We start from the raw sequence: 55781 nt of genomic DNA on the forward strand, positions 1-55781 counted from the left end.
TTCTATGGCGACAAGCTGCTGGTCACCGGCAACCCCGACGTCGAGGCCGACACGGTGCTGCTGCGCAAGCTGGGGCTGAACTCGCGCCAGGTGCAGGAGCAGGCGGAAGGGTGCGCAGCATGACCGCCGCTACCGAGCGCCCCTTCAAGGTGCTGGGCATCCAGCAGATCGCCATCGGCGGGCCCGACAAGCTGCGGCTGCAGAAGCTGTGGGTCGACATGCTGGGGCTCGAAGTCACCGGCACCTTCAAAAGCGAGCGCGAGAACGTCGACGAAGACATCTGCGCGATGGGCGCGGGGCCCTTCAAGGTCGAGGTCGACCTGATGCAGCCGCTGGACCCCGAGAAGAAACCCGCCGTTCACACGACGCCGCTGAACCATGTCGGCCTGTGGATCGACGATCTGCCCAAGGCCGTCGAGTGGCTCACGGCTCAGGGCGTGCGCTTTGCGCCGGGCGGCATCCGCAAGGGCGCGGCGGGCTTCGACATCTGCTTCCTCCACCCGAAGGCGAACGACGAGTTCCCGGTCGCTGGCGAGGGCGTGCTCATCGAGATGGTGCAGGCGCCGCCCGAGGTGGTGGCCGCCTTCGGAGCGCTGGCCGCTACGCGTTGACGATCTTCTTGATGGGCGGCTTCACGTCCGAACTGCGCGGCGGCAGCATCGGCTGGTGCTCGCGCGCCGGGTTCAGGATGATCGAGGTCGCCGTCTCGGTGAGGATGCAGAACTTGGTGACCACCGCGTCGAGGTGGCTCACGTCGATCACCGCGATCTCCAGGATCCAGCTGTCCTCGCCAGTCACGTTGTAGGCATTGACGCACTCGGGCGTCTCCTGCACCAGCTTGACGACGAGGTCGTAATCGGCGCGGCCGACGCGAATGATGGCGCGGATACCGTAGCCCAGCTTGCCGAGGTTGACGGTGGCGCGGTAGCCGCTGATGACGCCGGCCGCCTCCAGCTTCTTCACGCGCTCGGTCACGGCCGGCTGGCTCAGGTGCACGCGGCGGCCCAGTTCGGCCATGGTCAGGCGTGCGTCGGCCTGCAGCTCGGCGAGGATGCGGGTGTCGTGGGCGTCCAGGGCGGGGTTCAAGGAAAAGTCCATGCAAGTCCTTCAAATCGACGGTGAAGCGGCGGCAGAACCATGAAAACTGCATGGCTGCGGGAGGATGGCTTTCATACCATGACCGGCACTCGATACCAACAAGAGACGCCATCGACATGCCGACCCTCGCTTCTCCCGCACAAGCCGCACCGGGCACCACTCGGCCCGGGCTGCCGCCGCTGCTGTGGCTTTGCCTCGCCGCCACATGGGTGGTGTGGGGCTCCACCTATCTCGCGATCAAGTACGCGCTGATCAGCTTTCCGCCTTTCCTGCAGATGGGCTCGCGCTTCCTGGTCGCAGGTGTGCTCCTCGCGGCCTGGATGCGCTGGCGCGGGGCGCCGTGGCCCTCGCTCGTGCAGTGGCGCAATGCGCTGATCGTCGGCGCGCTGATGCTGGGCGGCGGCATGGGCGGCACGGCCTACGCGGAGGTGTCTATCGGCTCCGGTCTGGTGGTGGCGTTCATCGCGGTGATCCCGCTGCTGATCGCGTTGCTCAACCTGATCTGGGGCGTGAAGCCATCGAAGCTGGAGGCCGCCGGCATCGCGCTCGGCCTCGTCGGCGTGCTGATGCTCACGCAGGGCAGCGGATTCCGCTCGTCGCCAGAAGGCCTTGTGGCCATCTGCATCGCCACGGCCTGCTGGTCTCTGGGCAGCGTGCTGAGCCAGCGCAGCCTGCCGCTGGCGCCCGGCGCGATGGGCTTCGCGAGCGAGATGCTCTGCGGCGGCGTGGTGCTGATGGTGCTCGCGGCCGTGTCCGGCGAAACCATGAGCTGGCCGCCTCAGCCCGAAGCGCTCGCCGCCTGGGTCTACCTGGTGGTGTTCGGCTCGCTGATCGCCTTCAACGCCTACATGGTGCTGCTGGCCAGGGCTCCGGCCGCGCTCGCCGCGAGCTACACCTTCGTCAACCCGGTGATCGCGATGCTGCTGGGCGTGTGGATCGCCAACGAGGCCGTGACCCGCTTCGAGTGGTACGCCGTGGCCGTGGTGCTGGCCGGCGTGCTGCTGATGCTCTTCAAGCGCAGAGGTTGAACCGGGCTGGTCAGGAACACCGCGGAACCGGCTCCGCCGGGCCGCAGGTGTTGCCCCCGGAAGGGGGGCGCGCAGCGACACGAAGTGCGCGAAGCCTGGGGGAGAGCCTTGCTATGCGCCGGGGCGGCGCCACACGGCCAAAGTAGCCGCGAGCAGCCACATGCCGGCTGCGCAGCCGCGGTTCATCAGCCTGATGCCCCGCTGCGAGAGGAAGCGCACGGCCTGCGTGCCGGCGCCCGCGTAGGCCAGCATCACGCAGGTGTCGAGCACGACGAAGACGGCGCCGAGCAGCAGGTATTGCGGGCCCTGCGGCTTCGCGATGTCGACGAACTGCGGCAGGAAGGCCGCGAAGAACAGCACCGTTTTCGGGTTCGACAGCGCCACCGCGAGGCTGCGCACGAGGGCGATGCGCCCCTGCGGCCGCATCTCGAGCGGCGACTTGGCCAGCGCGGTGCGCAGGTCGGTCGCCTCGCTGCGCCAGAGCTTGATGCCCAGCCACACGAGGTAGGCGACACCGGCCACGCGGATGGCATTGAAGAGCCATTCGGAAGCCGCCAGCAGCGAACCCAGTCCGAACGCCACGACCGCGATCAGCGTGATGCTGCCAAGCGATGCCCCGGCAATGCCCCAGCTCGCGCGGCGCATGCCGCCTTCGATGCCGTTGGACAGCGCCAGCAGCATCGTCGGCCCCGGAATCAGGGCCAGCGCGAGCGAAGCGATCACGTAGATGAGCAGGGTGTCGAGCGTCATGGTTTGGCAGCCGGTGGTCGTCGTTGTTGGGAGGCGGCGCGGGCGCGCGCCAGGGCGGCTTCGACGACGGAGCGCTTGCGGGCGTCGGCGTCTTGCGGCGCATTCTCGGGCTCGGGGGCGGTTTCGGCCAGCCGGGCGTCGGTGTTGCGGTGCCTGCCGTGCACCTCGTAGCGGCTGCGCGCGCTGCGGGCCTGCTCGGCCGACCAGGCCTGCCAGCCGCTGAGGCCCGGCGTCTCGACTTCGAGCGAGATGCAGTCGACCGGACAGACCGGAATGCACAGCTCGCAGCCCGTGCAATGGGCTTCGATCACCGTGTGCATGCGTTTGTTGATGCCGACGATGGCGTCGGTGGGGCAGGCGTCGAGGCACAGCGTGCAGCCGATGCACCAGGCCTCGTCGATGACGGCCATGGCGCGCGGGCCTTCGGTGCCGAACCGGGGATCGAGGGGCAGGGCGGGGCGGCCGGTGATGCGGGCGAGCCGCTCTATGCCTTCCGCGCCGCCGGGCGGGCACTGGTTGATGCCGGCCTCGCCGTCGGCCACGGCCTGCGCGTAGCCTGCGCAATCCGGGTAGCCGCAACGTGTGCACTGCGTCTGAGGCAGTGCGTCGTTGATCCGTGCGGCGAGCCCGTTCACTTTGCGTTGTCGATGCGCTGCCGTTTCAGCGGGCGGTGCGCTTCTTCGCCGCCACGGTCGCGGCCTTCTTCACCGGCGCCTTCTTGGCGGCCACGGAGGCGGGGATCCTGCGGCCGGGTTTGACGGTGTCTTCGGCGCCCAGGCCGCCGCGGCTGCTGGCACGGCTTTGCGGCTGGTCGTTGGCCGCGATGAACTTCAGCACCTTCGGATAGACCAGTTCGCGCCAGCGGCGGCCGCTGAAGATGCCGTAGTGGCCGGCGCCCTTGACCTCGTAGTGCTCGCGCTTGTCGTCGGCGATGCCGGTGCACAGGCTGTGCGCGGCCTCGGTCTGGCCCGAGCCGGAGATGTCGTCGAGCTCGCCTTCGACCGTCAGCAAGGCGGTGGCGTGGATGTCCTGCGGCCGCACGCGCTCCACCTGGCCCTTGGGGTTGCGGACGTCCCAGGTGCCGTTGACCAGGTCGAACTCCTGGAACACCGTGCGGATGGTCTCGAGGTAGTAATCGGCGTCCATGTCGAGCACGGCGTTGTACTCGTCGTAGAACTTGCGGTGGGCCTCGGCGCTGGCGTCGTCGCCCTTGATGAGGTCCTTGAAGTAGTCGTAGTGGCTGCTGGCGTGGCGGTCGGGGTTCATCGCCACGAAGCCGGTGTGCTGCAGGAAGCCGGGGTAGACCTTGCGGCCCGCGCCGGGGAAGCCCTGCGGCACGCGATAGATCACGTTGTTCTCGAACCACTCGAAGCTCTTGTTCATCGCGAGGTTGTTCACCGCCGTGGGAGACTTGCGAGCGTCGATGGGGCCGCCCATCATGGTCATGGTGAGCGGCAGCGGTTCGCCGCGGCTGGCCATGAGCGACACGGCAGCGAGCACCGGCACCGTCGGCTGGCACACGCTCACCACGTGGCAGTTGCCGTACTCGGCCTGCAGCCGGCGGATGAACTCCTGTACGTAGTTGATGTAGTCGTCGAGGTGGAACTCGCCCTCGGCCAGCGGCACCATGCGCGCGTTCTTCCAGTCGGTGATGTAGACCTTGTGGTCCTGCAGCATGGTGCGCACCGTATCGCGCAGCAGCGTGGCGTAGTGGCCCGACAGGGGCGCCACGACCAGCACCACGGGCTGGCTCTTGAGCGTCTTGAGGATGTGCGGCTCGTCGGTGAAACGCTTGAAGCGGCGCAGCTCGCAGAAGGGCTTGTCGAGCTCGACGGCTTCCTGGATCACGACCTCCGCGCCGTCGACCTTGACGGACTTGATGTTGAACTCGGGCTTCTCGTAGTCCTTGCCCAGCCGGTAGAGCAGGTCGTAGCTCGCGGCCATGCGCTGGGAGATCGGAAGCTGGCCCCACACGGCACCGGGGCTGTAGAGCTTGGAGGCCGCCTGTGCGAAGTCCGCGAAGGGCTCCATCAGGGAACGCTGGGCTTCGTAGAGTTGATAGAGCATCGGAGTCTTGGAGTGGAATGTTGCGGCGCAATATATCAGCGCATCCGCTGCATTGCAGGAGGCCTAACCCCTACATTCACCCGCCGCCGGGGCTCTTCTCGGAGGGAGTGCGAAGGAATCGTCGCCCTGGGCGGATTCCCTCACACATTGCTGTCACCTAGATGACTTTGGCGATCGAAGCGCAGACGTGCCCGATGTTCTTGCTGTTGAGCGCTGCCACGCACATGCGGCCGGTGTCGGTGCCGTACACGCCGAACTCGTTGCGCAGGCGGACCATCTGGTCCTTGGTGAGGCCCGAGTAGCTGAACATGCCGATCTGGGTGGTGATGAAGCTCATGTCTTCCTTCACGCCGGCGGCCTTCAGGCCGTCGACCAGCGCCTGGCGCATGGCCTTGATGCGCACGCGCATCTCGCCCAGTTCTTTCTCCCACAGGGCGCGCAGCTCGGGGTTGCCGAGCACCGCGGCCACCACGGCGCCGCCGTGCGTGGGCGGGTTGCTGTAGTTGGTGCGGATGGCGATCTTGAGCTGCGACAGCACGCGGCCGGCTTCTTCCTTGTTCTCGCACAGCACCGACAGGGCGCCCACGCGCTCGCCGTACAGGCTGAAGCTCTTGGAGAAGGAGGTCGAGACGAAGAAGGTCAGGCCGGCTTCGACGAACTTGGCGACGGCGGCGCCGTCTTCCTTCAGGCCGTAGCCGAAACCCTGGTAGGCCATGTCGAGGAAGGGCACCAGGCCCTTGGCCTTGACGGCGGCGACCACCTGGTCCCACTGGGCCGGGGTGATGTCGTACCCGGTCGGGTTGTGGCAGCAGGCGTGCAGCACGACGATGGTGCCGGCGGGGGCTGCGTTGAGGGCGGCCAGCATGCCGTCGAAGTTGATGCCGCGCTTTGCGGCGTCATAGTAGGGGTAGCTCTCGACTTCGAAGCCGGCGTTGGTGAAGAGCGCGCGGTGGTTTTCCCAGCTCGGGTCGCTGATCAGCACCTTGGCGTTGGGGTTGAGCTTCTTCAGGAAGTCGGCGCCGACCTTCAGGCCGCCAGTGCCGCCGATGGCCTGGATGGTGGCCACGCGGCCGGAGGTGACGGGTTCGCTGTCGGCACCGAAGACCAGTGCCTTGACGGCGTTGTCGTAGGCGGCGATGCCGTCGATGGGGAGGTAGCCGCGCGCGGTGGGCGCCTTCATCATGTTCTGCTCGGCCGCCTGCACGCACTGCAGCAGGGGCAGCTTGCCGTTGTCGTCGTAATAGACGCCGACGCCGAGATTGACCTTGTTGGGGTTGGTGTCGGCTGCGAATTGTTCGTTGAGGCCGAGGATCGGGTCGCGCGGTGCCATTTCGACCGCGGTGAACATAGACATGGAAAGGTCCTTTGGGATGAAAGCTGCGCTGCAACCGGATGTGGCTTTATGCTTTCCGGTTGCCTTGAATTTTACCGGCGCGAGCGCCACCTGTCGGGAACAGCCATGCCAGACAACAACGAAGCCATAGCAGACCTGAAGAAACTCGACCCGATCGGGCCGGCGAAGCAGGGCGAGTTCGTCAAGTTCCCGGGTTCACCCTTCGAGCTCTACCAGCCCTATCCGCCGGCTGGCGACCAGCCCACGGCCATCGAGGGGCTGGTGGAAGGCGTGAAGGACGGCGAGTCGTTCCAGACCCTGCTGGGCGTCACCGGCTCCGGCAAGACCTTCACCATGGCCAACGTGATCGCCCGCCTGGGCCGCCCGGCCATCGTGTTCGCCCCCAACAAGACGCTGGCGGCGCAGCTCTACAGCGAATTCCGCGAGTTCTTCCCCAAGAACGCCGTCGAATACTTCGTCAGCTACTACGACTACTACCAGCCAGAGGCCTACGTGCCCCAGCGCGACCTGTTCATCGAGAAGGACTCGTCGATCAACGAGCACATCGAGCAGATGCGCCTGTCGGCCACCAAGAGCGTGCTGGAGCGGCGCGACACGGTCATCGTGGCCACGGTGAGCGCTATCTACGGCATCGGCACGCCCGAGGACTACATGGAGATGCGGCTGATTGCCCGCGTCGGCGACAAGGTCGGCCAGCGCGACCTGATCTCGCAGCTGATCCGCATGCAGTACACGCGCAACGAGCAGGACTTCGCCCGCGGCACGTTCCGGGTGCGCGGCGACACCATCGACGTCTTCCCGGCCGAGCACAGCGAACTGGCGATCCGCTTCGAGCTGTTCGACGACGAGATCGAGTCGCTGCAGCTCTTCGACCCGCTGACCGGGCGCGTCCGGCAGAAGGTGCCGCGCTTCACGGTGTACCCGTCGAGCCACTACGTGACGCCGCGCGACAAGGTGCTGGCGGCGGTGGAAACCATCAAGCTCGAGCTGGCCGACCGGCTCAAGGAACTGCTGGGCGTCGGCAAGCTGGTGGAGGCGCAGCGGCTGGAGCAGCGCACGCGCTTCGACCTCGAGATGCTTTCGGAAATCGGCCACTGCAAGGGCATCGAGAACTACACGCGCCACCTCTCGGGCGCCGCGCCGGGCGATCCGCCGCCCACGCTGACCGACTACCTGCCGAAGGACGCGCTGATGTTCCTCGACGAGAGCCACCAGATGGTCGGCCAGCTCGGCGGCATGTACAACGGCGACAGGGCGCGCAAGGTCACGCTGGTCGAGTACGGATTTCGCCTGCCGAGCGCGCTGGACAACCGGCCGCTCAAGCTGGAGGAGTTCGAGGCCCGGGTGCGCCAGTGCATCTTCGTCTCGGCCACGCCGGCGCAGTACGAGAAGGACCATGCCGGCAACGTGGTCGAGCAGCTGGTGCGGCCCACCGGGCTGATCGACCCCGAGGTCGAAGTGCGCCCCGCCACGCACCAGGTGGACGATGTGCTGGGCGAAATCCGCACCCGGGTCGAGAAGAACGAGCGCGTGCTGATCACCACGCTGACCAAGCGCATGGCCGAGCAACTGACCGACTACCTGGGCGACAACGGCGTGAAGGTGCGCTACCTGCACAGCGACGTCGACACGGTGGAGCGGGTGGAGATCCTGCGCGACCTGCGCCTGGGCACTTTCGACGTGCTGGTGGGCATCAACCTGCTGCGCGAGGGGCTGGACATTCCGGAGGTGTCGCTGGTGGCGATCCTCGACGCCGACAAGGAAGGCTTCCTGCGCGCGGAGCGCTCGCTGATCCAGACCATCGGCCGCGCCGCGCGGAACCTGAACGGCAAGGCCATCCTGTACGCCGACAGGATGACCGACTCGATGAAGAAGGCCATCGGCGAAACCGAGCGCCGCCGCGCCCGGCAGATCGCCTACAACGAAGCCAACGGCATCACGCCGCGCAGCATCGTCAAGCAGGTGCGCGACCTGATCGACGGCGTCTACAGCGAAAAGAGCGGCAAGGAAGCGGCCAAGCTCGACCTGGAGCGCGCCAAGGTCGAGGACATGAGCGAGAAGGACATTGCCCGCGAAATCAAGCGGCTCGAGAAGCAGATGCTGGAGCACGCACGCAACCTCGAATTCGAGAAGGCAGCCCGGGTTCGCGACCAGCTGGCGCTGCTGCGGGAACAGGCGTTCGGGGCCTCGGGCGGCGACAACATCGCCGGTCTGGCGCAGTAAGCCGGACGTTCGCATCTCCCTGCGAACCCGCGCTGGGGTTTACCCGAGCAGACCTCGGGGGCTTCTGTTATACTTGAGCGAAATACTCAACAACAAAGAGAAGAACTTCGCGATGAAGGACCGACTCCTACCGGCTGGTTCACCAGCGTCAGGGGTCGGGCAGGGCGGAGACGAGGTCACCGCGGTCCTGGACCAAGGTGTCGTTTCAACGGTAAGCACTTGAAGGAGCTTGCGATGCGTCTCACTACCAAAGGCCGTTTTGCGGTCACAGCCATGATCGATCTGGCGTTGCGTCAGAACACCGGTCCGGTCACGCTGGCCGCGATCAGCCAGCGGCAGCAGATCTCGCTGTCGTACCTCGAACAGCTATTCGGCAAGCTGCGCCGTCACGAGCTGGTCGAGTCGACCCGCGGCCCCGGGGGCGGCTACAGCCTCGGCCGCAAGGCAGCGGACATCACAGTGGCCGACATCATCGTCTCCGTTGATGAGCCCATCGACGCTACCCAGTGCGGCGGCAAGGAAAACTGCCTCGGCGAAGCCGGCCGCTGCATGACTCACGAGCTCTGGGCCTCTCTGAACCAGCGCATGGTCGAGTTCCTCGACTCCGTCACCCTGCAGAAGCTGGTCGACGACCAGATCGCCAAGGGCGTGCAGATCGAGAACAAGCCGGTCGTCAAGCGCGCCATCTCCGCGCAGCCGGTGGTCAAGCCGATTCGTGTGAACGCGCCGAATTCGGTGTTCGCGCTCGGGAACGCATTCGCGAAGTCCTGATAGCGCCGAGTCAGAGTCCCGGCGGCGCCTTCGGGCGCCCAGCCTGAGCAGCCCAGATCAAAGAACAACCCCCACGCCAGCACGAGCCAGCCATGGACGTAACTCCTCATTTTCCGATCTATCTCGATTACGGCGCCACCACGCCGGTCGACCCGCGCGTGGTCGACGCCATGATTCCCTGGTTGCGCGAGCACTTCGGCAACCCGGCGTCGCGCAGCCACGCATGGGGCTGGGAGGCTGAGGAGGCGGTCGAGAAGGCACGCGGCCAGGTGGCCGAACTGATCAACGCCGACCCGCGCGAGATCGTCTGGACCTCGGGCGCCACGGAGTCGATCAACCTCGCGCTCAAGGGCGCAGCCAATTTCTACAAGGGCAAGGGCAAGCACCTCATCACCCTGAAGACCGAGCACAAGGCCGTGCTCGACACCATGCGCGAACTGGAGCGCCAGGGCTTCGAGGTCACCTACCTCGACGTCGAGGAAAACGGCCTCGTCGACCTCGAAAAGTTCAAGGCAGCGATCCGCCCCGACACCATCCTGGTCAGCGTGCTCTTCGTGAACAACGAGATCGGCGTGATCCAGGACGTGGTCTCCATCGGCAACATCTGCCGCGAAAAGGGGATCGTCTTCCACGTCGACGCTGCCCAGGCCACCGGCAAGATCGACATCGACATCACGAAGCTGCCCATCGACCTGATGAGCCTGGCCTCGCACAAGACCTATGGCCCCAAGGGTATCGGCGCCCTGTACGTGCGCCGCAAGCCGCGCGTGCGCCTCGAGGCGCAGATGCACGGTGGTGGCCATGAGCGCGGCATGCGTTCGGGCACGCTGCCCACGCACCAGATCGTCGGCATGGGCGAGGCCTACCGCATCGCCAAGCTGGAGATGCACAAGGACATCGAACACGCGCGCCGTCTGCAGAAGCGTCTGCTCGACGGCCTGAAGGATGTCGAGCAGGTGTTCATCAACGGCGACCTCGAACACCGCGTGCCGCACAACCTGAACATGAGCTTCAACTACGTCGAGGGCGAGTCGCTGATCATGGGCATCAAGGGCCTGGCGGTGTCGTCGGGTTCGGCCTGCACCTCGGCCAGCCTGGAGCCCAGCTACGTGCTGCGCGCCCTGGGCCGCAGCGACGAACTGGCCCACAGCAGCCTTCGCATGACCATCGGCCGCTTCACGACCGAAGAAGAGATCGACTACGCCATTTCGACCATCAAGCACAACGTTGCCAAGCTGCGCGAGCTGAGCCCCCTGTGGGAGATGTTCCAGGACGGCGTGGACATCAGCACGATCCAGTGGTCGGCCCACTGACGCAGGTCAGACCCGCACCAGGCACCACGATTGAACAAAGTTTGAGAGGTACACCATGGCATATTCTTCCAAGGTCATCGACCACTACGAAAACCCGCGCAACGTCGGCTCCTTCGAAAAGGGCGACGACTCCGTCGGCACCGGCATGGTCGGCGCCCCGGCCTGCGGCGACGTGATGAAGCTGCAGATCAAGGTCAACCCCGAAACCGGCGTGATCGAAGACGCTCGCTTCAAGACCTACGGCTGCGGCTCGGCCATCGCCTCGTCGTCGCTCGTGACCGAATGGGTCAAGGGCAAGACGCTCGACGAAGCGGCCGCGCTCAAGAACGCGCAGATCGCCGAGGAACTGGCGCTGCCGCCGGTGAAGATCCACTGCTCCATCCTGGCGGAAGACGCCATCAAGGCAGCCGTGAACGACTACAAGGCCAAGCACGGCGTCAAGACCGAAACCGGTGCCGCTGCCGAAGCTGTCCACTGACATGGCCGTCACGCTGACAGAAGCCGCTGCCCGACATGTCACCCGCTACCTCGGCAAGAGGGGCAAGGGGGTGGGTGTGCGGCTGGGCGTGAAGACCACGGGTTGCTCTGGCCTGGCCTACAAGCTCGAGTACGTGGACGAACTGGCGCCCGAAGACGTGGTCTTCGAAGACCACGGCGTGAAGGTGCTGGTCGATCCGAAGAGCCTCGCCTACATCGACGGCACGCAGCTCGACTTCGTGCGCGAGGGCCTGAACGAGGGCTTCAAGTTCAACAACCCCAACGAGCGTGACCGCTGCGGTTGCGGGGAAAGCTTCCGCATCTGAACTGATGCGCCGTCGCTGACTGCGACCACAGCCGCCAACATGTCATGTGCTGGCGGTTTTTTCTTGCCATGAACCTGAACGACACCGACTTTCAACTGTTCGCCGTCCCGGCGACCTTCGCGCAGGACCGCACAGTGCTCGACGCGCGCTGGAAAGAGCTGCAGCGCGAGGCCCACCCGGACCGCTTCGCCGCGCAAGGCGCCGCGGCGCAGCGCGTGGCCATGCAGTGGTCGGTGCGCATCAACGAGGCTTACCAGCGCCTGAAGGACCCGATCCGCCGCGCCAGCTACATCTGCGAGCTGAACGGCGCGCCGCTCGATGCCGAGAACAACACGGCGATGCCGTCCGATTTCCTGATGCAGCAGATGGAGTGGCGCGAATCCCTCGACGAGGTGACGGACATCGCTTCGCTCGAGAAGCTGCAGGCGGAGGTCGAGGCCGGCCGCGCGCGCGCGCTGTCGTCGCTCGACTGGCTCATCGACGAGAAGGGCGACTACCCGGCGGCGGCCAGGCAGGTGAGAGCCCTCATGTTCATTGAGCGCTTCGCGCAGGACGTCGAAGCCAAGTTCGATCAGTTGGGACAATAACGGCATGGCTCTTCTCCAGATTTCCGAACCCGGCCAGGCGCCCGACCCGCATCAGCGCCGCATCGCCGTGGGCATCGACCTCGGCACCACGCATTCGCTGGTGGCCTCGGTGCGCAACGGCGTGGCCGAATGCCTGCCCGACGACCAGGGCCGCCTGCTGCTGCCTTCGGCCGTACGCTACCTCGAGGGCGACCGCCGCCAGATCGGCTTCGACGCGCTGGCCGCTCGTGCGCAGGACCCGGCCAACACCATCACTTCGGTGAAGCGCCTCATGGGCCGCGGCCTGGCCGACATCGCGAACCGCGAGTCGATGTCGTACCGCATCGGCAGCGGCGACGGCGGCATGGTCAAGGTGCAGACGCTGGCGGGCGAGAAGTCGCCGGTCGAGATCAGCGCCGAGATCCTCGCCACGCTGCGTTTCCGCGCTGAAGACACCTTCGACGACGAACTCTACGGCGCCGTCATCACCGTGCCCGCGTATTTCGACGAAGGCCAGCGCCAGGCGACCAAGGACGCCGCGCAACTCGCCGGCCTCAACGTGCTGCGCCTGATCAGCGAGCCCACGGCTGCTGCCATCGCCTACGGCCTCGACAACGCGAGCGAAGGCGTCTACGCGGTCTACGACCTGGGCGGCGGCACCTTCGACATCTCGATCCTGCGGCTCACGCAGGGCGTTTTCGAAGTCATTGCGACCGGCGGCGACTCGGCCCTCGGCGGCGACGACTACGACCATGCGCTGGCCGACTTCGTGCTCGCGCAGACTGGCCTGCAGGCCGGCAGCGATGCCGACAAGGCTGCGTTGCTCGTGGCAGCCCGTGCGGCGAAGGAAGCCCTGACCGATTCGGCGACGGTCGTGTTCAAGGCAGAGGTCGCAGGCAAGACCGTTTCGCTCGACCTGACGCGCGAGCAGTTCTACGCCGCCACCCAGCCGCTGACCGACCGCACCATCGCCGCCGTGCGCAAGGCACTGCGCGACGCGAAGCTCAAGGCCGAAGAGCTCAAGGGCATCGTTCTGGTGGGTGGCTCCACGCGCATGCCGCAGGTCCGCCGCGCGGTGGCCGATTTCTTCGGCCGCGAGCCACTGGTCAACCTGAATCCCGACGAAGTCGTGGCGCTGGGCGCCGCCATCCAGGCCAATCAACTGGCCGGCAACAACGGTGCGGGCGAACTGCTGCTGCTCGACGTGATCCCGCTGTCGCTTGGCATCGAGACCATGGGCGGCCTCGTCGAGCGCATCGTGCCGCGCAACCAGACCATCCCGACGGCGATGGCGCAGGACTTCACGACCTACCAGGACGGCCAGACCGCACTGGCGCTGCACGTGGTGCAGGGCGAGCGCGACCTCGTCTCCGACTGCCGCAGCCTCGCGCGCTTCACGCTGCGCGGCATCCCGCCAATGGCGGCCGGCGCGGCGCGCATCCGCGTGACCTTCACGGTCGACGCAGACGGCCTGCTGAGCGTGAGCGCGAAGGAGCAGGGCAGCGGCGTCGAGGCCAGCGTGGCGGTCAAGCCCTCGTATGGCCTGTCGGACGACCAGATCGCGACCATGCTGCAGGAAAGCTTCTCCACCGCGCAACAGGACATGCAAGCCCGCGCGCTGGTCGAGGCGCGCGTCGATGCCGATCGCATGCTGCTGGCCACGCAGAGCGCGCTCGATGCCGATGGCGACCTGCTGAACGACGAAGAGCGCGCGGCCATCGACGCATCGATGGCGCAGCTGCGCGAAGCCGCCAAGGGCAGTAACGAAGCCGCGACCATCGAGGCCGCCACCAAGAAGCTGGCCGACGACACCGAAGCCTTCGCCGCACAACGCATGAACGCGGGCATCGCGCGCGCGCTTGCCGGGCGCAAGGTCGAATCCCTCTAGAACAACAGCATGCCCACGATCAAGATCTACCCGCATCCCGAGTACTGCCCCGAAGGCGCAGAAATCACCGCGCCCGCCGGCACCTCGATCTGCGAGGCGCTGCTCGACAACCACATCGACATCGAGCACGCCTGCGAGATGAGCTGCGCCTGCACCACCTGCCACGTGATCGTGCGCGAAGGCTTCAACTCGCTGAACGAGGCGGAAGAGGGCGAGGAAGACCTGCTCGACCGCGCCTGGGGCCTGGAGCCGCAGTCGCGCTTGAGTTGCCAGGCGATCCTGGCGCAGGAGAATGTGACGATCGAGATTCCAAAGTACTCGATCAACCACGCCAAGGAAAACCACTGATGAGCGCAGCGCCGGGCCGCCCCAAGCAAGCTTGTACCGCAGTGCGAAGCACGGAGGTGCTTCGATGAGCCGCCAGATCGTCCTCGACACCGAAACCACCGGTCTCTCGGCCGAGAACGGCGACCGCATCATCGAGCTCGGCTGCGTGGAGCTGTTCAACCGCAAGCTCACCGGCAACGACCTGCACATCTACTTCAACCCCGAGCGCGAGAGCCACGAGGACGCGCTCAAGGTCCACGGCCTGACGACCGACTTCCTGCGCGACAAGCCCAAGTTCGGCACGCTGGCCAACGACATCGTCGAGTACCTGCGCGACGCCGAGATCATCATTCACAACGCGGCCTTCGACGTCGGCTTCCTCAACAAGGAGTTCGAGCGCGCGGGCCTGCCGCCGCTGCGCACCTTCGTCGGCGAAGTGACCGACACGCTGGCCATGGCCAAGCAGGTGTATCCGGGCAAGCGCAACTCGCTCGACGCGCTGTGCGACCGTTTTGGCGTCGACCGCTCGAACCGTACCTTCCACGGCGCCAAGCTCGACGCGCAGCTGCTGGCCGACGTCTACATCAACCTCACGCGCGGGCAGGACGCGCTGCTCATCGACGTGGCCGCAGCGGAGCCTGTGCAGGGCACCACCGTGGTGGCCGTCGACCTGAGCCAGTTCGAGTTGCCGGTGATCATGGCGGCCGAGCATGAGCTCACCGCACATGAGGCCGTGCTGGTCCAGCTCGACAAATCGAGTGGCGGCCGGACGCTGTTTCGAGAAAACGTCTGAGTTTCTTGAAAGCAGCTGAAAAGCTATGGCATAATCTGAGGCTTCGCAGAACGCGATACGTTTTCTAGGCACCGAGGCAAAAAGCAGCGGTGCCGAGGGCGGTTAGCTCAGGGGTAGAGCACAGCATTCACACTGCTGGGGTCGGAGGTTCGAAGCCTCCACCGCCCACCAATCAAAAAGCGACCTGGATTTCCAGGTCGCTTTTTTGTTTTGTGCGTCGAGAGGGGTTTCGGTTCGCCTCTCTCTGCTTCTCTATCCGTTGACTACTTCGTGGCGCCGAAGAGGTCGCCGCAGTTGTCGCACGCGAAGTACAGCTTCTGCTCTGCGCACTGCACCGAACCCGTCGCACCGGCGCGGATCTGCCAGTCGCACGATTTGCCCTGCCTCACAAGCGTGCCTTCGGCGTAGCAGGGCGCCAGTTCGTAGTTGTCGTGCAGCGTCTTGTAGTCGACCTCGCGTGCCTTCGAGAAGAACTCGCGCGCCTGTCCATGGCTGCGTGGCACGTCGGAGCTGCGGCAGGTGGCCGGCGAGTCGGAGTGGAAGTCCGCAACGTAGATATTGCTGAAGGCGGTGTCGCGAGTCGTCGCGCAAGAGGAAAGCAGCACGGCCCCGATTGCGAGACCCACCGCGCGGAGTCTCACTTCCATATCGCCGAACTCGCTTCGCCGGGGTTCTTGTACGACACCGTCGGATGCCGGTAGACATCTTCCGGCTTGAGATTGAACTGCGCATACAGCACCTCGATGAGCCACTGCAGCGAGCTGTTCTGCGCAGCGGTCACGGCCTCGTAGTTCTTGTCGTCGATGTGCATGCCGACCAGCTCGATGCCGATCGAGTCGCTGTTCACCGGATAGCGTTCCGGATACGGCTTCGCGCGCTCGTGCGCGTCGATGGCGTTGATCTGGTTGACCCACGACATCGCCAGCATCTTTGCCATTGCACCCGTGTCGCAGCTGCTCTTGTTGATGGTCAGGCACTTCGACTTGATCAGCTTGCCGACGTGATAGCAACGCGCGAGAACGCTCGCCGTCTGGTAGATCTGGCCGTTCTTGTCGATGAGGAAATGGGCGCCGTTGCCGCCCACCTGATAGCCGTTGAGGCTGGATTCGGCGGTGCCCGAGTCGGTCTGGTGAACGACGATGGCGAGCACGCTGGGGAGGGTGCCGTGTTCGATTCCCGGTGATCGTCGCAGGATCACCTTGGGGTCGATCAGCATCCCGTTTGCATCGATGGTGGACATTTCTCTCCCTGAAGAAAGTGACGCGATGACGGTTGCCTGCCGGGCTCCGGCAGCACGGGCCAGTACAACACATCCACCGTCGATGCCCAAGTCGCAGGAAGTAGTAACGCGACCTCCGGGCGACGATCCTGCAACAGTCGTCATTACCGTGTCACGAAGCTCTTGTCGCCCGTTGTCGGCCCGCACCGACGGCAAATGCAGCCCGCAGCTGTCGAATTTCTCGCACCGATGACCTAGAACCAGAAGGAAAGGAGCGCAGCCATGGCCACTCATCCCGACATTCCGCCGCCCGTCGCGCCCGACCTGCCCGTCGAGCCCGACGAAGGACCCGAGACGCCGCCCGACGAGCCCACCGATCCCGAGCCGCCCCCGTCCGCGCACTGAGATAGCGAAGCTCCCGCGCAAGCCGCGCTAAGCTCGCGCGATGGACGAAATTGATTGCGCCGTCATCGGCGGTGGTGTGGTGGGCTTGGCAGTGGCACGCGCCTTGGCGCTCGCGGGCCGGGAGGTGCTGGTGCTCGAATCCGAAGGGGCCATTGGCACAGGAACGAGTTCGCGCAACAGCGAGGTCATTCATGCCGGCATCTACTACCCGCAGGGCTCGCTCAAGGCGAACCTGTGCGTCGAGGGCAAGCAGTTGCTTTACGCCTACGCTGCCGAGCGCGGTGTGCCACACCAGCGCTGCGGCAAGCTGATCGTCGCCACCTCGCCCGAGCAGGCCGATCAGCTCGAAGCCATCCAGCAGAAGGCGGCTGCGAACGGCGTCGATGACCTTGTCCTGCTCACGGCACGGCAGGCCATTGCGATGGAGCCGCAGTTGCACTGCGTGGCTGCGCTGCATTCGCCCAGCACCGGCATCGTCGACAGTCATGCCCTCATGCTGAGCTTGCTGGGCGATCTGGAGAACGCCGGCGGGATGCTGGCGCTGAAGTCGCCGATCACGCGCGCGGAGTGCGGTGATGGCGCCATCGTGCTGGCGGCCGAAGACGGCACCGTGCTGCGCTGCCGCAGCGTGGTCAATGCGGCGGGCCTCGGGGCGCCGGCATTGGCCCGGCGCTTCGAGGGCCTGCCGCCGTCGTCGGTGCCGAAGGAGTACTTCGCCAAGGGCAACTACTTCACCCTGTCGGGGCGTGCGCCGTTCGGCCGGCTCGTCTACCCCGTGCCCGAGCCGGGCGGGCTGGGCGTGCATCTCACGATCGACCTGGGCGGCCAGGCCAAGTTCGGGCCGGACGTGCAATGGGTTTCATCTCCCGGCGAACTGGTTGTGGATCCCTCGCGCGGCGAGGGTTTCTACTCCGAAGTCCGCAAGTACTGGCCCGCGCTGCCGGATGGCGCGCTGATTCCGGGCTATGCGGGCATGCGGCCCAAGATTTCGGGGCCCGGCGAGCCGGCCGCCGACTTCATGATCGACGGGCCCGCATCGCACGGCGTGCCGGGGCTGGTGAACCTGTTCGGCATCGAGTCGCCCGGCCTCACGAGCAGTCTGGCCATCGGGCTGTACGTCGCCCGGCTGCTGGCCGAAGCATGACTGCGGAGGGGAGCAGGCGTCAGCCGATACCCATCGTGCGACAAAGTCTGCACATCTGTAGCGCCTGAGGGCCTTTCGAGCCTGTAACATGACAGCACGCCACTTGCTGGCGCGAAGCCGCCGGCGCGGTGCCGGTGTCATCACGGAGGAAAGTTTCCAATGAGTGCATCCCAAAATCTTGAAGCGGCAGCCGAAGACATTGCAAGCGACGTGCGCGGCGTGCTGGCGAGCAAGGACCTGGATTCGGTTCCCCACATCAAGGCGCTGCGCCAGCGCATCGACACCAAGCTGGCCATCGCACGCGAACTCGCGGCGGAGAAGAGCAAGCTCGCCGCCAAGAAGGCCCGCGAAGCGGCCAGCTCCGCCAACGCCTACGCCCACGACGAACCATGGCAGATCGCCGGTGCCGCATTGGCCGTCGGCGTGCTGGTGGGCCTGCTGCTTGGCCGCCGCTGACCAGGTAGTGCACGGCAGCAGCGGCGTTTCCGTTCACCCGGGCATGACTGGGGCCAGCCGATGAGGCTGCTCTCCCTGTTCGGACTGAACGCCCGCATCCGCCGGCTGCGCATCGCCGCGGCCGAGGGCGCCTTGGCGGCCGAGGACCGGGTGCAACTGCTGCGCATGGCCTGGGAAGACGAGAAGCAGCGGCTAAAGCTGATGCTCGTCCTCGGCCTGGCCGTGCTGGGGCTTACCACGGTCACGGTGGCTCTGCTGTCCGTGGCGGTGGTGGTGAACTTCTGGGACACGCCTCACCGCGTCACCGCCGCGTGGTCGGTGGCTGGCGTATGGATCGCGCTCTGGCTGGCGGCCGTCATCGGGCTGCTGCTGACCCTGCGCAATGCGGCCAACAGTTTCGTGCCTGCTCGCCGGGAGTTCGAGCGTGACTGGGCCTGGGCCCAGGAGCGTTTCGGCCTCGGCAAGGACCCAGGGGAGGACGAGGAAGCACCGCGCCGCGTCCGCCGTCCGGCCACGCGCGAAGAACTGCTTGCTCGCATGGAGATCCAGCGCCAGCGCATCGCGACGATGCAGGGCGGGCGCGAGACTCAGCCCGCGCCCGAGGCGGATGCCCCTCCGCCCAACGAGTCGGCCGCCGCTGCCGCGCTGCGCATCGCGCGTGCGCACCCGGTGGCCACCGGCGTCGTCGCGGCGGCTGCCGTGGTGGTGATCCGGCCGAAGCGGCTGCTGCGCTGGGCTGCGGTCATTGCGCCAGTGCTCTGGCGCATGCGCTGAGAGACTGAAGAGAAAAGGCGCTCAGGCCTTGCTGCCGCGATCGCGCAGCAGCGCCTGGGCCGCTTCGCGGACCAGCGCCGGGCCGCGATAGATCAGGCCGGTGTAGATCTGCACCACGTCCGCGCCTGCGGCGATCTTCGCCTTGGCATCGGCGCCGCTGAGGATGCCCCCCACGCCGATGATCGGAAAGTCCTTGCCCAGCGCCGCACGCAGCTGCGCGACTACGCGGTTGCTCGCCTCGCGCACCGGCGCGCCCGACAGGCCTCCCGCTTCCTCCGCGTGCGGCAATCCCTTTACCGCATCGCGCGCCAGCGTGGTGTTGGTGGCGATCACGCCGTCCATGCCGTGGCGCTTGAGCGTGGCTGCGATCACCGAGACCTGTGCTTCGTCGAGGTCGGGCGCGATCTTCACGAAGAGCGGCGAGCGCTTGCCGCCATGGCGCGTGGTCAGGGTTTCGCGCCGATCGGCCACTGCGCCAAGCAGGGCATCGAGCGCTTCGTCGCTCTGCAGCGAGCGCAGGTTGGCGGTGTTGGGGCTGGAGATGTTGATCGTCACGTAGTCGGCATGCGGGTACACGCCGTCGAGGCAGGCCAGGTAGTCGTCCACCGCGCGCTCGATGGGCGTGGCGGCGTTCTTGCCGATATTGAGGCCCAGCAGCATCGGCGACTTCGCGCCGCTGCCGTTCTTGCGGAAGCGTGCCTTCTGCACGTTGGCCAGGAAGGCGTCCAGCCCCTCGTTGTTGAAGCCCAGCCGGTTGATCAGCGCGTCGCGCTGGGGCAGGCGGAACATGCGCGGCTTCGGGTTGCCCGGCTGGGCCTTCGGCGTCACCGTACCGACCTCGACGAAGCCGAAGCCCATGGCGGAGAAGGCGTCGATGCAGCGGGCGTTCTTGTCCAGCCCTGCTGCCAGGCCCACGCGGTTGGGAAAGGTCAGGCCGGCGAGCTCGACGGGATCGTCGACGCGCGGTGCCGAATAGGCGCAGGCCAGGGGAGTGTTCTGGGTGCGCGCCAGCCCGTCCAGCGTGATTTCATGGGCGTGTTCGGGGTCGAAGCCGAACAGGAAGGGGCGGGCCAGGCCGTAGAGCGAGGAGGGCATCAGCAGGGGCATCGGATAATTCGGGGCTTCAATGAGCCAAGGATTGTCCGTGATGACCACACCCGCCTCCCCAACCCCCTCCAAACCGCTTTCCCAGGACGAACTCAAGGCCCAGGTCGGCCGTGCCGCTCTGGCCTACGTGGTCAAGGGCGAAATCGTCGGTGTCGGTACCGGATCGACGGTGAACAAGTTCATCGACGCGCTGGCCACGATCAAGGACGAGATCAAGGGCGCCGTCTCCAGCTCGGTCGCCTCGACCGAACGCCTGCGCGCGCTGGGCATTCCAGTGTTCGACAGCAACGAGGTGGAGGAACTGTCGGTCTACATCGACGGCGCCGACGAGATCGATCACCGCGGTTTCATGGTCAAGGGCGGCGGCGCCGCGCTCACGCGCGAGAAGATCGTCGCGGCGCAATCGCGCAAGTTCGTCTGCATTGCAGATGAGTCGAAGCTGGTGCAGGTGCTGGGCGCGTTCCCGCTGCCGGTGGAGGTGATCCCGATGGCCGCGCGACGCGTGATGCGCCAGTTCGCGGCCATGGGCGGTATCGCCCAGGTGCGCGAGAAGGACGGCCTGCCGCTGGTGACCGACAACGGCCAGCACATCGTCGACGTGACGGGGCTGCGCATCACCGATCCGCTGGCGTTCGAGTCGACCGTGAGCCAATGGCCGGGCGTGGTGACGGTCGGCGTCTTCGCGCACCAGAAGGCCGACGTGTGCCTGCTGGGCACTGCGGCCGGCGTGAAGACGATGGAGTTCGCGGCCTGAGGTTGAAGCCCAGGCCGTGGGTGCCTAGAACTTGATGCCGGCCGGGTTGCTCGGCGTCGGCTCGCTCGAGGCCGGAGGCGGTGGTGCGGGTTGCGTGGCCGGGGCGGGCGCTTCGGCCCCCCGGGGCGCCGGCGTCGCTTGCTGGGCCACCAGCGGCCGGACCGGGCCATTGCGATAGCCCGCGGGCAGGCTGTTGCTCTTGGGATAGCCGGCCGCGTCGAGGTACTGCGACCATTCCACGTCCGAGAAGCCCTTGAGCTGCTGCGAACCGATCGTCAGCAGCGGCAACGCATTCTGGTTGCTCAGGCGCTGCAGGGCTTCGATGTCCGCGTTGCTCTTGACGGTGTGCTCCTCGAAAGGAATGCCGCGCGTCGTGAGCAGGGTGCGCGCCGCGCCGCACGGGCCGCATTCGTCCCCGCTGTAGAGGGTGACGGGATAGCGCTGCGCCACCTGGCGCAGTTCATAGGGCAGGCCGGCGGTGTTGGCGCCGGAAGGGGCCGTCGCGCCTTGCTGGCCGGCCGACGCCGGCTCGGTGCTCGCGCTCGGGGCGCGGTCGGAGAAGGTGACCTTGCCGTTCTTGTCCACCTGGCGGTAGATGGGTTGCGCCATCGCGCCCGCGGCGACGAGCACGAGGGCAAGGCCGGTCAGGCGATGCAATGGTGAGATTTTGTAAATCGTATGCATCGCCCGAGTATCGCAAGCTTCAGCGCCGCATCAAGCGGGCTGGGCCTGCGCCATGCCCTGGTGTCGCAGCAGCGCATCAAGCTGGGGCTCGCGGCCGCGGAACGCCTTGAACGAGTCCATCGCGCTGCGGCTGCCGCCAGCCTCCAGGATGGCCTGGCGGTACTTGCGGCCGGTCTCGATGTTCGGCTCGCCGTCGGCGCCCACGGTTTCCTCGAAGGCCGCGTAGGCGTCGGCGCTCAGCACCTCGGCCCACTTGTAGCTGTAGTAGCCGGCCGCATAGCCGCCCGCGAAGATGTGGCTGAACGTGTTCGGTGTACGGCTGAAGGGCGGCGACGGCATCACCGCGACTTCGGCACGCACGCGGCCCAGCAGGGCCATCACTTCGCCGGGCCTGGCGGTGGCGGCGTGGTACTCGGTGTGCAGCAGCATGTCGAACAGCGAGAACTCGATCTGGCGCAGCGTCTGCAGGCCGCTCTGGAAGTTCTTCGCGGCGGTCATCTTGTCGAAGAGGGCGCGCGGCAGCGGCTCGCCGGTGTCGACGTGGGCCGTCATGTGCTTGAGCACATCCCACTCCCAGCAGAAGTTCTCCATGAACTGGCTCGGCAGCTCGACCGCATCCCACTCGACGCCGCTGATGCCCGAGACGTCGCGCTCGTTCACCTGCGTGAGCATGTGGTGCAGGCCGTGGCCGAACTCGTGGAAGAGGGTGGTCACGTCGTCATGCGTGAGCAGCGGCGGCTTGCCATCGACGCCGCTGGCGAAGTTGCACACCAGCTGAGCGACGGGCGTCTGCAGCACGCCGTTGTCGGGGCGCAGCCAGCGGGCGCGCACGTCGTCCATCCAGGCACCGCCGCGCTTGGCTGCACGGGCGGAGGGGTCGAGGTAGAACTGGCCGACCTTCTGGCCGGCGCGCTCGATGCGATAGAACTCCACGCTCGGGTGCCAGGTGGGCGCCGAGTCGCGGCGGATCGACACCTCGAACAGCGTCTCGACGATCTTGAACAGGCCGGCCATGACCTTCGGCGCCGGGAAATACTGCTTCACCTCCTGCTCGCTGAAGGCATAGCGCGCCTCCTTGAGCTTCTCGCCGATGTAGCTCCAGTCCCAGGGCTGCGGATCGGTGATGCTCAGCTGCTCGGCCGCGAAGACGCGCAAGTCGGCAAGGTCGCGCTCGCCGTAGGGCTTGGCCTTGGCAGCGAGGTCGCGCAGGAACTTCACGACCTGCTCGGGCGACTCGGCCATCTTCGGCACGACCGACAGCTCGCCGTAGTTCCTGTAGCCCAGCAGCCCGGCTTCTTCCTCGCGCAGCGCGAGGATCTCGGTGATGAGGGAAGTGTTGTCGAAGGCCGTATCGCCGAACTCGCTGGCTCGCGTGACGTAGGCGCGATAGAGCTTCTCGCGCAGCGCGCTGCTTTTGGCGAACTGCATCACCGGCAGGTAGCAGGGCATCTTCAGCGTGAGCTTGTAGCCTTCCTTGCCATCGGCCTCGGCGGCCGCGCGCGCGGCGCTCACCACATCCTCGGGCACGCCTTCGAGCTCACCGAGAGCGGCGTAGTAGGCGAAGGCGTCGGTCGCGTCGAGTGCGTTCTCGCTGAACTTCTGGCTCAGCTCGGCCAGGCGTTCCTGGATGTCGGCGAAGCGCTTCTTGGCCTCGCCCTGCAGCTCGGCCCCGCCCAGCACGAAGTTGCGCACCGCATTGCTGTGGGCCTGGCGCTGCTCGGCATTGAGCGTCGTGGCGTCGATGGCCTTGTACTTGGCGTACAGGCGCTCGTCGGAGCCCAGGCGGGTCCAGAAGGCGGTAACGCGCGGCATGGCCTCGTTGTAGGCGGCGCGCAGCTCGGGCGTGTCGGCCACGGCGTTGAGGTGGCCGACGGCACCCCAGGCGCGGCTGAAGCGCTCCGAAGCCACGTCGAGCACCTTGGAGATCGCGTTCCAGTCAGCGGGAAAGTCGGGCGCGGTGACGGTCTGCAGCGCGGCCTCGGCATCGGCCAGCAGTGCATCGACGGCAGGAGCGACGTGCTCGGGCTTGACTCGGTCGAACAGCGGGAGATCGGTGAAATCGAGAAGCGGGTTGGTCATATGGGGGATCCTGTTCGAACGTGGCGAGACCATTTTTCGGGGGCCACCGCGGAACCGGCTCTGCCGGGCCGCCGGTGGCGCCCCTCGAGGGGGAGGCGGCTACACGAAGTGAGCAAGCAACGGGGTGGTTCTCATGTTGCGGCGCGCTCGGCCGCTTCAAGGGTGTTGACCAGCAGCATGGCGCGCGTCATCGGGCCGACGCCGCCGGGCACGGGCGTGATCCAGCCGGCCACTTCCTTCACGCCGTCGAAGTCGACATCGCCGGCGAGCTTGCCGTCGGGCCGGCGGTTCATGCCCACGTCGATGACGACCGCGCCAGGCTTCACCATGTCGGCGGTCAGCAGGTCGAGCTTGCCCACCGCGGCCACGATCACGTCGGCCTGGCGCGTGATGGCGCCCAGGTCCTTGGTGGCGCTGTGGCAGATGGTCACGGTGGCGCTCTTGGCGAGCAGCATCATGGCCATCGGCTTGCCGACGATGTTGCTGCGGCCGATGACCACCGCATGCTTGCCGCGCAGGTCGTAGCCGATCGATTCGAGCATCTTCATGCAGCCGTGCGGCGTGCAGGGCCAGAAACCGGGAGCGCCGGTCATCAGCGCGCCGGCGCTGGCGACGTGGAAGCCGTCGACGTCCTTGGCGGGCGAGATGGTCTCGATGACTTTCTGGCTGTCCATGTGCCTGGGCAGCGGCAGCTGCACCAGGATGCCGTGCACCTTCGGGTCGTCGTTGAGGGTGCGGATGCGGGCCAGCAAGTCGGCCTCGCTCATGTCGGCGGGGTAGGTCTCCAGCGTGGCGTCGAGGCCGGTCTGCGCGCTGTCGTTGACCTTGTGCTTGGTATAGACCTGGCTGGCCGGGTCCTCGCCCACGAGGATGATGGAAAGGGCGGGGTTCACGCCGCGGGCCTTGAGCGCCGCGGTGCGGCCGGACACCTCGGCGCGGATGGTTTTGGCGAGGGCGTTGCCGTCGATCAGTTGGGCGGTCATCGGTTTCGATTTTCCAAGTAAAAACGCCCGCTTTCGCAGGCGTGGGGTTCATTCGTCGCTATCGGGCGGATAGCTGTTTCTAGGCCTTGGCTGCTGGCGCCGCCTGCCCCAGCGCGATCTTGAGCAGATCGGCCACGGTGTTGGCGTTGAGCTTTTCCATGATGTTGGCGCGATGCGCCTCGACCGTCTTGATGCTGATGCCCAGGTCGTCGGCGATCTGCTTGTTCAGGCGGCCGGCGACGATGCGTTCGAGCACCTGCGCCTCGCGGCCCGTGAGCTTGGACAGCAGCGCGTCGCGGCTGGCCGACTGCTGGTGCTGCGTGAAGGCGCCGCGCGCATGTTCGAGCATGCGCTCGACCAGCGTGACGAGTTCCTCGTCGTTGAAGGGCTTCTGGATGAAATCCATCGCGCCCTTCTTCATGCTGTCGACGGCCATCGGCACGTCGCCGTGGCCGGTGATGACCACGATCGGCAGCGGGGAGCGTCGCTCGATGAGCCGGTCCTGCAGTTCAAGGCCGGTCATGCCCGCCATGCGGATGTCGACGATCAGACAGGCGACTTCGCGCGGGTCGTATCGGGAGAGAAAGGATTCGGCGGAATCGAAACAGCGGACTCTGTAGTCCTTGCCTTCGAGCAGCCATTGCAGCGAATCGCGTACGGCTTCGTCGTCGTCGACGACATAGACCGTGCCCTTCTTCGGAATCAAACTCATGCAGGTACCTTTGCCTCGTCGCTAGCTACGGAACTGATAGCGTCCAACACCGGAATCCAGAAGGAAAAACGGCATCCGATCACATCCGGGCCATTGTAGATGTTCTCCGCCTGCATCCGGCCGCGGTGCGACTCGACGATGGTGCGGCACAAATTGAGCCCGATGCCCATGCCCTCGGGCTTGGTGGAGAAGAAGGCCTCGTAGAGCCGGTCCATCACTTCCGGGGCCAGGCCCTTGCCGGTGTCCTGCACCGAGAACTCGATGGCGTTGTGGCCCTCGATCACCTTGGGCAGCACGCGCAGTTCCACGCTGCGGCGCGCCAGCGGGCGGTCGGCGAGGTCGATGGATTCGGCGGCATTCTTGAGCAGGTTGACCATCACCTGCTCGATGAGGATCGGGTCGACCCGCACCACCGGCAGCCGCGCCGCCACGTAGTGGTTAAGGCGCACGTTGCGCCGGCGCAGCTCGATGCCGGCGAGCTCGACCGCCTCGCTCACCATGGTGGCCACGTCGGCCGGCGTGCGGTTGGGCTCGCTGCGCTTCACGAAGGAGCGGATGCGCTGGATGATCTGGCCCGCGCGCTGGGCCTGCTTCGACGTCTTCTCGAGCGCGGCGAGCAGGGCGTCGTTGTCGATCGACTGGCCCTTGATGCGCGACATCATCCCGTTGCAGTAGTTGGTGATGGCGGTCAGCGGCTGGTTGAGTTCGTGTGCAACGCTGGAGGCCATCTCGCCCATGGTGATGAGGCGGCTGGCGGCCTGGGCCTTGTCGGCCTGCGCGGCGGCCTGCTCCTCGGCGTCGCGGCGCGGCGTGATGTCGGTGGCGATCACCAGCTGCGCGAGGCGGCCGTCCACCCAGGTCAGGTAGCGCGAGCGCACTTCGAGCCACTTGCCCAGGTGGGGCACGAAGATCTCGTTGTTGGCGGTCTGCGCGGCGGTGAGGGTGTCGATCGGCAGGCCGGCGTACGGGTCGACGTCGTCCAGGCCCTCGTCGTGCGCGTTCGACGCCGGCACGCCGGCCTGCGCGACCATGCCGAGGTGGCCCACGGTGTCCGAACCGAACCAGAGCCGGTACAGCTTGTTGGCGAAGAGCAGTTCCTCGCTGCCGATGGGGGCCACCGACACGGCCGCGTCGAGCGCTTCCAGCACGGTGGTGAAGCGCTCGTAGGAGGCCGAGAGCTGCTCGCGGATGCGCGTGGGCTCGGTGATGTCGGTCATCGACGTCATCCAGCCGGTCTGGTGGCCGCGCGCGTCGATCAGCGGCGACACATAGAGGCGGGCGTTGAACACGCTGCCGTTCTTGCGCTTCACCCGCACCTGGAAGCCGCCGGGCAGGGCGCGGCCGTGCAGTTCTTCTTCGAGCCGCTCGTTCATCACCTCGCGGTCGGACTCGAGCCAGTAAGGGAAGGGCGGCGACTGGCCGACCAGTTCTTCCTCGCTCCAGCCTGTCATCGCGCAGAAGGCGGCGTTGACGTAGGTGATGCGGCCCTGCAGGTCGAGCACGCGCATGCCGGTGAGCATGGAGTTCTCCATCGCCCGGCGGAAGTTGGTCTCGGCCACCAGCCGCTGCTGCGCCTGCAGCCGCCGGCGCGTGTGGCGCCAGGTGCCGATCAGCATCCAGCTGGTGAGCACGCTCAGCGCGCAGACCAGCCAGAAGAGCCCGTTGCCGACCACGCCCTGCGAAGTGCGGTAGGCCTGAGCCCGCAGCACCAGCGCATTGCCGACGGGCGACACCGGCACTTCATATTCGTTGGTCCGCTCCGACCAGGGCAGCAGGCGCGTGCCGCTTTCCTTCAGGTTGGCGGTGTTGCCGGCGATCACATGCCCCTTGGCGTCGAGCAGCGACACCGCGTAGCGCGCCTGCACCTCGGAGGGCATGCCGTAGCGCAGCAGGCCGTCGACCGAGAACTCGCCCAGCACCACGCCGGCGAACAGGCCCTGGTCGAAAAGGGGAATGTGCAACTGCAGCATCGCCGGCGGGTCTCCGCCGGCCACGGGCTGCGAGAAGACGGGCTGGCGCAGCTCGCGGGCCAGCGCATAGTTGCTTTCGATGTCGCCAGGGCGCAGCACGTCGCCGATCAGGTGCTGCTGCGCCGGGTGCACGCTGGGCGCTGCGTAGCCGGCCTTGAAGCGGCGGCGGTCGTCGATCCAGGTGATGGTCTGCAGCTCTGGGAACTGGCTCACCAGCGATTCGGCGCGGCTGGTGAATTCGATCGGGTCGATCTCGCGGTTGGAGGCGTCGCGCGCGATGCGCATCAGCTGCTCCTGCCGCTCCAGCAGCCGCAGGCGCATGCGCTGCTGCGCGTATTCGACGTCGCGGCGCACCGACTCCTGCTCGCGCTCGACCTCCTCGGTGCGCAGGTACCAGAAGGCGGAAACGATGGCGGCAAGGAACAGCAGCACGGCCGCCATCGGCGCGAGCATGGCGACCGCGTCCTGCAGCACCGGAGTCTGGCGTCGCCACCACCTGCGCCACCAGGACAGCGGCGAGGCGTTCACGGCACTGCGGGCAACCGCCAGCGGGGAGGAGAGAGGCATGGGGCGGATTCTAGGCTTGCCCCCTCGGCTTGCCATGTCCCGTGCGGACATCCGTTCCTGCTCTGATTTCTTTTGAATTTCACATTGAAAAATCAATGAGCACTATTTGAAATTGCGATGTTTCTATGAGAAACTCCGCCGCGTTCGCTGCACAGCGCACTTAAATTACTGCCACAGCCCTAAAAGGAGACACAAGCATGTCGGCAAATCCCGAGAACCTGTTCGGCTCGGCCGCTAACGACGCGGACGCCCAGGAGACCCGTGAATGGATGGATGCACTGTCTTCCGTCATCCAGAGCGAGGGGCCTGAGCGGGCTCACTTCCTTCTCGAGCAGCTGCTCGAACATGCCCGCCAGAACACGGTCGACATGCCGTTCTCGGCCAACACCGGCTACGTCAACACCATCGAACCCTCGCAGGAAGCCCGAAGCCCCGGCAACCTCGAGATCGAACAGCGCCTGCGCGCCTACATGCGCTGGAACGCGATGGCCATGGTGGTCAAGGCCAACCGCCACCATCCGGCAGAAGGCGGCGACCTGGGCGGCCACATCGGCTCCTTCGCTTCGCTGGCCAGCATGTTCGGAGCCGGCTTCAACCACTTCTGGCACGCCGAGAGCGAGAACCACGGCGGCGACCTGCTCTACATCCAGGGCCACGTTTCTCCCGGCATCTATGCCCGCGCCTACCTCGAAGGCCGCCTCTCCGAAGAGCAGCTGCTCAATTTCCGCCAGGAAGTCGACGGCAAGGGCCTCTCCAGCTACCCCCACCCCAAGCTGATGCCGGAGTTCTGGCAGTTCCCCACCGTGTCGATGGGCCTGGGCCCGCTGATGGCGATCTACCAGGCGCGCTTCCTCAAGTACCTGCACGCACGCGGCATCGCCAACACCGAGAACCGCAAGGTCTGGGTTTTCTGCGGCGACGGTGAAATGGACGAGGTCGAATCGCTGGGCGCCATCGGCCTGGCGGCGCGCGAGAACCTCGACAACCTGATCTTCGTCATCAACTGCAATCTGCAGCGCCTGGACGGCCCGGTGCGCGGCAACGGCAAGATCATCCAGGAGCTCGAAGGCGAGTTCCGCGGCGCCAACTGGAACGTCGTCAAGCTCGTCTGGGGCAAGGGCTGGGACGCCCTGCTCGAGAAGGACCACGACGGCGCGCTGCGCAAGATCATGATGGAGTGCAACGACGGCGACTACCAGTCGTTCAAGGCCAACGACGGCGCCTACGTCCGCAAGAACTTCTTCGGCCGCGATCCGCGCACGCTGAAGATGGTCGAGCACATGACCGACGACGAGATCTGGAACCTGCAGCGCGGCGGCCACGACTCGCAGAAGGTGTATGCCGCCTTCCACGCCGCCCAGAACCACAAGGGCCAGCCCACCGTGCTGCTCGTGAAAACCGTCAAGGGCTTCGGCATGGGCAAGATCGGCGAGGGCAAGAACACGGTCCACCAGACCAAGAAGCTCGGCGACGAGGACATCAAGGCCTTCCGCGACCGCTTCAACATCCCGATTCCCGACAGCCAGATCGCCGAGCTGCCGTTCTACAAGCCGGCCGACGACACGCCGGAAATGAAGTACCTGCACGAGCGCCGCAAGGCCCTGGGCGGCTACCTGCCGCACCGCCGCGTGAAGAGCGACGAGAGCTTCACCGTGCCCGCCCTCGACACCTTCAAGGCGGTGCTCGAACCCACGGCCGAAGGCCGCGAGATCTCGACCACGCAGGCCTACGTGCGCTTCCTCACGCAGCTGCTGCGCGACAAGGCGCTCGGCCCGCGCGTCGTGCCCATCCTGGTGGATGAGGCCCGCACCTTCGGCATGGAAGGCCTGTTCCGCCAGGTCGGCATCTACAACCCGCACGGTCAGCAGTACACCCCGGTCGACAAGGACCAGGTCATGTACTACAAGGAAGACAAGGCCGGCCAGATCCTGCAGGAAGGCATCAACGAAGCCGGCGGCATGTCGAGCTGGATCGCTGCCGCGACCTCGTACAGCACGAACAACCGCATCATGGTGCCGTTCTACGTGTACTACTCGATGTTCGGCTTCCAGCGCATCGGCGACCTGGCATGGGCTGCCGGCGACATGCAGGCGCGCGGCTTCCTGCTGGGCGGCACCTCGGGGCGCACCACGCTGAACGGCGAAGGCCTGCAGCACGAAGACGGCCACAGCCACATCCTGGCCAACACCATCCCGAACTGCGTGAGCTACGACCCGACCTTCGCGCATGAAGTCGGCGTGATCCTGCACCATGGCCTCAAGCGCATGGTCGAGAAGCAGGACAACGTCTACTACTACCTCACGCTGCTCAACGAGAACTACGCGATGCCCGGCCTCCAGCCCGGCACCGAAGAGCAGATCATCAAGGGCATGTACCTGTCGAAGCAGGGCCCCGCGCTGAAGGCCAAGGCACCCACGGTGCAACTGCTGGGCAGCGGCACGATCCTGCGCGAGAGCTTTGCCGCGCAGGAACTGCTCGAGAAGGACTGGGGCGTGTCGGCTTCGGTGTGGAGCTGCCCGAGCTTCAATGAGCTGACCCGCGACGGCCAGGATGCCGACCGCTGGAACCTGCTGCACCCCGACCAGACCCCGCGCGTTCCCTTCGTGGCCGAGCAGCTGGGCGCCACGACCGGCCCGGTGGTCGCATCGACCGACTACATGAAGGCCTATGCCGAGCAGATCCGCCCCTTCGTGCCGAAGGGCCGCAACTACAAGGTGCTGGGCACCGACGGCTTCGGCCGCAGCGACTTCCGCAACAAGCTGCGCGAGCACTTCGAGGTCAACCGCCACTACATCGTGGTGGCGGCGCTCAAGGCGCTGAGCGAAGATGGCACCGTGCCGGTGGCCAAGGTGGTGGAAGCGATCAAGAAGTACGGCATCAATGTCGACAAGGTCAACCCGCTCTACGCCTGATCCCCAATCAACAACCAATCAACGAACGAACGGCGCCTGACGGCGGGAGACAACGATATGGCAGCAGTGGAAGTGAAGGTGCCGGACATCGGCGATTTCGATGAAGTCGCGGTGATCGAGGTGCTCGTGAAGGTGGGCGACACGGTGAAGGCCGAGCAGTCGCTCATCACGGTCGAATCGGACAAGGCGTCGATGGAGATCCCGTCGTCGGCCGCCGGTGTGGTCAAGGAACTGAAGGTCGAAGTCGGCAGCAAGGTCAAGGAAGGCTCGGTGGTGCTCGTGCTCGAAGCCGAGGGAGCGGATGCCACGGCGGCACCGGCGCCCGCCGCGGCACCGGCAGCAGCGGCACCGGCTCCTGCACCCGCTGCTGCGGCCCCTGCGCCGGCAGCTCCGGCGGCTTCGAGCCCGGTCGAGGTCAAGGTGCCCGACATCGGCGACTTCAAGGACGTCGCCGTCATCGAAGTGCTGGTGAAGCCGGGCGACACGATCAAGGCCGAGCAGTCGCTGATCACGGTCGAGTCGGACAAGGCCTCGATGGAGATCCCATCGTCGGCCGCCGGCGTGCTCAAGGAACTCAAGGTCAAGGTCGGCGACACGGTCAACATCGGCGACCTGATCGCCGTGCTGGAAGGCGCAGCCGGTGCGGCCGCACCGGCGCCTGCGCAGGCAGCGGCAGCCGCAGCTCCTGCAGCCGCCACGGCGAGCGCTCCTGCCCCGGCAGCCCCGTCACCGGCGCCCGCAGCAGCAGCCCCGGCCCACAACCCGACGGCCGCTCCCAGCGGCAACCTGCCGCATGCCTCTCCCTCGGTGCGCAAGTTCGCCCGCGAGCTTGGCGTGCCGCTCGAGGAGGTCAAGGGCTCCGGTCCCAAGGGCCGCATCACGCAGGAAGACATCCAGAACTTCACCAAGGCCGTGATGAGCGGCCAGGCCAGCACCAAGGCCTCGGCGGCCAAGGCGCCGGCCGGTGGCGGCGGTGGCGACGGCGCGGCGCTGGGCCTCATCCCGTGGCCCAAGGTCGACTTCACCAAGTTCGGCACGGTCGAGCGCAAGGAGCTGTCGCGCATCAAGAAGCTCAGCGGCGCGAACCTGCACCGCAACTGGGTGATGATCCCGCACGTCACCAACAATGACGAGGCCGACATCACCGAGCTCGAAGCCTTCCGCGTCTCCACCAACAAGGAGAACGAGAAGTCGGGCGTGAAGGTGACGATGCTGGCCTTCGTCATCAAGGCGGTGGTCGCGGCCCTGAAGAAATTCCCCGAGTTCAACACCAGCCTGGACGGCGACCAGCTCGTCTACAAGCAGTACTACCACATCGGCTTCGCGGCCGACACGCCCAACGGCCTGGTGGTGCCCGTGCTGAAGGACGCCGACAAGAAGGGCATCCTGCAGATCAGCGCCGAGATGGGCGAGCTCGCCAAGAAGGCGCGCGACGGCAAGCTCGGCTCGGCCGACATGCAGGGCGGCTGCTTCTCGATCAGCTCGCTCGGCGGCATCGGCGGCACGCACTTCACGCCGATCATCAACGCGCCCGAGGTGGCCATCCTCGGCCTGTCGAAGAGCGCGATGAAGCCGGTGTGGGACGGCAAGCAGTTCGTGCCGCGCCTGACGCTGCCGCTGTCGCTGTCGTACGACCACCGCGTGATCGACGGCGCCCTGGCTGCGCGTTTCAACGCCTACCTGGGCCAGGTGCTCGCGGACTACCGTCGAATCCTCCTATGACCACGGTAGTGGCCGTCCGCAAGGGCGGCCAGGTCACGATGGCAGCGGATTCTCTGGTGACCTTCGGCGACACGCGGCTCTCGCACCGCGCCGAGACGAACCAGAAGATCTTCACCGTCGAGGACGCGGCGGGCACCAGCCTGTTCGCGCTGGCCGGCGCCGCCGCGCACTTCCTGGTGCTGCAGCACGCGCTGGCCGCGCAGCCGCGCGAGCAGTTGCTGTTCGGCAGCAAGCACGAGATCTTCCGCACCTTCACGATGCTGCATCCGGTGCTCAAGGACTCGTTCTTCATGCAGACCAAGGAAGACGACCACGAGCCCTACGAGTCGAGCCAGTTCACGATGCTGATGGCCAACCAGAGCGGCATCTACGGCATCTACAGCTACCGCGAGGTGTTCGAGTTCAAGGAGTTCTGGGCCATCGGCTCGGGACGCAGCTTTGCGCTCGGCGCCATGCACGCGGCCTATGACATCAAGTCGCGCACTTCGCGCGAAGTGGCGGAGGCGGGGATCGCCGCCGCCTGCGAATTCGATCGCAATTCGGCCCCACCGGTCGACGTTCTCACACTCAAACTGAAAGTGTCCAAATGAGCGAACAACAAATCAAGGTGCCCGACATCGGCGACTTCGACGAAGTCGCGGTCATCGAGGTGCTGGTCAACGTCGGAGACACGGTCAAGGCCGAGCAGTCGCTGATCACGGTCGAATCGGACAAGGCCTCGATGGAGATTCCGTCGTCCGCCGCCGGCGTGGTGAAGTCGCTCGCGGTGAAGGTGGGCGACAAGGTCAGCGAAGGTTCGGTGGTGCTGACGCTGGAAGTCGACGGTGCCGCGGCACCCGCGCCCGCCGCGGCTGCGCCTGCCCCGGCGGCTGCCGCTCCCGCGGCTAAGGCTGCAGCACCCGCACCGGCCCCTGCCGCGCCGGCCGTGGCCGTGTCCAGCTACGGCGGCAAGGTCGACGTCGAGTGCGACGTGATCGTGCTCGGCGCCGGCCCCGGCGGCTACTCGGCCGCCTTCCGTGCCGCCGACCTCGGCCTGAAGGTCGTGCTGATCGAACGCTACGCCACCCTCGGCGGCGTGTGCCTGAACGTCGGCTGCATCCCGTCGAAGGCGCTGCTGCACGTGGCTTCGGTCATGGACGAGGTCAAGCACTTCGCCGACCTCGGCGTGAGCTTCGGCGCGCCCACGGTCGACCGCGCCAAGCTGCTCGGCCACAAGAACAAGGTGGTGGGCAAGCTCACCGGCGGCCTCACGGCCATGGCCAAGATGCGCAAGGTGACGGTGCTGCGCGGCGTCGGCAACTTCATCGACCCGCACCACATCGAGGTCGAAGAAACGTCGGGCACCAGCTGGGACACCACGGGCAGCAAGCAGACCGTCAAGTTCCGCAGCGCGATCATCGCGGCCGGCTCGCAGGCCGTGAGCCTGCCCTTCATGCCGAAGGACCCGCGCGTGGTCGACTCGACCGGCGCGCTGGAAATGGGCACCGACCCCAAGCGCATGCTGATCCTGGGCGGCGGCATTATCGGCCTCGAAATGGGCACGGTGTATTCCACGCTGGGCGCCCGCCTGGACGTGGTCGAAATGCTCGACGGCCTGATGCAGGGCGCGGATCGCGACCTGGTGAAGGTCTGGCAGAAGATGAACGCGCCGCGCTTCGACAACATCATGCTCAAGACCAAGACGGTCGGCGCCGAGGCCACGAAGGAAGGCATCAAGGTCACTTTCGAGGGCGAGAACGCGCCGAAGGAACCGCAGGTGTACGACCTGGTGCTGCAGGCCGTGGGCCGCAGCCCCAACGGCAAGAAGATCAGCGCCGAGAAGGCCGGCGTGACGGTGAGCGACCGCGGCTTCATCCCGGTCGACATCCAGATGCGCACCAACGTGCCGCACATCTTCGCCATCGGCGACATCGTGGGCCAGCCCATGCTGGCGCACAAGGCGGTGCACGAGGCCCACGTGGCGGCCGAAGTCATTGCCGGCGAACTCAAGGGCGACAAGGAGCTTTCGAGCGCGGCCTTCAACGCCCGCGTGATCCCGAGCGTGGCCTACACCGACCCCGAAGTGGCGTGGGTCGGCCTGACCGAAGACCAGGCGAAGGCCGAAGGCATCAAGGTCAAGAAGGGCCATTTCCCGTGGACGGCTTCGGGCCGCGCCATCGCCAACGGCCGCGACGAAGGCTTCACCAAGCTGCTGTTCGACGCCGAGACACACCGCATCCTGGGTGGCGGCATCGTCGGCACGCATGCGGGCGACATGCTGGGCGAGATTGCGCTGGCCATCGAGATGGGTGCGGACGAAATCGACATCGGCAAGACCATCCACCCGCACCCGACGCTGGGCGAGAGCATCGGCATGGCGGCGGAAGTGGCGCACGGCACCTGCACGGACCTGCCGCCGCAGAAGAAGGGCTGAGAAACCGAAAAAAGCGCCCGTCGATCGGGCGCCCATAAAAAATCCCGCCTGGGCGGGATTTTTTCGTCCTTGATCAGGAAGCGAGGCTCAGTTGCCGGTGTTCGCGACGGCCGCAGCCTTCACTTCGTCCGCCGATCCGCCCATCACGCGGCGCGCGCCGTCGAAGCGGCGCTGCCAGTAGCTGCCGTTCATGTCTTCGACACGAACCTGGGCGCCCGAGCGGGGGGAATGGATGAACTTGCCTTCACCGACGTAGATGCCGACATGGCTGAAGGCGCGGCGCATGGTGTTGAAGAACACGAGGTCGCCGGGCTTGAGCTGGCTGCGGTCGATCTTCTCGGTGGCTGCAGCTTGCTCTTCGGCGCGGCGGGGGAGCATGTGGCCGACCGTCTCGTTGTACATGGCGCGGACGAAGCCGCTGCAGTCGAAACCCGATTCGGCGGTGTTGCCGCCACGGCGGTAGGGGACGCCGAGAAATCCGATGGCGGTGACGACCAGATCGGAGGTGCGTTCGGTGACGGTTTGGCGAACCTGCTTGAGTTGTCCGATCAGGCCTTTGTCGGCAAGCATTCGTGCCAGCTCGTCATCGGTTTTTTCCTGTTGGGGGGCTGCATGGACTGCAACGGCAAAGAGGAGGGATGCGGGTAGGACGAAAAAACGCATGGCGCGTAGGATATTGATGACGCGCGGTTATGTCAATTTAAACAGAATTAGCGGATCCCTCTGTAAGTCATTGATTTACATAGAAAATTCCGATCCGGTCAAAGAAAAAATGTAACGGCGAACGTTTATGGTCCATAAACGGTTGACGGCCGAAAGGCCTTCGAACCTCGGGTGGATCGGTGCTCACGCTGGATTCGGTCGCTATTTCTCGTCAAGATCGCCTCAACTTCACGGAAAAGCCATGAACTTGCCGCGCTTGCCTCTTCCCTCATCCCTTTGTCGTTGGGCATTTGTCACAGTAATCGGCTTCTGCGGACTCGCCGCCGCGCAGCCGCGACCCGAAACCGTGGCGACAGGGCTCGAAAACCCATGGGGCGTCACCTTCCTTTCGGGCGGCCGTTTCGTGGTGACCGAGCGGCCGGGCCGCATGCGGCTGGTCGGTGCCGACGGCAAGATCGGTGCACCCATCGCAGGCCTGCCGCCCATCGCGGCGGGTGGGCAGGGCGGCCTGCTCGACGTGCTGGCCGACTCCGGCTTCGAAAGGAACCGCACGCTGTATTTCTGCTTCTCCGAACCCGATGCGGGCGGCTCTGCCAACAGCACCGCGCTGGCGCGCGCCAACCTGTCGGCCGACGGTACGAGGCTGGAGGAGCTGAAGATCATCTTCAGCCAGCAGCCCAAGGTGGCGAGCCGCGCCCACTTCGGCTGCCGCATCGTCGAGGCGCGCGACGGAACGCTCTTTCTCACGCTCGGCGACCGCTTCAGCCGCAAGGAAGACGCGCAGAAGCTCGACAACCACCTCGGCAAGATCGTGCGCATCGGCAAGGATGGCTCGGTGCCCAAGGACAACCCCTTCGTCGGCAAGCCGGGCGCGCTGCCCGAGATCTGGAGCTACGGCCACCGCAACGGGCAGGGCGCCACGCTCGCGCCCGACGGCCGCCTCTGGATGACGGAGCACGGCCCGCAAGGCGGCGACGAAATCAATATTCCGCAGGCCGGCCGCAACTACGGCTGGCCCGTGATCACCTACGGCGAGAACTACGGCGGCGGAAAGATCGGCGACGGCATCACGGCCAAGGAGGGCATGGAGCAGCCGCTGCACTACTGGGTGCCGTCGATTGCGCCATCGGGCATGGCCTTCCTGACCAGCGATCGCTACGGCGCGGCCTGGAAGGGCAACCTGTTCGTAGGTTCGCTGAAGTTCGGCTACCTGGATCGCATCGAACTCAAGGGCGGCAAGGTGGCGGCCGAGCACAAGCTGCTGGCCGAGGGCCGGGCCCGCATCCGCGACGTGAAGCAGGGGCCGGACGGGTTGCTCTACGTGCTCACCGACGAGGCCGACGGCAAGCTGCTGCGCCTGTGGCCGAACTGATTCAGCCGGGGCAGCCTGGCAGCGGCAATGTCGGCAGCATCCGGCGCCAGAGCCGGTTCCATTCGGGCCAGTCGTGGCCGCCTTCGGTCGTGAAGACGCGTTCGGGCGGCAGTACGCCCGCCAGCAGCCGGTTGCTGAAGGCAAAACGGTCGTCCACGCCATAGCCCAGATACAGCGGCGGCCGTGCGCCCGCCGTGTCCGTGAAGCCCGCATAGCCGCGCAGCCATTGCCAGAGCTGCGTTTCGTTGGGTGTCCGGGGAGGCTCGGCGGCCGGGTCGGTCAGCGGCCCCTTCCATTTGGCGAGCCCGCCGGCGTTGGCGATGTCCGTGCCGAGCGCGCGCTCGCCGAGGTAGGGGGCCAGCGTCACCAGCCCTACGAGGTCGCCGGGGTGCGTCTGCGCATAGAGCATGCCGCCGAAGCCGCCGAGGGAAATGCCGACGAACCAGATGTGGCGGTAGCCCTGGCTGCGCGCGGGCGCCACCACGTCGGCGTCCAGGCGGTCGAGGATGGTCTTGTCGTTGAAGTAGCCGAGATGGGCGTCGACCAGCATCACGTCCGCCGCGATGCGGTTTTCGGCGACCGCGCGGACGAAGCCCTCGCGCTCGAACTCGTCTGGCGTCGAATAGGCGCCCGGCAGCATGACCAGCAGCGTGTCGACCTTCCCGCGCGCGCAACTGCTCTTTTCGAGCGAGGTCGCCATCGGCACCGTGGTCTTGCGCACCGCACCGCAGGCCGTGACGAGGAGGGCGGCGCCGATTCCCAGCGCGGCGAGGCAGAACCGTTTCGAGAAGAGCTTCTTCATCCGCCGGAGTCTAGGCGCGCCGCGAGACGGGCAGCTCGACCATCACGGCCTGGCCGGGCGTGGTGCAGCCGGTGTCGCAGCACTTGCCGGGCTGGCGGTTGCGGGTGATGGCGCGGGCCGGGTCGTGCGGCGCGGCGGCGGGCGAGCCGTCGGCCGCGATGCCGCGCTCCAGGATGCGTTCGACCAGCTCGACCTTGGAGCCGACCGGGTAGTTGCGCCAGATCTCCTGCTTCATCGCAGCGGGCGAGCCGCCGCCGTGCAGGCTGATCACGCTGTACCAGCCGCCCTGGTAGCCGGCCGTCAGGTCCTCGATGAATCGGGCCGTCTCGATGCGCTGCTCGTAGGGAATGGCCGGGTTGGCCCGCAGCACGTCGGACAGGCGGGCCGCGGTCTCGGGGTTGTGGTCTTCGTCGGGGCCGGGCAGGGTGACGATCAGGCCGCCGCTCACGTAGTGCGCGATGCGGTGCATGTCGTAGATCTTCGTGGCCAGCAGCAGCTTGCCGATGTTGCTGAACACCGGGTCGGGCATGAACACTTCGCAGTGCTCATCGGCCTTGCCATAGACGCTGGCCGCCACGCCGCAGGCGAAGAAGCTCTCGGTGATGGTGATGAGCTCCACCATCTGCTCACGCAGGTGGCTTTCCTTGCCCGGGTCGAAGCCGTTGGCCTCGCACATCAGCGCCCCCGCGCCGATCAGCAGGTCGCCGAAGCCGGCGCGCGCGCCGATGCAGCTGTGGCGGTGGTGCGTGGCATAGCTGTAGGTCAGGTGGCCGGAATGCTCCCACTCGCCCGCGTAGAACACGCGCTCCCAGGGCACGAAGACGCGGTCGAACATGCACACGCCGGTGCTCTGGCCGTACTTGCGGCTGAAGAGGGCGTCGCCGTGCTCCAGTTTCTCGCCGGGCCGGCCCGCCGGTCGCGCGACGATGGTGAGGCCGGGCGCATCCAGCGGCACGGCGCAGCAGACGGCGAAGTCGGCGTCTTCCTTGCCCATGTTGCGGCAGGGCATGACCAGCAACTCGTGCACGTAGGGCGCGCCGGTCACGATGGCCTTGGTGCCCGAGATGACGATGCCGCGCGCGTTGCGTTCCACCACGTGCAGGTAGCTGTCGACGTTCGCCTGCTCGTGCGGCCGGCGGCTGCGGTCGCCCTTGGCATCGGTCATGGCCACGCCCAGGGTCAGGTCCTGGTCCTGCACGCGGTGGAGGTACTCGTGGAAGCGCGCGGCGTGCTCGGTACTGCCACGCGCGTCGTCGATGCGGGCCGATACCTGGGCGATGGCGTTGAGCGCGTCGTGCGTCAGGTAGCGCTGGGCGCAGCCTGTTTCCTGGCAGACCAGCCGCACGGCTTCGAGCTTGTTGAGCAGGTCGCCCGCGCTCGTGTTGATGTGGGACAGCCGGTTGACCCGCTTGCCGCTGGTGTGCTGCACGGCGGTCATCAGCGGCTCGTGCTCGCTCCTGAGGGCGTAGTCGTAGGTGAGGGCGATGGCATTGATGCCGGGCTGGAAGGCGGCTTCGTCGGCGACGCTGTCGACGCGGCGGCCGTCGACGAACACGGTGGGCTTGTAGCGGCGCAGCGATTCGCGGTAGTCGGCGCCGGACATGAGGGAGGTGCCGGGGAGCGGGGCGTTCATCGTGTCTGTCTCCTGATCGGGTGGGTTTTATCGAGATTTAAACACTGTTCAATTTTTCAATCAACGATCAAAAAATTGGGCGTGCGATCAATCGAGGGATATAGTCCCGTCCATGGAAGCCAAGACCCAGCGCCGCCAGGCGCTCAGCGACGCCCGCCGCACCCTCGTGCTCGATGCTGCCCGCGCGGTCTTTCTGGAAGCCGGCATCGAAGGCGCGAGCGTGCGCGAGATCGCCAGGAAGGCCGGCTATACGCCGGGCGCCATTTACTCGTACTTCGAGAGCAAGGAGGCGATCTACGCGGCCCTGCTGAACGAGTCCATCCAGCGGCTGCAGGCCGCGGTGGCCGAGGCCTCCGCGCAGCAGGACGGCCCCGGCCAGGCGCTCGCCGCGAGGGCCCAGGCCTGGTTCGACTTCTATGCCGCGAACCCACGCGAGCTCGACCTGGGCTTCTACCTGGTGCAGGGCATGCGCCCGCGCGGGCTGACCAGCGAGCTCGACCACGAGTTGAACGACCATCTCTACCGGGCCCTGCGGCCCTGCGAAGAGGCGCTGCAGGACATGGGGCTCGACGCCGACGCAGCCCTGCGCGAGAACACCGCGCTCTTCGCGCACGGCGTCGGCCTGCTGCTGATGCAGCACACGGGGCGCATCCGCATGTTCAGGCAGTCGGCCGACGCGCTGTTCAAGGCCTACGTGGCGCAGCTCGTGGAGCGCGTTGCCGGCGGCGCGCGCCAACCGGGTCTTTTCGGTGGTACGGTTCAGCCCGATTCAACCGATTCCTGAAAAAGAAAGAACTCGTTCATGCTGCTCGACGCCTCGCAATCCCAACTCGTCCTGGTCGATTACCAGGCGCGCCTGATGCCGGCGATCTTCGAGGGGGAAGCGGTCGCGCAGAACGCTGTGCGGCTCGGCAGGATGGCCAAGCTGTTCCAGGTGCCGGTGTTCGGCACCGAGCACAACCCCTCCAAGCTGGGCCAGAACCTGCCCGACATCCGCGCGCAGTGCCAGCGCACCATGTCGAAGATGCATTTCAGTGGCGTGGAAGAGGGCCTGGGCGAGTGGCTGCGCGTGCCGGCCAAGGCACCGCAGGGCAATGCGCGCAGCCTGCCCAAGCACCTGCAGAAGCCCGCGGCGCCCGCCGAGGAGCGCAACAGCATCGTGATCGCTGGCTGCGAAGCCCATGTCTGCCTGCTGCAGACGGCGCTCGACCTGCTGGAAGACGAGTTCGAGGTCTGGGTCGTCACCGACGCCTGCAGCTCGCGCACCGAGCGCAACCGCGATGCCGCCTTCGACCGGCTGGCCGGTGCCGGCGCCGAGCTGGTGACGACCGAGATGGTCGGCTTCGAGTGGCTGCGTACGGCGGAGCATCCTGCGTTCCCCGAGGTGCTCTCGCTCATCCGCTAGTTGGATAGCTAGTTGGATAGATAGATAGATGGAAAAGCGGCTGGCGGCGGCGCGGCCGGGCCGTTGGCTTGCCGCGGCTGTCAGCTTGCTGCAAGATCGGTCTCCATAATTATGAATTCAGTTTTGGCGCCTGCCAGGACTGGACGAATAACAGGAGACAACCGAGATGAGCCGCTACGAAGAGTTCTATCGCCAATCCGTCGACGCGCCCGAGGCCTTCTGGGCCGAGCAGGCGAAGCTGATCGACTGGCAGACGCCCGCGCAAAAGATCCTCGACGCCAGCCAGCCGCCTTTCGCGCGCTGGTTCGTCGGCGGCACCACCAACCTCTGCCACAACGCCGTCGACCGGCACCTGGCGGCGCGGGGCGACCAGCCGGCGCTGATCTTCGTGTCCACCGAGACCGGCGTTGAGAAGAGCTACAGCTTCTCCGAGCTGCATGCCGAGGTGCAGCGCACCGCCGCCAGCCTCCTTGAGCTGGGGGTGGGCAAGGGCGATCGCGTGCTCATCTACATGCCGATGATCCCGGAGGCCGCCTTTGCGATGCTGGCCTGCGCGCGCATCGGCGCCATCCATTGCGTGGTGTTCGGCGGCTTCGCCAGCGGGTCGCTCGCCACGCGCATCGAGGACGCCGAGCCCAAGGTGATCGTGAGCGCCGACGCGGGATCGCGCGGCAACAAGGTCATCGCGTACAAGCCGCTGCTCGACGAGGCGATCCGGCTGTCGAAGCACAAGCCATCGGCCGTGCTGCTCACCGACCGGGGGCTGGCGCCGATGGACCTGACGGCGGGGCGCGACCACCTGGCCGCCGAGTTGCGCCGCAAGCACCTCGACGCCAAGGTGCCCTGCACCTGGCTGGCCTCTACCGACATCAGCTACACCATCTACACGAGCGGCACCACCGGCAAGCCCAAGGGCGTGCAGCGCGACGTGGGCGGGTACGCGGTCGCGCTGGCTGCGAGCATGAAGCACATCTTCGACGGCCGGCCCGGCGAAACCTACTTCTCGACCAGCGACATCGGCTGGGTGGTGGGGCACAGCTACATCGTCTACGGCCCGCTGATCGCCGGCATGGCGACGATCATGTACGAGGGCCTGCCCACGCAGGGCATCGACCGGCAGCCCGACGGCGGCATCTGGTGGCGCCTCGTCGAAAAGTACAAGGTCACGGTGATGTTCAGCGCGCCCACGGCGGTGCGCGTGCTCAAGAAGCAGGACCCGGCGCTGCTGAAGAAATACGACCTCTCGGCCCTGCGCGCGCTGTTCCTGGCCGGCGAGCCGCTGGACGAGCCCACCGCCCGATGGATCAGCGAGGGCCTGGGCGTGCCGATCATCGACAACTACTGGCAGACCGAATCGGGCTGGCCGATGATCACCATCGCCAACGGCGTCGAGCCCAAGCCCAGCAAGTTCGGCAGCCCCGGGGTGCCGATGTACGGCTACCGCATCAGGATCGTGCACGAGTCCACCGGCGAGGAGTTGACCGGCGCGAACGAGAAGGGCGTGGTCGTGGTCGAGGGGCCGACCCCGCCGGGCTTCATGCAGACCGTGTGGAAGGACGACGCGCGCTTCGTCAACACCTACTGGAAGAGCGTGCCCGGCAAGATGGTCTATTCGACCTTCGACTGGGGCATCCGCGACGAGGACGGCTATTTCTACATCCTCGGGCGCACCGACGACGTGATCAACGTGGCGGGCCACCGGCTGGGCACGCGCGAGATCGAGGAAAGCATCTCGGGCCATTCCAACGTCGCCGAAGTGGCGGTGGTCGGCGTGGCCGATGCGCTGAAGGGACAGGTCGCAATGGCCTTCGTCGTGCCCAGGGACGGCAAGGCCGTGACCGATGCCGACGTGGCGCTGAAGCTCGAAGGCGAGATCATGAAGCTGGTGGCCGACCAGCTCGGTGCCCTGGCCCGGCCGGCCCGGGTGCGCTTCGTCTCCGGCCTGCCGAAGACGCGCAGTGGCAAGCTGCTGCGCCGGGCCATCCAGGCCGTCTGCGAGCAGCGCGACCCCGGCGACCTGACCACCATCGACGACCCCGCCACGCTGCAGCAGATCAAACAGTTACTTTCTTGAGCCGAATGAGCGGGGAATGAGCAACGGCGGGGGTTGCGAAGCCGGGTTGGACCGTCATATGGTTGACGTGGCACAATGCCAAGGTACTCAGGCCCTTCCCCAGCCACAGTCGCATCCGCCAATCGGTTCAGCCGTGTCGCGGAAGGTTTCTTAAACCAGCTAGTGCTTCCCTCAGGGAAGCGAAGGTCAGCGGATCATGAGCGATTCTTCTACGCCCACGGCGTACACCGCCTATCAAGGCAACACGTACCTCTTCGGCGGCAATGCGCCGTACGTCGAGGAAATGTACGAAAACTACCTCGCCAACCCAGGCAGCGTTCCCGACAACTGGCGTTCGTACTTCGACGCGCTGCAGAACGTTCCGGCCGCCGACGGCACGAACACCCGCGACGTCCCCCACCAGCCGGTCATCAACGCCTTCGCCGAACTCGCGAAGCAGGGCACGACCAAGGTCGTGCAGGCCAGCGGCGCCGACTCCGAACTCGGCCGCAAGCGCACCGCGGTCCAGCAACTGATCGCCGCCTACCGCAACGTCGGTGCCCGCTGGGCCGATCTCGATCCGCTCAAGCGCGCCGAGCGTCCCTCCATTCCTGAACTCGAGCCCTCGTTCTACGGCTTCGCCGACGCCGACCTCGAGACGGTGTTCAACACCAGCAACACTTTCTTCGGCAAGGACACCATGTCCTTGCGCGAACTGCTCAACGCACTGCGCGAAACGTACTGCGGCACCATCGGCGCCGAGTACATGTACACCACCGACCAGAACCACAAGCGCTGGTGGCAGCAGAAGCTCGAGAGCGCCCGCACCAATCCCAAGCTGAACGCCGACCAGAAGAAGCGCGTTCTCGACCGCCTGACCGCGGCCGAAGGGCTGGAGCGCTTCCTCCACACCAAGTACGTCGGCCAGAAGCGCTTCTCGCTCGAAGGCGGCGAGAGCTTCATCGTCGCGATGGACGAACTCATCAACCGCGCCGGCGAGAAGGGCGTGCAGGAAATCGTGATCGGCATGGCCCACCGCGGCCGCCTGAACGTGCTGGTGAACTCGCTGGGCAAGATGCCTGCCGACCTGTTCGCCGAGTTCGACCACACCGCTCCCGAAGAGCTGCCCAGCGGCGACGTGAAGTACCACCAGGGCTTCAGCTCCGACGTCAGCACCCCTGGCGGCCCGGTGCACCTGTCGCTGGCCTTCAACCCCTCCCACCTCGAGATCGTCAACCCGGTCGTCGAAGGCTCGGTGCGCGCCCGCATGGACCGCCGCGGCGACAAGGAAGGCGACTCGGTGCTGCCGGTGCTCGTGCACGGCGACGCCGCCTTCGCCGGCCAGGGCGTGGTCATGGAAACGCTGGCGCTGGCCGAAACCCGCGGCTACTACACCGGCGGCACGGTCCACATCGTCATCAACAACCAGATCGGCTTCACCACCAGCGACCCGCGCGACAGCCGCTCGACGCTGTACTGCTCGGACATCGTGAAGATGATCGAGGCGCCCGTGCTGCACGTGAACGGCGACGATCCCGAAGCCGTGGTGCTGTGCACGCAGCTCGCGCTGGAGTTCCGCCAGGAATTCAACAAGGACGTGGTGGTCGACATCGTCTGCTATCGCAAGCTGGGCCACAACGAGCAGGACACCCCCTCGCTCACCCAGCCGCTGATGTACAAGAAGATCGCCCAGCACCCCGGCACCCGCCGCCTGTACGCCGACAAGCTGGCCGCGCAAGGCCTGGGCGAGACGCTCGGCGACGACATGGTCAAGGCCTACCGCGCCGCCATGGATGCCGGCAAGCACACCATCGACCCGGTGCTGACCAACTTCAAGAGCAAGTACGCGGTCGACTGGAGCCCCTTCCTCAACAAGAAGTGGACCGACGCCGGCGACACCGCCATCCCCACCACCGAGTGGAAGCGGCTGGCCGAGAAGATCACCACCGTGCCGCAAGGCTTCACCGTGCACCCGCTGGTGAAGAAGGTGCTGGACGACCGCGCTGCCATGGGCCGCGGCGACGTGAACGTCGACTGGGGCATGGGCGAGCACATGGCCTTCGCCTCGCTGGTGGCCAGCGGCTACCCGGTGCGCCTGTCGGGTGAAGACTCCGGCCGCGGCACCTTCACGCACCGTCACGCGGTGCTGCACGACCAGAACCGCGAGAAGTTCGACGAAGGCACCTACGTGCCGCTGCAGAACGTGGCCGACAACCAGGCTCCGTTCGTCGTCATCGACTCCATCCTCTCGGAAGAAGCGGTGCTGGCCTTCGAATACGGCTACGCCTCGAACGACCCCAACACCCTGGTGATCTGGGAGGCGCAGTTCGGCGATTTCGTCAACGGCGCGCAAGTGGTGATCGACCAGTTCATCGCCTCGGGCGAAGTGAAGTGGGGCCGCGTCAACGGCATCACCATGATGCTGCCGCACGGCTACGAAGGCCAGGGCCCCGAGCACAGCTCGGCCCGCCTGGAGCGCTTCATGCAGCTGGCCGCCGACGCCAACATGCAGATCGTGCAGCCCACCACGGCCAGCCAGATCTTCCACGTTCTGCGCCGCCAGATGGTGCGCAGCCTGCGCAAGCCGCTGATCATCATGACGCCGAAGTCGCTGCTGCGTAACAAGGACGCGACCTCGCCGCTGTCCGAGTTCGTCAAGGGCGGCTTCCAGACCGTGATCCCCGACAGCCGCGACCTGAAGGCCGAGAAGGTCAAGCGCCTGATCGCCTGCTCGGGCAAGGTCTACTACGACCTGGCCAAGAAGCGCGAGGAGAAGGAAGCCGACGACGTGGCGATCATCCGCGTCGAGCAGCTCTATCCGTTCCCGCACAAGGCATTCGCGGCCGAGATCAAGAAGTACCCGAATCTCGTCGACGTGGTGTGGTGCCAGGACGAGCCGCAGAACCAGGGCGCCTGGTTCTTCGTGCAGCACTACATCCATGAAAACATGCAGGAAGGCCAGAAGCTCGGCTACTCCGGCCGTGCCGCATCGGCATCGCCGGCGGTGGGCTACTCGCACCTGCACCAGGAACAGCAGAAGGCGCTGGTCGACGGCGCGTTCGCCAAGCTCAAGGGCTTCGTGCTGACCAAGTAAACCTGTCCTCTTTCACACGAACACCCTGAAGAACAAATCGGAGCCCACTCCAAATGTCTATCGTTGAAGTCAAAGTCCCCCAGCTTTCCGAATCCGTGGCCGAAGCCACCATGCTCACTTGGAAGAAGAAGGCCGGCGAAGCCGTCGCCGTCGATGAAATCCTGATCGAGATCGAGACCGACAAGGTCGTGCTCGAAGTGCCCGCTCCCTCGGCCGGCGTGCTGGCCGAAATCATCCAGCCCGACGGCGCCACCGTGGTCGCCGACCAGCTGATCGCCAAGATCGACACCGAAGGCAAGGCCGGCGCTGCCGCTCCCGCAGCGGCACCCGCCGCCGCGGCGGCCCCGGCGCCCGCAGCCGCTCCGGCAGCTGCAGCTGCCGCCACCGGCGGCTCGAAGGCCGATGTGGCCATGCCCGCCGCCGCCAAGTTGCTGGCCGACAACAACCTGAAGACTGGCGACGTCGCCGGCTCGGGCAAGGACGGCCGCGTGACCAAGGGCGACGTGCTCGCCGCAGTCGCCTCGGGCGCCAAGCCTGCCGCACCTGCCGCCACCATCGCCGTGCCGGCTGCCAAGCCCGCGCTGCCGCAGGTCGCCGCTCCCGCCAGCGCCCCCGACCTGGGCGAGCGCCCCGAGCAGCGCGTGCCGATGAGCCGCCTGCGCGCCCGCATCGCCGAGCGCCTGATCCAGTCGCAGTCGACCAACGCCATCCTGACGACCTTCAACGAAGTCAACATGGCGCCCGTCATGGAACTGCGCAAGCGCTTCCAGGACAGCTTCACCAAGGAACACGGCGTGAAGCTCGGCTTCATGTCCTTCTTCGTGAAGGCCGCCGTGCATGCCCTCAAGAAGTACCCGGTGCTCAACGCCTCGGTGGACGGCAACGACATCCTGTACCACGGCTACTTCGACATCGGCATCGCCGTCGGTTCGCCGCGCGGCCTGGTGGTGCCGATCCTGCGCAATGCCGACCAGATGAGCTTCGCCGACATCGAGAAGAAGATCGCCGAATACGGCAAGAAGGCACAGGACGGCAAGCTGGGCATCGAAGAGATGACCGGCGGCACGTTCTCCATCTCGAACGGCGGCACCTTCGGCTCGATGCTCTCGACCCCGATCATCAACCCGCCCCAGTCGGCCATCCTCGGCGTGCACGCCACCAAGGACCGCGCCGTGGTCGAGAACGGCCAGATCGTGGTCCGTCCGATGAACTACCTGGCCATGAGCTATGACCACCGCATCATCGACGGCCGCGAAGCCGTGCTGGGCCTGGTCGCCATGAAGGAGGCGCTGGAAGACCCGTCGCGCCTGCTGTTTGATATCTGATCCACCCCCGTTGCTTGCTCACTTCGTGTAGCCGCCTCCCCCCTCGAGGGGGCGCACCCGGCGGCCCGGCAAAGCCGGTTCCGCGGGTGCCTCGGAGATGGCCTGCGCTTCGCGCGGCCGTGGCGGAAGGCGGTACACCGAATTACGAAAGAACCTATGTCCAAACAATTTGACGTGATCGTCATCGGCGGCGGCCCTGGCGGCTACATCGCTGCCATCCGCGCCGCGCAACTCGGCTTCAACGTCGCCTGCATCGACGAGTGGAAGAACGGCAAGGGCGGCCCCGCACCGGGCGGCACCTGCACCAACGTGGGCTGCATTCCCTCGAAGGCGCTGCTGCAGTCGTCTGAGCACTTCGAGCAGGCCGGCCACCACTTCGCCGACCACGGCATCAAGGTCGAAGGCCTGGGCCTGGACATCGACAAGATGCTGGCCCGCAAGGACCAGGTCGTGAAGCAGAACAACGACGGCATCCTGTACCTGTTCAAGAAGAACAAGATTTCGTTCTTCCATGGCCGCGGCTCGTTCGTGAAGGCGGACGCCGGCGGCTACGAGATCAAGGTGGCCGGCGCCGCCGAAGAGTCGATCGTCGGCAAGCACATCATCGTGGCCACGGGCTCCAACGCCCGCGCGCTGCCGGGCACGCCGTTCGACGAGGAGAACATCCTCTCGAACGATGGCGCGCTGCGCATCGGCGCGGTGCCGAAGAAGCTGGGCCTGATCGGCTCGGGCGTCATCGGCCTGGAAATGGGCTCGGTGTGGCGTCGCCTCGGTGCGGAAGTCACGGTGCTCGAGGCACTGCCGACCTTCCTCGGCGCGGTGGACGAGCAGATCGCCAAGGAAGCCAAGAAGGCCTTCGACAAGCAGAAGCTCAAGATCGAGCTCGGCGTGAAGGTCGGCGAGATCAAGTCGTCGAAGAAGGGCGTGAGCGTGGCCTGGACCGACGCCAAGGGCGAAGCCCAGACGCTGGAAGTCGACAAGCTGATCGTGTCGATCGGCCGCGTGCCCAACACCATCGGCCTGAACGCCGAAGCCGTGGGCCTGAAGCTCGACGAGCGCGGCGCCATCGCGGTGGACGACGAGTGCAAGACCAGCCTGCCCAACGTGTGGGCCATCGGCGACGTGGTGCGTGGCCCGATGCTGGCGCACAAGGCCGAGGAAGAGGGCGTTGCCGTGGCCGAGCGCATTGCCGGCCAGCATGGTCACGTCAACTTCAACACGATCCCGTGGGTGATCTACACCAGCCCCGAGATCGCGTGGGTCGGCCAGACCGAGCAGCAGCTCAAGGCCTCGGGCCGCGCCTACAAGGCCGGCACCTTCCCGTTCCTGGCGAACGGCCGCGCACGCGCGCTGGGCGACACGACCGGCATGGTCAAGTTTCTGGCCGACGCCGCGACCGACGAGATCCTGGGCGTGCACATCGTGGGCCCGCAGGCCAGCGAGCTGATCTCCGAAGCCGTTGTGGCGATGGAGTTCAAGGCCAGCGCCGAGGACATCGCGCGCATCTGCCACGCGCACCCGTCGCTGTCGGAAGCCACGAAAGAAGCGGCACTCGCCGTGGACAAGCGCACGCTGAACTTCTGATCCCGCCGATCTTTTGACCAGCGTCAAACAGGCCTACGAGGCGGAACTCGCTGCGCGCGGGTTCAAGAGCGATCCCGCGCAGCTGCGCGCCGTGGAGGCGCTGGATCGCTGCGCCAGCGAATGGGCCGAGTACAAGGCCCAGCGCTCGAATGCGCTGAAGAAGTTCATCAACCGGCCGGAGCTTCCGCGCGGCGTCTACATGTACGGTGGCGTCGGGCGGGGCAAGAGCTTCCTGATGGACCTGTTCTTCAACGCCGTGCCGCTGCGGCGCAAGACGCGCCTGCACTTCCACGAGTTCATGCGCGAGGTGCACCGCGAGCTGCGCGAGCTGCAGGGCACGGTGAACCCGCTCGACGAACTGGGGCTGCGCATCTCGAAGCGCTACAAGCTGATCTGCTTCGACGAGTTCCACGTGGCGGACATCACCGACGCGATGATTCTCCATCGCCTGCTGGTGTCGCTCTTCGACAACGGCGTGGGGTTCGTCACCACCTCGAACTTCAAGCCCGACGACCTGTACCCGGGCGGCCTGCACCGCGACCGCATCCTGCCTGCCATCGAGCTGCTGAACGAAAAGCTGGAAGTGCTGAGCGTGGACAACGGCACCGACTACCGGCGCCGCACGCTGGAGCAGCTGCGCATGTACCTCACGCCCAACGATGCGGCGGCCGAGAAGGAGATGCGCAAGGCCTTCGAGAAGCTCGCCGAGACGGCGGACGAGAACCCGATCCTGCACATCGAGCAGCGCGAGATCCGCGCGCGGCGAAAGGCCGGCGGCGTGGTCTGGTTCGACTTCAAGACGCTGTGCGGTGGTCCGCGCTCGCAGAATGACTATCTGGAGATCGCGAGCCAGTTCCACACCATCCTGCTGTCCGACGTGCCGCACATGCCGGTGCGCATGGCTTCCGAAGCACGCCGTTTCACATGGCTGGTCGACGTCTTGTACGACCGGCGATGCAAGCTCATCATGTCGGCTGAGGTTCCGCCCGAGGCGTTGTACACCGAGGGCCCGTTGTCGCATGAGTTTCCGCGCACGGTCTCCCGGCTCACCGAGATGCAATCGAGCGAGTTCCTTGCCCTGGAACGCCGCGTCGTCGATACCCGACTTACATGAAAAAAATCGTTCTTGCTCTGTTCATGGCGTTGGCCAGCCTGCCGCTGTGGGCGCAGTCCAACGCCACGGCGGGCAGCGCCGACCTCGACGCCGAGAAGCGCCGGCTGTCGGCCGAGCGAGAGGCCATAGAGAAGCGCTACGTCGAGGAGCGGGCCGCTTGCTACAAGAAGTTCGCGGTAGAAGACTGCCTGCGCGAGAGCCGCACCCGTCGCCGCGCCGAAACGGACAACATCAAGCGGCAGGAAACCGCGATCAACGACATCCAGCGCCAGCGCAGCGGTGCGGCCGAGCTGAGGAAGCTCGACGAAAAGGCGGGCACGCAGCGTTCGGTGGACACGCCCGAGAAGCAGCAGCAATCCATCCAGAACCAGAAGGACCGCGAGCAGCGCGCTGCCGATCACGCGGCCGGCCGCGCCTCCACGGCAGCCGAAGCTGCCGAGCGCGAGCGCCAGTTCCAGTCCAAGCAGCAGTCGCACGCCGACGAGCAGGCCAAGGCAGCCCAGCGTCGCGCCGAAGCGCCAGAGGCCGTTCGGCGCTTCGAGGAGAAGCAGCGCCGTGCAGCGGAACACAGGGCCGATCGCGAGCGGCGCAACGCCCAGCAGCGCGACAAGCCGCGTGGGGCGCCGTTGCCCCCGCCGCCTGCCGAGCCGGGACCGGCCAAGCCCTGACAGGGAAAGAGAGAGGGTGGCGCCCGCTGCCCGCGCTCAGGCGGCGGCAGCGGGGAGCGGATCGAGCTTCAGGACCGCGATCGAGATGTTGTCGCCCGTGCCCCGGGCCCGGCGGCGCGCTTCGCCCACCAGGATTTCCACCGCGTCGCGCGGCGGCTGCGCATAGAGCACGCTCGCCAGTTCCTCGGGGCTGAAGTAGTGCCAGAGCCCGTCGCTGCAGGCCATCAGCAGGTCGCCCGGTGCCATCTTCGGGATGTAGTAGGGGTCGATGGGCGGCGGCGTGGTCGTCATGCCCAGGCAGCCCAGCAGGATGTTGCCCTGCGGATGGATGTTGGCCTCGGCTTCGGTGATCTGGCCCCGGTCGATCAGCACCTGCACGTACGAGTGGTCGCGCGTGCGCTTGAGCAGCTCTCCGTCGTGGAAGTGGTAGATGCGCGAATCGCCGGCGTGGATCCAGGCGCAGTCGCCCTTCGGGTTCATGAGGAAGGCCGCGATCGTGCTGTGCGGTTCCTGCTCGGCGGAAACGGCGGTGAGCTTGATGACTGTGTGCGAGTCCTCGAGGATCTGCTTGAGCAAGGCTTCCGGGTCTTCCTTGCCGGGCTGGTAGCGCGTGAAGAGCTGGCGCGCCGTCATGAGCACCTGGTCGGAGGCCTTGCGCCCGCCGCTGCGCCCACCCATGCCATCGGCCACAACGCCCAGCACGCAGCCGGGCACGCGCGGGTGGCTCATCAGCAGGACCTGGTCCTGCTGGTACGGGCGGTCTCCCTTGTGGAGTCCGGTGGCCGCTGCGAGTCGAAAGCCTTGGGTCATGAAGCAATGGGCGCCTGAGGCGCGGGTTCCTGTCTTCTCGGAGATTCGTGTCAGGACGTATTATCGAATGAACATGCGGCGCGAAAACCAGGCGTGCGCTCCCCACCGTTGGACTCCAATCTTCACTCCCTTTCCCGCCAGCTGATCGAACTGCGCATCGAGCACGCAGACCTCGACGCCACCATCGACCGTCTGGCCGAAGGCTCGCCGCAGGACGAGCTGCTGCTTCGGCGCCTCAAGAAGCGCCGCCTCGCGCTGCGCGACCAGATCGCCCGCCTGGAAAACATCCTCGATCCGAAAGAGCCGGCGTGACGGGGTCGCTCGAAGACAAGGTGCGCGACGCCTTCGCGCAGGACGGTGGCCTTTCGCGCGCCGCGGAGCAGTTCCGCGAACGCTCGGGGCAGACCGAGATGGCGATGGCCGTGGCCCGCACCATCGACAAGGGCGGTGTGCTGGTGGTCGAGGCCGGCACCGGCGTCGGCAAGACCTTTTCCTACCTCGTGCCGGCGCTCCTGAGCGGCGAGCGCGTGCTGCTTTCCACCGCCACCAAGACCCTGCAGGACCAGCTCTTCGGCCGCGACCTGCCGCGTCTCGTCGAAGCCTTCGGCCTGCCGGTGCGTACGGCGCTGCTCAAGGGCCGCGCCAGCTACCTGTGCCTGCACCGGCTCGACATGGCGCGCCACGATGCTTCCCTGCCAGAGCGCGGCAGCCTGCGCACGCTCGCCAAGATCGAGCAATGGTCCAAGGCCACGCGCACCGGCGACCTGGCCGAGCTGCCGGGGCTCGACGAGCGCTCGCCGCTCATTCCGCTGATCACCTCCACGCGCGAGAACTGCCTGGGCGCCCAATGCCCGCAGTTCAAGCCCTGCCACGTCAACCTGGCGCGGCGCGAGGCGCTGGCGGCCGACATCGTCGTCATCAACCACCATCTTTTCTTCGCCGACCTCGCGGTGCGCGAGACCGGCATGGCGGAGCTGCTGCCGACGGTGAGCGTGGTGGTGTTCGATGAGGCGCATCAACTCAACGAGACCGGCGTGCAGTTCCTGGGCGCCCAGCTCGGAACCGGCCAGGCGCTCGACTTCGCGCACGACATGCTGGCCGCGGGCCTGCAGCATGCGCGCGGCCTGGTCGACTGGCAGCAGCTGGTTTCCACCACCGAGCGCGCCGCGCGCGATCTGCGGCTGGTTGTCGGCAAGCAATGGCCGGGCGCGAAGCTGCGCTGGCTGGGGCCGTCGCCCGAGGGCATCGACCCCGCGGCGTGGCAGGGGGCGCTCGACGACCTGCTGGATGCATTCCGGGCGGCAGCGGAAGGGCTGGACACCGTCAGCGAAATCTCGCCCGACTTCGTGCGGCTGCACGAGCGGGCTCGCCAGCTCGCGAAACGCACCGCGCGCTTCGCCTTGCCGTGCGAACTCGATTCCGTGCGCTGGGTGGATGTGGGCACGCAACTGCGGCTCATCGAATCGCCTCTGGACATCGCCGATGCGATGCGCAAGCGGGTGCTCAAGATCGCCGGCGAGGCCGGCGAGGCCGATGAGGCCGGGATCGACGGTGACGAGCAGGAAGACGGCCTGGACGCCTACGGCGAGCAGCTGGCGCGTTCGGGCGCTGCACACGAAGAGGGCGGCCGCGCCTGGGTCTTCACGTCGGCCACGCTGGGCGACGAGCCCACGCTGCGCTGGTTCACCGAGCCCTGCGGCCTGCAGGACGCCGAAGTGCTGCGCGTGCAGAGCCCCTTCGACTACGCCTCCCAGGCCGCGATCTACGTGCCGCGCGCCTTTCCCAAGCCCAACGATCCGTCGCACAGCCAGCGCGTCGCGCAGCTCGCGGCGCGCGGGGCGGCGGAGCTTGGCGGCCGCACGCTGGTGCTGACGACCACGCTGCGCGCATTGCGCACCATCGGCGACGAGATGAGGCAGCAGTTCGAACTGCTCGACGCACAAGTTCGGCCCGAAGTGCTCGTGCAGGGCGAACTGCCCAAGCGCGTGCTGATGGACCGCTTCCGCGAAGGCTCGAGCGCCGGGCGCGCGGGCTGCGTGCTGGTGGCGTCGGCGTCGTTCTGGGAGGGGTTCGATGCACCGGGAGACGTGCTTCAGCTGGTGGTGATCGACAAGCTGCCGTTTCCGCCGCCCAACGATCCGCTGGTCGAGGCGCGCTCGCAGCGGCTGGAGGCGCAGGGGCGGAGTTCGTTCGCCGACTATTCGCTGCCCGAGGCGGCGGTGGCGCTCAAGCAGGGTGCGGGGCGCCTGATCAGGCGCGAGACCGACAGCGGCGTGCTGGCGATCTGCGATACACGGCTGGTGGCGATGGGCTATGGCCGCCGTCTGCTGGCAGCCTTGCCTCCGATGCGGCGGCTCGAGAACGAAGCCGATTTCGATGCCGCGCTGGAGGCGCTCAGGAACTGAGCGGGAGGCTTCGGCAGAGCGCTTGCGGCCCTACCGGTTCAGGAAGGTCGACTGGCTTACCAGACCTTCCACCACGGGTCGTCCTTGCCCTTGAAGCCGTTGGCGAGGAAGGTGCTCTGCGGGTAGTTGGTGGTCAGCACGCGCTGGGCGTCGTCGCGCAGATCCTTCATGCCGAGTGCGTCGTACGACTTGACCATGATGTACAGGGCTTCCTCGAGCGCCGGCACTTCGCGGTAGTCGGCCAGCGCGACCTGGGCGCGGTTGATGGCCGCGAGGTAGGCGCCGCGCGTGTAGTAGTAGCGCGCCACGTGAACCTCGTACTGCGCGAGCGAGTTCACGATGTAGTTCATGCGCTGGCGTGCGTCGGGGGCATAGCGCGAGTCGGGGAAGCGCGTGGCCAGGTCCTTGAACGCCTCGAACGATTCCTTGGCGGCCTTCTGGTCGCGCTCCGACAGGTCCTGGCGCGTCAGGAACGCGAACATGCCGAGGTCGTCGTTGAAGTTGATCACGCCCTTGAGGTAGAGCGCGTAGTCCATGGCCGGGCTCGCCGGGTGCAGCTTCATGAAGCGGTCGACGGTGGCGATGGCGGCCGCCTTCTCTCCGGACTTGTACTGGGCGTAGGCCTTTTCCAGCTGTGCCTGCTGGGCCAGCGGGGTGCCGGCTGCGCGGCCTTCGAGCTTCTCGTAGAGCGGAATGGCCTTGTCGTAGGCGCCCGATCCGGCCTCGTCCTTGGCTTCCGAATAGATGCGGTTGGGGCTCCAGGTGGCGGTCTTGTCGGCGGTCGGGGTCGACGAGCAGCCAGCTGCCAGCAGAGCCGCCGCGCTGAGCGCGATCCAGGCGGGGACCGATAATTTGGCGCGAATCATCACATACGGCTTTCGTGAAACAGTTGCCCTCAATTATATCGACCGACCCTCTGGGCAATATCCCCGACAGCCCGGAGGTGGCCGAGCACGAAGAGGGCGCCGACCCGGCCGAGGCCAGCGAGCAGCGGCCCTTCGTCATCGACCCGGCCCAGCACGGCCAGCGGCTCGATCGGGCCCTGGCGGCGCTGGTGCCCGAGTTTTCCCGCAGCTATCTGCAGCAGCTGATCGAGGCAGGCGTCGTCGAGTTGCAGGGGCGCACCGTCACCAAGGCCTCGGCGCCGGTGAAGGCGGGGCAGTCCGGGCGCATCGAATTGCGCCCCACGCCCCAGAGCCAGGCCTTCCGGCCGGAGGCGATGGACATCGTCACCGTGTACGAGGACGAGCATCTGCGCATCGTCGACAAGCCCGCCGGCCTCGTGGTGCACCCGGCACCGGGGCACTGGAGCGGCACGCTGCTGAACGGCCTGCTGGCGCTCGACCCCAAGGCGGTGCTGCTGCCGCGCGCCGGCATCGTGCACCGGCTCGACCGCGATACAAGCGGCCTGATGGTGGTGGCGCGCACGCGCCCCGCCATGGATGCGATGGTGGCGCTGATCGCCGCGCGCGAGGTCAAGCGGCAGTACCTGGCCATCGGCCACAGGCAGTGGGAAGGCGCCCCTGCACGGCATGTGGACGCCCCCATCGGGCGCGATCCGCGCAACCGGCTGCGCATGGCGGTGGTCGATCTGGAGCGCCATGCGGGCAAGACCGCCCGCACGCTGATCGAGCGGCTCGACAGCAGCGCCGAAGGCTGTGCCGTGCGCTGCACGCTCGAAACCGGGCGCACCCACCAGATCCGCGTGCACATGGCCTCCATCGGCCATCCGCTGGTGGGCGACGCGCTCTACGGTGGCGCGCCGGCCGCGGGGCTGTCGCGGCAGGCGCTGCATGCATTCAGGCTGGCCTTCGTGCATCCCGTCACGCAAGCGGCGCTGGAGTTCCGCTCGCCGTTGCCGGGGGACCTCGTCCAGGCTTTGCAGGCCTGGGGGCTGGATTACAATCGCGCCTGACGGCCCGAGGGCCGCGCCGGTCGCCCGAGACCGGCCTTGCGTTGCATTCGCCGCGT

The 55781-nt window shown here is 66.7% G+C and carries 51 protein-coding genes and 1 tRNA gene (1 of these 52 only partly in view); 34 read left to right on the forward strand and 18 right to left on the reverse strand.

The features are described 5' to 3' along the window. Together bioB and EJP67_RS01585 are read left to right on the forward strand one after the other, a co-directional pair. Positions 1-123 carry the final stretch of a biotin synthase BioB gene (gene bioB / locus EJP67_RS01580; protein WP_126018707.1) on the forward strand. Its footprint begins 906 nt before the window's first position, so only the last 123 of its 1029 coding nucleotides appear in the window; the start codon falls outside the window, past its left edge; it ends in the stop codon at positions 121-123. Continuing rightward, on the forward strand, positions 120-611 hold the full coding sequence (locus EJP67_RS01585; protein WP_126018709.1) for a VOC family protein: 492 nt from the start codon (positions 120-122) through the stop codon (positions 609-611). Before bioB ends, EJP67_RS01585 begins: the two co-directional genes overlap by 4 nt. On the opposite strand, the gene EJP67_RS01590 is transcribed toward EJP67_RS01585, so the two are convergent. Further along, a complete protein-coding gene (locus EJP67_RS01590) occupies positions 601-1098 on the reverse strand; it encodes an Lrp/AsnC family transcriptional regulator (protein ID WP_126018711.1) in 498 nt (165 codons plus the stop codon). The genes EJP67_RS01585 and EJP67_RS01590 overlap by 11 nt on opposite strands. Positions 1099-1214: 116 nt before the next feature. Here EJP67_RS01590 and yedA point away from each other — a divergent pair, with 116 nt between their 5' ends. Next, on the forward strand, positions 1215-2126 hold the full coding sequence (yedA, locus tag EJP67_RS01595) for a drug/metabolite exporter YedA (protein WP_126018713.1): 912 nt from the start codon (positions 1215-1217) through the stop codon (positions 2124-2126). Positions 2127-2237: 111 nt separating this feature from the next. Here the strand turns inward: yedA and EJP67_RS01600 are convergent, their stop codons facing one another. The 4 genes from EJP67_RS01600 to EJP67_RS01615 all read right to left on the reverse strand — a co-directional run bounded on the left by EJP67_RS01600 (position 2238) and on the right by EJP67_RS01615 (position 6297). Continuing rightward, a complete protein-coding gene (locus EJP67_RS01600; RefSeq protein ID WP_126018715.1) occupies positions 2238-2876 on the reverse strand; it encodes a LysE family translocator in 639 nt (212 codons plus the stop codon). Beyond that, positions 2873-3511 carry an RnfABCDGE type electron transport complex subunit B gene (locus tag EJP67_RS01605; RefSeq protein WP_126018717.1) on the reverse strand — a complete coding sequence of 213 codons (639 nt, stop codon included), beginning with the start codon at positions 3509-3511 and terminating at the stop codon, positions 2873-2875. Before EJP67_RS01605 ends, EJP67_RS01600 begins: the two co-directional genes overlap by 4 nt. Positions 3512-3536: 25 nt before the next feature. After that, positions 3537-4943: a polyhydroxyalkanoate depolymerase gene (locus EJP67_RS01610; protein WP_126018720.1), complete on the reverse strand. Its 1407-nt coding sequence runs from the start codon at positions 4941-4943 to the stop codon at positions 3537-3539. Between the two features lie 157 nt (positions 4944-5100). Further along, a complete protein-coding gene (locus EJP67_RS01615; protein ID WP_126018722.1) occupies positions 5101-6297 on the reverse strand; it encodes an amino acid aminotransferase in 1197 nt (398 codons plus the stop codon). A 105-nt stretch (positions 6298-6402) separates the two neighbouring features. Between EJP67_RS01615 and uvrB the strand changes: the two genes are divergently transcribed. The 10 genes from uvrB to EJP67_RS01665 all read left to right on the forward strand — a co-directional run bounded on the left by uvrB (position 6403) and on the right by EJP67_RS01665 (position 15152). Next, positions 6403-8520: an excinuclease ABC subunit UvrB gene (uvrB, locus tag EJP67_RS01620; RefSeq protein WP_126018725.1), complete on the forward strand. Its 2118-nt coding sequence runs from the start codon at positions 6403-6405 to the stop codon at positions 8518-8520. 234 nt (positions 8521-8754) lie between these two features. After that, entirely contained in the window at positions 8755-9291 is a 537-nt protein-coding gene (gene iscR, locus EJP67_RS01625) for a Fe-S cluster assembly transcriptional regulator IscR (RefSeq protein ID WP_007828186.1), read from the forward strand. A 92-nt stretch (positions 9292-9383) separates the two neighbouring features. Then, complete coding sequence (locus tag EJP67_RS01630; protein WP_126018728.1) at positions 9384-10604, forward strand: IscS subfamily cysteine desulfurase; 1221 nt, start codon at positions 9384-9386, stop codon at positions 10602-10604. Positions 10605-10659: 55 nt separating this feature from the next. Next, a complete protein-coding gene (gene iscU / locus EJP67_RS01635) occupies positions 10660-11082 on the forward strand; it encodes a Fe-S cluster assembly scaffold IscU (protein ID WP_126018730.1) in 423 nt (140 codons plus the stop codon). Position 11083: 1 nt separating this feature from the next. After that, complete coding sequence (gene iscA / locus EJP67_RS01640; RefSeq protein ID WP_026346233.1) at positions 11084-11407, forward strand: iron-sulfur cluster assembly protein IscA; 324 nt, start codon at positions 11084-11086, stop codon at positions 11405-11407. Positions 11408-11475: 68 nt separating this feature from the next. Next, on the forward strand, positions 11476-11994 hold the full coding sequence (gene hscB / locus EJP67_RS01645) for a Fe-S protein assembly co-chaperone HscB (RefSeq protein ID WP_126018733.1): 519 nt from the start codon (positions 11476-11478) through the stop codon (positions 11992-11994). A 4-nt stretch (positions 11995-11998) separates the two neighbouring features. Further along, positions 11999-13861 carry a Fe-S protein assembly chaperone HscA gene (gene hscA / locus EJP67_RS01650; RefSeq protein ID WP_126018735.1) on the forward strand — a complete coding sequence of 621 codons (1863 nt, stop codon included), beginning with the start codon at positions 11999-12001 and terminating at the stop codon, positions 13859-13861. 9 nt (positions 13862-13870) lie between these two features. After that, positions 13871-14209, forward strand: coding sequence for an ISC system 2Fe-2S type ferredoxin (gene fdx / locus EJP67_RS01655; protein WP_019653159.1), 339 nt, complete (start codon positions 13871-13873; stop codon positions 14207-14209). A gap of 64 nt (positions 14210-14273) precedes the next feature. Continuing rightward, on the forward strand, positions 14274-14981 hold the full coding sequence (gene dnaQ, locus EJP67_RS01660; protein ID WP_126018738.1) for a DNA polymerase III subunit epsilon: 708 nt from the start codon (positions 14274-14276) through the stop codon (positions 14979-14981). 96 nt (positions 14982-15077) lie between these two features. Then, a tRNA-Val gene (locus EJP67_RS01665) sits at positions 15078-15152 on the forward strand. A gap of 92 nt (positions 15153-15244) precedes the next feature. On the opposite strand, the gene EJP67_RS01670 is transcribed toward EJP67_RS01665, so the two are convergent. Beyond that, complete coding sequence (locus EJP67_RS01670) at positions 15245-15628, reverse strand: hypothetical protein (protein ID WP_126018741.1); 384 nt, start codon at positions 15626-15628, stop codon at positions 15245-15247. After that, complete coding sequence (locus EJP67_RS01675) at positions 15619-16221, reverse strand: peptidoglycan recognition protein family protein (protein WP_126018743.1); 603 nt, start codon at positions 16219-16221, stop codon at positions 15619-15621. Before EJP67_RS01675 ends, EJP67_RS01670 begins: the two co-directional genes overlap by 10 nt. Positions 16222-16482: 261 nt before the next feature. Between EJP67_RS01675 and EJP67_RS01680 the strand changes: the two genes are divergently transcribed. The 4 genes from EJP67_RS01680 (at position 16483) to EJP67_RS01695 (ending at position 18979) form a co-directional block, all read left to right on the forward strand. Then, positions 16483-16605 (forward strand): stereocilin, encoded by a 123-nt coding sequence (locus tag EJP67_RS01680; RefSeq protein WP_126018747.1) that lies wholly within the window; start codon positions 16483-16485, stop codon positions 16603-16605. Between the two features lie 40 nt (positions 16606-16645). Then, complete coding sequence (locus tag EJP67_RS01685; protein WP_126018750.1) at positions 16646-17749, forward strand: NAD(P)/FAD-dependent oxidoreductase; 1104 nt, start codon at positions 16646-16648, stop codon at positions 17747-17749. A gap of 159 nt (positions 17750-17908) precedes the next feature. After that, positions 17909-18205: a glycine zipper domain-containing protein gene (locus EJP67_RS01690; protein WP_125949733.1), complete on the forward strand. Its 297-nt coding sequence runs from the start codon at positions 17909-17911 to the stop codon at positions 18203-18205. Between the two features lie 60 nt (positions 18206-18265). Then, complete coding sequence (locus EJP67_RS01695; protein ID WP_126018752.1) at positions 18266-18979, forward strand: phage holin family protein; 714 nt, start codon at positions 18266-18268, stop codon at positions 18977-18979. Positions 18980-19000: 21 nt separating this feature from the next. On the opposite strand, the gene EJP67_RS01700 is transcribed toward EJP67_RS01695, so the two are convergent. Then, entirely contained in the window at positions 19001-20086 is a 1086-nt protein-coding gene (locus EJP67_RS01700; RefSeq protein ID WP_126018754.1) for a quinone-dependent dihydroorotate dehydrogenase, read from the reverse strand. A gap of 40 nt (positions 20087-20126) precedes the next feature. Here EJP67_RS01700 and rpiA point away from each other — a divergent pair, with 40 nt between their 5' ends. After that, positions 20127-20840 carry a ribose-5-phosphate isomerase RpiA gene (rpiA, locus tag EJP67_RS01705; RefSeq protein WP_126018757.1) on the forward strand — a complete coding sequence of 238 codons (714 nt, stop codon included), beginning with the start codon at positions 20127-20129 and terminating at the stop codon, positions 20838-20840. Positions 20841-20864: 24 nt separating this feature from the next. Here the strand turns inward: rpiA and EJP67_RS01710 are convergent, their stop codons facing one another. From EJP67_RS01710 to EJP67_RS01730, 5 genes are all read right to left on the reverse strand, one after another. Further along, complete coding sequence (locus EJP67_RS01710) at positions 20865-21524, reverse strand: glutaredoxin family protein (RefSeq protein ID WP_126018759.1); 660 nt, start codon at positions 21522-21524, stop codon at positions 20865-20867. 30 nt (positions 21525-21554) lie between these two features. Continuing rightward, on the reverse strand, positions 21555-23603 hold the full coding sequence (locus EJP67_RS01715) for a M3 family metallopeptidase (protein WP_126018761.1): 2049 nt from the start codon (positions 23601-23603) through the stop codon (positions 21555-21557). Positions 23604-23734: 131 nt separating this feature from the next. Continuing rightward, positions 23735-24586, reverse strand: coding sequence for a bifunctional methylenetetrahydrofolate dehydrogenase/methenyltetrahydrofolate cyclohydrolase FolD (gene folD / locus EJP67_RS01720; RefSeq protein WP_126018763.1), 852 nt, complete (start codon positions 24584-24586; stop codon positions 23735-23737). Positions 24587-24665: 79 nt separating this feature from the next. Continuing rightward, positions 24666-25298: a response regulator transcription factor gene (locus EJP67_RS01725; RefSeq protein ID WP_012747279.1), complete on the reverse strand. Its 633-nt coding sequence runs from the start codon at positions 25296-25298 to the stop codon at positions 24666-24668. Next, the gene (locus EJP67_RS01730; protein WP_126018766.1) at positions 25295-27835 is read right to left on the reverse strand and encodes a PAS domain-containing sensor histidine kinase; all 2541 of its coding nucleotides are present in this window, start codon (positions 27833-27835) and stop codon (positions 25295-25297) included. The genes EJP67_RS01725 and EJP67_RS01730 overlap by 4 nt, the downstream gene beginning before the upstream one ends. A gap of 197 nt (positions 27836-28032) precedes the next feature. On the opposite strand from EJP67_RS01730, the gene aceE reads away from it, so the two are divergent. The 4 genes from aceE to lpdA (EJP67_RS01750) are packed head-to-tail and all read left to right on the forward strand — an operon-like array spanning position 28033 to position 34882. Further along, a complete protein-coding gene (gene aceE, locus EJP67_RS01735; RefSeq protein ID WP_126018769.1) occupies positions 28033-30747 on the forward strand; it encodes a pyruvate dehydrogenase (acetyl-transferring), homodimeric type in 2715 nt (904 codons plus the stop codon). 57 nt (positions 30748-30804) lie between these two features. Continuing rightward, entirely contained in the window at positions 30805-32469 is a 1665-nt protein-coding gene (aceF, locus tag EJP67_RS01740) for a dihydrolipoyllysine-residue acetyltransferase (RefSeq protein WP_126018771.1), read from the forward strand. Continuing rightward, a complete protein-coding gene (locus EJP67_RS01745) occupies positions 32466-33059 on the forward strand; it encodes an Ntn hydrolase family protein (protein ID WP_126018773.1) in 594 nt (197 codons plus the stop codon). The genes aceF and EJP67_RS01745 overlap by 4 nt, the downstream gene beginning before the upstream one ends. Next, the gene (gene lpdA / locus EJP67_RS01750) at positions 33056-34882 is read left to right on the forward strand and encodes a dihydrolipoyl dehydrogenase (protein WP_126018775.1); all 1827 of its coding nucleotides are present in this window, start codon (positions 33056-33058) and stop codon (positions 34880-34882) included. The genes EJP67_RS01745 and lpdA (EJP67_RS01750) overlap by 4 nt, the downstream gene beginning before the upstream one ends. A gap of 87 nt (positions 34883-34969) precedes the next feature. Here the strand turns inward: lpdA (EJP67_RS01750) and EJP67_RS01755 are convergent, their stop codons facing one another. Beyond that, entirely contained in the window at positions 34970-35545 is a 576-nt protein-coding gene (locus EJP67_RS01755; RefSeq protein ID WP_126018778.1) for a C40 family peptidase, read from the reverse strand. A 241-nt stretch (positions 35546-35786) separates the two neighbouring features. Between EJP67_RS01755 and EJP67_RS01760 the strand changes: the two genes are divergently transcribed. Next, positions 35787-36917, forward strand: coding sequence for a PQQ-dependent sugar dehydrogenase (locus EJP67_RS01760; RefSeq protein WP_126018781.1), 1131 nt, complete (start codon positions 35787-35789; stop codon positions 36915-36917). A gap of 1 nt (position 36918) precedes the next feature. Here the strand turns inward: EJP67_RS01760 and EJP67_RS01765 are convergent, their stop codons facing one another. Together EJP67_RS01765 and EJP67_RS01770 are read right to left on the reverse strand one after the other, a co-directional pair. Then, complete coding sequence (locus EJP67_RS01765; protein ID WP_126018783.1) at positions 36919-37719, reverse strand: alpha/beta fold hydrolase; 801 nt, start codon at positions 37717-37719, stop codon at positions 36919-36921. A 10-nt stretch (positions 37720-37729) separates the two neighbouring features. Next, entirely contained in the window at positions 37730-39352 is a 1623-nt protein-coding gene (locus EJP67_RS01770; protein ID WP_126018785.1) for a 4-hydroxyphenylacetate 3-hydroxylase family protein, read from the reverse strand. Positions 39353-39464: 112 nt separating this feature from the next. On the opposite strand from EJP67_RS01770, the gene EJP67_RS01775 reads away from it, so the two are divergent. From EJP67_RS01775 to EJP67_RS01810, 8 genes are all read left to right on the forward strand, one after another. Then, entirely contained in the window at positions 39465-40136 is a 672-nt protein-coding gene (locus EJP67_RS01775; protein ID WP_126018787.1) for a TetR/AcrR family transcriptional regulator, read from the forward strand. Positions 40137-40154: 18 nt separating this feature from the next. Beyond that, positions 40155-40757, forward strand: coding sequence for an isochorismatase family protein (locus EJP67_RS01780; protein ID WP_126018790.1), 603 nt, complete (start codon positions 40155-40157; stop codon positions 40755-40757). Between the two features lie 166 nt (positions 40758-40923). Next, the gene (locus EJP67_RS01785) at positions 40924-42831 is read left to right on the forward strand and encodes a propionate--CoA ligase (RefSeq protein WP_126018793.1); all 1908 of its coding nucleotides are present in this window, start codon (positions 40924-40926) and stop codon (positions 42829-42831) included. A gap of 196 nt (positions 42832-43027) precedes the next feature. Beyond that, positions 43028-45904 (forward strand): 2-oxoglutarate dehydrogenase E1 component, encoded by a 2877-nt coding sequence (locus EJP67_RS01790; protein WP_126018796.1) that lies wholly within the window; start codon positions 43028-43030, stop codon positions 45902-45904. A 53-nt stretch (positions 45905-45957) separates the two neighbouring features. Further along, positions 45958-47229: a 2-oxoglutarate dehydrogenase complex dihydrolipoyllysine-residue succinyltransferase gene (gene odhB / locus EJP67_RS01795; RefSeq protein ID WP_126018799.1), complete on the forward strand. Its 1272-nt coding sequence runs from the start codon at positions 45958-45960 to the stop codon at positions 47227-47229. Between the two features lie 156 nt (positions 47230-47385). After that, positions 47386-48813 (forward strand): dihydrolipoyl dehydrogenase, encoded by a 1428-nt coding sequence (gene lpdA / locus EJP67_RS01800; protein ID WP_126018801.1) that lies wholly within the window; start codon positions 47386-47388, stop codon positions 48811-48813. 13 nt (positions 48814-48826) lie between these two features. Next, a complete protein-coding gene (zapE, locus tag EJP67_RS01805) occupies positions 48827-49927 on the forward strand; it encodes a cell division protein ZapE (RefSeq protein WP_126018804.1) in 1101 nt (366 codons plus the stop codon). Beyond that, positions 49924-50595: a hypothetical protein gene (locus tag EJP67_RS01810; protein ID WP_126018806.1), complete on the forward strand. Its 672-nt coding sequence runs from the start codon at positions 49924-49926 to the stop codon at positions 50593-50595. Before zapE ends, EJP67_RS01810 begins: the two co-directional genes overlap by 4 nt. Positions 50596-50631: 36 nt before the next feature. On the opposite strand, the gene EJP67_RS01815 is transcribed toward EJP67_RS01810, so the two are convergent. Next, on the reverse strand, positions 50632-51405 hold the full coding sequence (locus EJP67_RS01815; RefSeq protein WP_126018808.1) for a PP2C family protein-serine/threonine phosphatase: 774 nt from the start codon (positions 51403-51405) through the stop codon (positions 50632-50634). Between the two features lie 108 nt (positions 51406-51513). On the opposite strand from EJP67_RS01815, the gene EJP67_RS01820 reads away from it, so the two are divergent. Next, complete coding sequence (locus EJP67_RS01820; protein WP_093201587.1) at positions 51514-51717, forward strand: YdcH family protein; 204 nt, start codon at positions 51514-51516, stop codon at positions 51715-51717. Then, the gene (locus EJP67_RS01825) at positions 51714-53810 is read left to right on the forward strand and encodes an ATP-dependent DNA helicase (RefSeq protein WP_126018811.1); all 2097 of its coding nucleotides are present in this window, start codon (positions 51714-51716) and stop codon (positions 53808-53810) included. Before EJP67_RS01820 ends, EJP67_RS01825 begins: the two co-directional genes overlap by 4 nt. A 56-nt stretch (positions 53811-53866) precedes the next feature. On the opposite strand, the gene EJP67_RS01830 is transcribed toward EJP67_RS01825, so the two are convergent. Further along, a complete protein-coding gene (locus tag EJP67_RS01830) occupies positions 53867-54676 on the reverse strand; it encodes an outer membrane protein assembly factor BamD (RefSeq protein ID WP_126018814.1) in 810 nt (269 codons plus the stop codon). Between the two features lie 23 nt (positions 54677-54699). Between EJP67_RS01830 and EJP67_RS01835 the strand changes: the two genes are divergently transcribed. Next, a complete protein-coding gene (locus EJP67_RS01835; protein ID WP_420824255.1) occupies positions 54700-55725 on the forward strand; it encodes an RluA family pseudouridine synthase in 1026 nt (341 codons plus the stop codon). Positions 55726-55781 lie beyond the last annotated feature (56 nt).

Source organism: Variovorax guangxiensis (assembly GCF_003952165.1).
Lineage (GTDB): Bacteria > Pseudomonadota > Gammaproteobacteria > Burkholderiales > Burkholderiaceae_C > Variovorax > Variovorax guangxiensis.

What these genes read in the sequence shown, in the direction of transcription:
- EJP67_RS01585 (WP_126018709.1), top strand. Translation starts at nt 120, where the DNA reads ATGACCGCCGCTACCGAGCGCCCCTTCAAGGTGCTGGGCATCCAGCAG.
- EJP67_RS01590 (WP_126018711.1), bottom strand. Translation starts at nt 1,098, where the DNA reads ATGGACTTTTCCTTGAACCCCGCCCTGGACGCCCACGACACCCGCATC.
- yedA (WP_126018713.1), top strand. Translation starts at nt 1,215, where the DNA reads ATGCCGACCCTCGCTTCTCCCGCACAAGCCGCACCGGGCACCACTCGG.
- EJP67_RS01600 (WP_126018715.1), bottom strand. Translation starts at nt 2,876, where the DNA reads ATGACGCTCGACACCCTGCTCATCTACGTGATCGCTTCGCTCGCGCTG.
- EJP67_RS01610 (WP_126018720.1), bottom strand. Translation starts at nt 4,943, where the DNA reads ATGCTCTATCAACTCTACGAAGCCCAGCGTTCCCTGATGGAGCCCTTC.
- EJP67_RS01615 (WP_126018722.1), bottom strand. Translation starts at nt 6,297, where the DNA reads ATGTCTATGTTCACCGCGGTCGAAATGGCACCGCGCGACCCGATCCTC.
- uvrB (WP_126018725.1), top strand. Translation starts at nt 6,403, where the DNA reads ATGCCAGACAACAACGAAGCCATAGCAGACCTGAAGAAACTCGACCCG.
- iscR (WP_007828186.1), top strand. Translation starts at nt 8,755, where the DNA reads ATGCGTCTCACTACCAAAGGCCGTTTTGCGGTCACAGCCATGATCGAT.
- EJP67_RS01630 (WP_126018728.1), top strand. Translation starts at nt 9,384, where the DNA reads ATGGACGTAACTCCTCATTTTCCGATCTATCTCGATTACGGCGCCACC.
- iscU (WP_126018730.1), top strand. Translation starts at nt 10,660, where the DNA reads ATGGCATATTCTTCCAAGGTCATCGACCACTACGAAAACCCGCGCAAC.
- iscA (WP_026346233.1), top strand. Translation starts at nt 11,084, where the DNA reads ATGGCCGTCACGCTGACAGAAGCCGCTGCCCGACATGTCACCCGCTAC.
- hscB (WP_126018733.1), top strand. Translation starts at nt 11,476, where the DNA reads ATGAACCTGAACGACACCGACTTTCAACTGTTCGCCGTCCCGGCGACC.
- hscA (WP_126018735.1), top strand. Translation starts at nt 11,999, where the DNA reads ATGGCTCTTCTCCAGATTTCCGAACCCGGCCAGGCGCCCGACCCGCAT.
- fdx (WP_019653159.1), top strand. Translation starts at nt 13,871, where the DNA reads ATGCCCACGATCAAGATCTACCCGCATCCCGAGTACTGCCCCGAAGGC.
- dnaQ (WP_126018738.1), top strand. Translation starts at nt 14,274, where the DNA reads ATGAGCCGCCAGATCGTCCTCGACACCGAAACCACCGGTCTCTCGGCC.
- EJP67_RS01670 (WP_126018741.1), bottom strand. Translation starts at nt 15,628, where the DNA reads ATGGAAGTGAGACTCCGCGCGGTGGGTCTCGCAATCGGGGCCGTGCTG.
- EJP67_RS01675 (WP_126018743.1), bottom strand. Translation starts at nt 16,221, where the DNA reads ATGTCCACCATCGATGCAAACGGGATGCTGATCGACCCCAAGGTGATC.
- EJP67_RS01680 (WP_126018747.1), top strand. Translation starts at nt 16,483, where the DNA reads ATGGCCACTCATCCCGACATTCCGCCGCCCGTCGCGCCCGACCTGCCC.
- EJP67_RS01685 (WP_126018750.1), top strand. Translation starts at nt 16,646, where the DNA reads ATGGACGAAATTGATTGCGCCGTCATCGGCGGTGGTGTGGTGGGCTTG.
- EJP67_RS01690 (WP_125949733.1), top strand. Translation starts at nt 17,909, where the DNA reads ATGAGTGCATCCCAAAATCTTGAAGCGGCAGCCGAAGACATTGCAAGC.
- EJP67_RS01695 (WP_126018752.1), top strand. Translation starts at nt 18,266, where the DNA reads ATGAGGCTGCTCTCCCTGTTCGGACTGAACGCCCGCATCCGCCGGCTG.
- EJP67_RS01700 (WP_126018754.1), bottom strand. Translation starts at nt 20,086, where the DNA reads ATGCCCCTGCTGATGCCCTCCTCGCTCTACGGCCTGGCCCGCCCCTTC.
- rpiA (WP_126018757.1), top strand. Translation starts at nt 20,127, where the DNA reads ATGACCACACCCGCCTCCCCAACCCCCTCCAAACCGCTTTCCCAGGAC.
- EJP67_RS01710 (WP_126018759.1), bottom strand. Translation starts at nt 21,524, where the DNA reads ATGCATACGATTTACAAAATCTCACCATTGCATCGCCTGACCGGCCTT.
- EJP67_RS01715 (WP_126018761.1), bottom strand. Translation starts at nt 23,603, where the DNA reads ATGACCAACCCGCTTCTCGATTTCACCGATCTCCCGCTGTTCGACCGA.
- folD (WP_126018763.1), bottom strand. Translation starts at nt 24,586, where the DNA reads ATGACCGCCCAACTGATCGACGGCAACGCCCTCGCCAAAACCATCCGC.
- EJP67_RS01725 (WP_012747279.1), bottom strand. Translation starts at nt 25,298, where the DNA reads ATGAGTTTGATTCCGAAGAAGGGCACGGTCTATGTCGTCGACGACGAC.
- EJP67_RS01730 (WP_126018766.1), bottom strand. Translation starts at nt 27,835, where the DNA reads ATGCCTCTCTCCTCCCCGCTGGCGGTTGCCCGCAGTGCCGTGAACGCC.
- aceE (WP_126018769.1), top strand. Translation starts at nt 28,033, where the DNA reads ATGTCGGCAAATCCCGAGAACCTGTTCGGCTCGGCCGCTAACGACGCG.
- aceF (WP_126018771.1), top strand. Translation starts at nt 30,805, where the DNA reads ATGGCAGCAGTGGAAGTGAAGGTGCCGGACATCGGCGATTTCGATGAA.
- EJP67_RS01745 (WP_126018773.1), top strand. Translation starts at nt 32,466, where the DNA reads ATGACCACGGTAGTGGCCGTCCGCAAGGGCGGCCAGGTCACGATGGCA.
- lpdA (WP_126018775.1), top strand. Translation starts at nt 33,056, where the DNA reads ATGAGCGAACAACAAATCAAGGTGCCCGACATCGGCGACTTCGACGAA.
- EJP67_RS01755 (WP_126018778.1), bottom strand. Translation starts at nt 35,545, where the DNA reads ATGCGTTTTTTCGTCCTACCCGCATCCCTCCTCTTTGCCGTTGCAGTC.
- EJP67_RS01760 (WP_126018781.1), top strand. Translation starts at nt 35,787, where the DNA reads ATGAACTTGCCGCGCTTGCCTCTTCCCTCATCCCTTTGTCGTTGGGCA.
- EJP67_RS01765 (WP_126018783.1), bottom strand. Translation starts at nt 37,719, where the DNA reads ATGAAGAAGCTCTTCTCGAAACGGTTCTGCCTCGCCGCGCTGGGAATC.
- EJP67_RS01770 (WP_126018785.1), bottom strand. Translation starts at nt 39,352, where the DNA reads ATGAACGCCCCGCTCCCCGGCACCTCCCTCATGTCCGGCGCCGACTAC.
- EJP67_RS01775 (WP_126018787.1), top strand. Translation starts at nt 39,465, where the DNA reads ATGGAAGCCAAGACCCAGCGCCGCCAGGCGCTCAGCGACGCCCGCCGC.
- EJP67_RS01780 (WP_126018790.1), top strand. Translation starts at nt 40,155, where the DNA reads ATGCTGCTCGACGCCTCGCAATCCCAACTCGTCCTGGTCGATTACCAG.
- EJP67_RS01785 (WP_126018793.1), top strand. Translation starts at nt 40,924, where the DNA reads ATGAGCCGCTACGAAGAGTTCTATCGCCAATCCGTCGACGCGCCCGAG.
- EJP67_RS01790 (WP_126018796.1), top strand. Translation starts at nt 43,028, where the DNA reads ATGAGCGATTCTTCTACGCCCACGGCGTACACCGCCTATCAAGGCAAC.
- odhB (WP_126018799.1), top strand. Translation starts at nt 45,958, where the DNA reads ATGTCTATCGTTGAAGTCAAAGTCCCCCAGCTTTCCGAATCCGTGGCC.
- lpdA (WP_126018801.1), top strand. Translation starts at nt 47,386, where the DNA reads ATGTCCAAACAATTTGACGTGATCGTCATCGGCGGCGGCCCTGGCGGC.
- EJP67_RS01810 (WP_126018806.1), top strand. Translation starts at nt 49,924, where the DNA reads ATGAAAAAAATCGTTCTTGCTCTGTTCATGGCGTTGGCCAGCCTGCCG.
- EJP67_RS01815 (WP_126018808.1), bottom strand. Translation starts at nt 51,405, where the DNA reads ATGACCCAAGGCTTTCGACTCGCAGCGGCCACCGGACTCCACAAGGGA.
- EJP67_RS01830 (WP_126018814.1), bottom strand. Translation starts at nt 54,676, where the DNA reads ATGATTCGCGCCAAATTATCGGTCCCCGCCTGGATCGCGCTCAGCGCG.